Raw genomic sequence first — 57,671 nt, 5'->3', positions numbered from 1 at the left:
ACCGATTTGACGCTCCTTTTTAGAGATGCTTTGATGAAAAAGAGCTTGGCAAAAGAAAAGCTGCAAAAGATGCAGCTTTTCCTTCACCGCTCTTTTCAAAAAAGAGAGGGGATAAGCACGAAAGTCTCCTTATCCCCTGATTCTTACTCAGCCTTGAAGGATTTCAATTCTTTTTCAGTTGAAGGGATCTCGAGTCCGTCCGCGATTTTCTTCTTCCAATCGTCTGTTGCTTTGATGACATCGTCAGAAAGGTTTTCCTTGTGATCCGAGATGCCGACTGCATCTTGCGCCAAACCGTATGTTAATGTTTTGCCGCCAGGGAATTTTCCGTCACTTGCTTTTTTCGTTAAGTCCTTCACGGCTGTATCCACTTTTTTGACCATTGATGTAAGTGTGACATTGTCTTTTGTGCCTTCGACTTGACCTTCGGCGTACTGGTCTTTATCAACACCGATGACCCATACGTTCCGCTTCGGATCTTCTTTTTTAAGATTTTTGGCTTCAGTGAAGACGCCCGTTCCCGTTGCGCCGGCCGCGTGATAAATGACGTCAACGCCCGATTTGTACATGCTTTCAGCCGTCGCCTTGCCGACATCGGCTTTGTCAAATCCGCCCGCATATTTCACTTCGACGACCGCTTTCGGATTTGCGGCTTGTACACCGGCGCGGAAGCCGATTTCAAATTTTTTGATCAATTCAGACTCCATTCCGCCCACGAATCCGACTTTTCCCGTTTTGCTCGATAACGCAGCGGCTGCTCCCACGAGGAATGAACCTTCCTGCTCTTTAAATGTAAGGCTCGCCACGTTGTCTTTTTTGACAACGGCGTCAATAATCGCAAAATTCGTGTCTTTGCGCTGATCGGCGATTTCGCTGATGGAATCCTGCATCAAATACCCGACTCCGTATATCAGGTCAAAGTGTTCCCGCGCTAATTTATTTAAGTTCGTTGTATAATCCGCATCTGATTTTGATTGAAGATAGTCAAAACCGCTTTTGCCTTTTGTAAGCCCTTTGTCTTTTCCGAATGCCTGGATGCCTTCCCAGGCGGACTGGTTGAATGATTTGTCATCGACGCCGCCGATATCTGTGACCATGCCGACGGTAAAGTTTTTGCTTCCGGAGCCGTTTGCTTTGTCACTTGAACCGCATGCGCTTAATATGGTTCCGGCAGCCGCGATGAGCGCCATCGCCATTCCGATTTTGCGTTTTTTCAAAGATATAACCCCCCTGTAAAATATGGCTGATGCTGTTCCTTTCACACTCGATTCACCGTCCCGGATACAGAATCGAAAAAACTTTCTGATAATAATGATGAGACGATCTCTCTTTTTCCCGCCTAAGCGGCTGTCTCTTCCGGGTTCGGGACTTATGGCTTACCTGAAAAGATCAGCTAACCAATCATAATTATCATTTTACCCGCCATAAATAAATAGAAATTTGCTTATTTTTAAAAAATATCAATTTTACGAACCCATTTCCTCATCTGGATAAATTATAGGAGGTTCCGCCGGGTCATTATTCTTATATAGCATTTTGTCACGGGGGATGACAGTAAAAAAGCACCGTTCACGGCGGAACGGCGCTTTTTGACATTATAAATATTGTTTTATGCTGCTGACATTGCCGGTGTTGATATGGTATTGAAAGACCGGTCTGCCGATCGTGCCGTACGCCATCTCTACGTTCAGCACTTGAGTATCCTCCAAAAATTTAAGGTATTTCCGGATGGAAACTTGTGAGATTTCAGTATGCTTGGCGAGATCTTCAGTGGTAAAAGAGCTGTCTCCGAAAGATTCGATGCTTGCCCAGATGAGTTTAAGCGTGCTTTTTGTCAGGCCCTTCGGAAGGTGAACTTTTTCAGCCGCTTCTTTCTTTTGAAAAAGCTCCGCATCCAATTCTTTCTGTGTCATGCTTCTGTGTGATTGATAAACCTTCTGCTTGCGTCTGTAGTCGGAAAGGGCGGTTTGAAAACGGTCAAACTCAAATGGTTTGATTAAATAATCGACGGCGCCGTACCGAAGCGTTTTTTTGATGACATCCAGCTCGCTTGCGGCTGAAATGACGATGACATCGACCGATTCATTTTGTTTGCGGATTTCCGTTAAAAGCTCAAGCCCGTTTTTTCCCGGCATGTAAATGTCAAGAAGGATGAGATCGATATGATGCTCGCTTAACACGTGCAGCGCGCTTTGAAAGGATGAAGCGATCCCTTTCAGCTGAAAGCCTTCAATCTGGCTGAGATAGCGTTTATTTAATTCACCCACCATGGGGTCGTCTTCAACTATGAGTACATTAATCATCATTTTCCTCCTTCGGTTCATACGGAATGCGAAGACTGAAAGTCGTTCCTTCATTCTTTTCACTTGTCACAATCATGTGGCCTTTTAAATTTTCTGTTGCCTGCTGGGTAAAATAGAGGCCGAATCCCCGGTTTGTTCCTTTCGTGGAATACCCCTGTTCAAAAATGCGGGTTTGGTCTTCGGCAGACATTCCGGCCCCGGTGTCCGTAATTTCTATATTAAGCTGGCGATCCTGAAACCGCATCGAACACGTAATGTTTTTTTTCGGCATCTGCGCCACCGCGTCAAGCCCGTTGTTTAACAGATTTCCGATAATCGTAATGAGCTCATGGATGACGGCAGGATCCGCCGCATTCGGAATCAGGCTGCCAAGCTGAATGTCCAGATCAGCGCCCTGTTCGCGTATGTAGCTTTGTTTTCCTAAAAGAAACCCTGCGAGAACCGGGCTTTTGACATCGCTTATAATTTCGCTTGTTTCCGTCTTTTGCTGAATAGCGATATCTTTAATATAAGTGCCGAGGTCATCGTATTCTTTTAACTGTACAAGTCCTAAAATGACATGGAGCTTATTCATGAATTCATGGGACTGTGCTCTTAACGCGTTTGCATACATTTTAACACCGGACAGCTGTTCTGCTAAATGTTTGACCTCCGTTTTGTCCCTGAAAGTGGCGATTGCTCCGACGGTTTGCCCCTTCAGATGAATCGGAACCTCATTAAAGACCAGCTCTAGGCCGTTAATGCGGATATCTCTGTCCTGAAGCGGTTTTTTCGTTTCAATCACCTGCTTCAGCCGGCTTTTCGGAAGAATATCGTTCACATCTTGATCGACCGGATTAGTCGGAATACCCATTTTAATAAAAAGGCGTTTCGCTTCCGCATTGGCAAGCTTAATTTTTCCCCGCGCGTCAACCGCCAGGATGCCCTCCTTCGTGGATTCGAGCATGGCGCTCCGCTCTTCCAGCAGGGTGGCGATTTCATAAGGCTCAAGACCGTACATGATGTTTTTGACGGTGCGGGCGACAATCACAGCTCCTATGACGCCGACAAAAATACTTACGCAGATAATGAAATAAAGCGGTCTCAAACTGTGGCTTACGACATCCTGTATTTTGTTCAGCGAAATCCCGACTGAAACGACGCCCACTTGTTTTTTATCTTTTCCATAGATCGGAACGAAGGCTCTCATGGATTTCCCGAGCGTTCCCGCTGATGTGCTCGTTTTGATATGGCCGTGCATCGCCGGCTGCTCGTCTCCGCCGGTGAATTTCTTCCCGATTTTATTTGCGTCGGGGTGGGTGAGGCGGATGCTGTTCATATCCATAACCACGACAAATTCGGTTCCTGTCGTATGCTGGACGTCCAATGTATAATCCCGGAGCTCTTTCAGCCCTTTTCTTGTTTGCAATGCCTGTGCGACACCCGGTGTTTCTGCGACCAGTTTTGCGGTGCGCAGCGCGGTTGTCCGTTCTTCTTCTTTCACGCGGTCTGCGGTCTGGACGCTGATGGTGAAAAAAGTGATACAAAGTGCGATCAGAACGACAATACAGACGAATATCGTTAATCGGGTTTGCAATTTTAATGTTTTTTTCATAACAGCCTTCCTTACGTTTATCATTCCCGCGTTCTACTTTACTCCGAAAAAGCCGGTTTGTGAAGATCGGGCTCATATTTCGTAAAAGTGAGGAAAAATGGAATTTTTTATCTTGTCAATGTGTTTTAAGTCCTCCATAATAAGTGAGGTAGATTATAGAAAGGGACTTATTATATGAAAAATACTTATTGGACGGGTTATTTTCCGCTCGTTGCGATTCTGCTTTTTAGTTCGTCATTATCCATTTCTACCTCGCTTTATGCCATGAAGATGCTTCAGTCGCTCGGCATGTATCAGGGGATGCTAGATTATTTCTCCGAGAAAGGGATCAGACTGGCGCTTTTTGCAGCGTTCGCCCTTGTGTATTTTATGCTTTTTTCGGCTTTAAAGCTGATTGCAAACACAGTAACAGAGCTGTCTCTTTTGTTTTTCACAAATGACCCTGAAGGGGACAACCTGAAAAAAATCAGATTAGGCTCTTTAATTTATGTAGGCGGAGGAATTCTTTCCTTTGCGCTTGTGCAGAATGGTTTCTGGATTGCGGCGTTATTTGCCGTCGTCACGCTCGTATATTTGATCTTCATGGTGTACAGAATCTATTCAACGCTCTCGATCGTTTCCCTGATCGGTTTTATATTGTTTGAGATTCTGTTTTGGTTTACTTTTGTTATCGGTATTTTGTACATTTTTATCAAGCTTTATAATAGCATAATGGCTAGCTTACCTGTGTAAGCTAGCCATTTTTGTTAAGACAGAAATCTGTTTTTGATCTCAGGGGAGGGGAGCATGCATGCTTCCCTTTTTCCGAACCATTTGTAACGTCGCCGGGCGATGAAAGAATAGGCTCTGTCCCTGAGGGGGCGGGGCACTGCGAAAAAAACCGAAGACAGCCGCCAGGCTCCGCGGAGATGACGGGCAACTTTCAATACCGCTTGGGATTTTCTGTATATCCGCCCGTTTTCGATAAAAATCATGCTGTCAAATTGTTCTGTCGGAAGTCCTTCTGATGCCAAAAGCTCACGGGCGGTATCTGATTGCAATGAAGCAAATGAGATCAGGCCGGCCGGATCGCGTTTAATGATGAATTGAACGGCGCCGTTGCATAAGTTGCAGACGCCGTCAAACAATAGTACGCGGTCCGGAAGCTGAGCTGGTTTCAAGGTGGATCCCCTCCGTTATCTTTAATAGGCTGCTTGCAGCGTGTTTTTCCAGATCGAAAGCTGAGGGCTTGCGTCATGAAGATATTCGACGCTTGACGGTGTATCCTTGCCGACCCATACCCCCATTGTATATGCATCCGTCAGGCCGACAAACCACATGTCGTGATAGTCATTTGACGTACCTGATTTTCCGCCGACGTATGGAGCTTTAAAGTTCGCTTTTTTTCCTGTTCCGCTTTTAACGACGGCTTTCATCATTTCTTTGATCTGCATGTTGGTCCGTACGCTGAAAACCTGCGTCGGCTGGTCTTTCCATTTTAATATCGTTTTTCCTTTTAAATCAGTCACTTTAGTAATCGCGTGACTCGGCGTATAAACGCCGTTGTTGCCGAACGTGGTGTACGCATTGGTCATTTCAAGAGGCGTCATCCCGTTTGTAAAACCGCCCAGCGCCGCAGGCAGACGGTAATCCGCGCTGACCAGCTTCGCGAAATGAAACGGTTCAAGGTAGCTGAACGCCTTATTGACGCCCACGCGGTCCATAATTCTGATGGCCGGTGTGTTGTACGAGTATTTAAACGCCGTTTCCAGCGTTACCGTGCCGTACGTGCGGTTATTGTAGTTTTGCGGGCAGTAATCCGCACTGCAGAATTTGCTTGCGTCAATCTTGCTGTTTGGCGTGGCGCCGGTCTTTTCAATGTAAGGCCCGTAATCAAGCAGCGGCTTAATGGAAGAACCGGGCTGTCTGTAAGCTTGATAGGCACGGTTGAAATCATATTTATGATAATCTTTCCCGCCAGAAAGTGCGATAATCTGATGCGTCTGATGATTAATCACGGCCGCTCCGCCCTGAACGCCTGCATACGGCAGATTTTGATTCACTTGGGCGACGACCTGATTTTGCATATACGGATTCAGCGCCGTATAAATCTTCACACCGTCTTTCAACAGCGTGCTGACTCTTTCGGAAAGCTCGCTCTGAATTTTTTGTTTCGCCTTTCCGGAAGCTTTTTCAAGACGTTTGTCATAGCCTTCAGATGATGAAACAAGCTGTGTGAATTCATCATTTACATAGGAAACATAGTCAGGATATTTGTTTGTTTTTTCGTTTATATCAAGTTTGATATGTTCCTTTTCGGCTTTTTTAAGCTGTTTTCCGGATATGACGCCTGCTTTTTTTAATCCGTTAAGCAATCTGACTTGTCGTTTTTTCGTATAGTCAAAATGCTTGAGAGGATCATATAATGTAGGGTTATTAGGGATGGCGCAGATGAAAGCCATTTCTCCCAGGGTGAGAGATTTCAGCGGCTTGCTGAAATAAAATTGTGCCGCCGAACCGACACCGTATACCCCGTTATTAAAATAAATCGTATTTAAGTAGCCTTCTAAAATCTCATCTTTGCTGTATTTTTTCTCAAGCTGATAGGAATAGGCCAGCTCCGTCAGTTTTCGGCTGAAGGTGCGTTCATGGCTTAAATACACGTTCCTTGCCAGCTGCTGGGTGATGGTGCTGGCGCCCTGGTCAATTTTATGATCTTTGAAATTGGAGGCGGCTGCCCTGACCATCCCCATAAAATCAAACCCTTTATGCTCATAAAAATGACGGTCCTCAGAGGTCAAAAACAGCTGTTTTACCTCATTCGGTATTTTATTGAAGGGCACGATTACGCGGTTCTCATGATCGCTGACAATTTCAGAAACAAGGCTTCCGTCCCTGTCATACATGTAACTGTTTTGAACCAGATTGATTGCTTTTAAATCAATATGGTTATCGAGCACCTGATCAAAAGGCTTGATTTGTTTTACCTCTTTGCCGGAAGCAATAACTGTAAATGCAAACAACGGGATAATGCCAAGCAGCAAAATCCATCCGATTATTTTACGTACCATGGTCACTCTCTTTTCTCCTGATTTCTAGCCATATCGTATCATTCTTTTAAGAATACGAGAAGGTTAAATTTAGAAGAAATCGTGATTGCTGATCGGTCAGCCCGCATTTGACGCTGTATCCTTTTGCAGATGTCCGGCCATCCATAAAAGTCCCGCGCCTGCCAAAAAGAGAAAGGCGGTGACGTAGAAAGCAGCCGAAATGGAAAAACCGCTCGATACCGCGCCTCCGAGCAGAGGGCCGAGCACATTTCCGAGAAACCGAAAGCTGACGTTATAGCCGAGCACCTCACCCTGAATGCTGCCCGGCGCCCTGACGCGGATCGCTGCCGTAATGCAGGGCAGCGTGCCGCCCATGACCATGCCGAACAGAAATCTGAAGACTAAAAGGATGGAGAGAGAGGAGGCGAGCGCCTGCGGAATAAAAAACACCGCTGATGCGATCAAAAGCACGATTAAGATCCGGCTGTGGCCGAAGCGGTCGCCGAAGTCTCCCCATTTCCGGGCAAGCAATAAGCTTCCGAGTCCGGTAGCTGAAAACGCCATTCCGGAGAAAAAAGCTAAATTAACAGGCCCGTGCAGCTCATTGACATATAAAGCAAGCAGCGGCTGAATGCTGAAATTGCCGGTTTGCACGATCATGGTAAGCACCATCATCGCCCAAAGCGCGGGCTGGTGAAAAATATAGGAGAGCACCTGTTTTCTGGAATAGGTTTTCCGCTTGCTTTGTTTCTCGCCGAGCGGCTGCTCGTTGACCTGAAATAAAACGAGCAGCACGGATGCGAAAATGACAAAGGACGTAATAAAAAACGTGTACGTAAACCCGAAGCTGTCAGCGAGCAGCCCGCCCAGCATCGGTCCGAATAAAGTGCCTGACACCTGACCCATCTGCAAGGTGCCGAGTGTTTTCCCGGCAGTTTCTTTCGGCGTCTGCGCCGAAATCATGGCAAGCGATGTCGGAACAAAGCCTGTCACGAGGCCCATTAGCAGCCGCAGGACAAACAGCTGATAAACCGATGTCACAAACCCCATTAATAAAATGCTTGCGGCAATGCCGGTTCCTGTAATCAAAAGAATTTTTTTGTAGCCTTGCTTATCGCCGAATCTTCCCCAAAACGGAGAAATCACAAACGCCATTAAAAACGTGACGCCGAACACATACCCGCTCCATCTCTGCACATACCCGCCGGAGTGGGGGCTGATCGATTCGATATACAGCGAAAGAAACGGAACAATCATGGTCATGCTGGCGGAAACAAAGAAATTTGTAATCCAAATGACGACGAAGTTCTTCTTACGGACAGAAATAACATCACCTTCTTTACTTTTCGTGTGTCTAATAATAAGTATATAGGAATGAATTCGGTATTTGTATTTTTGATGCGGATATAGGAAAATTCATTATTTTTAGAAAATGAAGAAAGTTTCAGAGGGGAAACTGATATACTATCATAAAATATCATTTTTGATCGGAGGAAAGGCAGGTGTAAAAAAAGTGGATCAGCGCAGTCTGCTCATTATTGATTTCGAATTTACGATGCCTGACGGAAAATACAGCCCGCAAAATTTCTTTCCCGAGATTATTGAAGCGGGGATTGTCAAAACGGTGGATGACGAAGTGGCTGAAACGTTTTCAAGTTATATCAAACCGAAAAAATTTCCGAAGCTGACGAAACGGTGCAAAACCTTTCTGAACATCACTCAAGAAGACGTGGACGGCGGAATCACGTTTAATGAATTCATCCGCAAATTAAATGAGCTTGATCCTGATAAAAACTGCACGATCGTCACCTGGGGCAATATGGACATGAAAGTGTTAAAGCAAAATTGCATGTTTAACCACATCCCTTTTCCATTTAAAGGAGAACTCCGGGATCTGTCCCTTGAATACAAAAACTTCTTCGGTGACAGAACATTGACGGGCCTGTGGAAAGCGGCTGAAGAGTACGGCGATAAAGGGACGGGTACGCATCATAAAGCGCTGGATGATGCGATGACGACTCACAAGTTATTCAAGCTTGTCGAGCGCGATAAACAATATCTTGAAAAACCGCAACCTCCGACGATCGGCGATCGCGTCGATCTGACTGAACTGTTTCGCCGGGCCACATAAAAAAACCCAATCATGCCGACTGGGTCAAAGTTCTTTAAAATAGTCACGCTCTAACACGGCCAAGCTGGCGAGCGATCGTTTCGCCCATTCTGAGCCGTCCGCTGTGAGCTGATCTTTCAGCCGGGCAGCCGCAGCCTGTAAGGAAGCCGTATAATCAGGCACTTCACCTTCAAACGGTTTGACCATCTGGTGCGGTATGTTTGTCTGTTCCCCGTATGCAAGCGCTCTTCTTTCATGAAAAAACGGAACATCCGCCTGCTTCGGATGATGAAGATCTCCTTGAGCGGGATGCGTCAGAACGGCTTTAATTTTTACTAAATAGTGCTTAGGCCTGACGTCTGTCACTTCCCCTATGTATGCTCCTGTTTTATAAAACCCTTTTACGATTGTGCCGATTTCAAATGAATCCATAGCGTTCACCTCTCTGCTTATTCTATAAAAGATCAGCGCGATTGGCTAGTGAACAGCTGCCGGAAGCCTGACGGAGGCCGTTGTGCCCGAGTGCTCGCCGCTGGTGAAATAGACGGAGCCTTCATGATGCTGAATAATCGAGAATGTCACAGTAAGTCCGAGCCCGGTGCCGTTAGTCTTCAGTGTATAATACGGCTTGCCGAGTTTCTGAAGTTCGTCGTCGGACATGCCGATTCCGTTATCCGTAATCTGAATGAGAATCATCTGTTCCTGTTTTTGAACGGAGACCTCGATTCGGCCGTTTTCAGAAGGCACAGCTGTTTCAGTTTTTTTATGTCCCCGTACACATATAAATCCGGCTCGCTTCGAACCGTCACCGATTTAAAATTGGCGTATGACTCCATTAAGGAACTCGTTTCCTTCACGAGCAGAGAAATATCAAACCTTTCCTTTTCATAATCATCCTGCTTCGCCATATCCAGATAATTCGTTATGATCGTCTGAGCCCGGTCGAGTTCGGACAGCACAAGCTTCTGATACCCGGAGTGTGATTTGTCCTGAAGCTGTTCGCCGCTGAACAGCAGCTGCACAAAACCTCTGACGACTGTAAGCGGATTGCGGACTTCATGGGCGACGCTCGCTGCAAGCTCACTGACGACAGCCATTTTTTCTGAGTGTATCAGCCTTGCCCGCATGGACGCATTCTCATCAATGATCTCAATCAAATAAATGCACAGCACCAGGGCGCTGACCTGAAAAAATACGGATATTGCCGCCTCGTAATAAATAGAAGATAGATTTTGAAAATTGAAAATATTGGTTACGGAATAGATGAAGACAGCTGCGGTTAATAGGACGGCTTCAGTGCAGCCGATGAGAAGAGCGAAAAGCAGTTTCTTCCGCTTTGAAAAAAAAGGCCATTTCGATTGGAGCCGGATAGGAATGATGATTAAAAAAGGAATTAAGGATAAGAAAAAAAGAGCGGAAGGTTCAAACCATATGAGCTGAGAAAAAACGGATACTGCCCCTGCGGCAAGTCCTGCGGCAGTTCCGGAATAAAGCAGGCAGACGATAATGGGAATCAGCTGCAATCCGTAACGGACGGTATGAAGTTCCTGGATGGGAAATGCCGTACATAATAATGAAGATGACGCTGCAAATACGGCGACCAGCAGGCGGTTCGCTCTCGGCACAAGCAAATCAGGCTTGCTGAGCCAGAAGACTTGATAAAGAAAAATAGGGAATAGTATAAAAGAGAAGTGAAGCAGGTAATCCTTTACAATCTCCATTTATGCGAAATCCTTTCCTATGTAAATATGAATCTATTATAACATCTTTACCGGCAAAAAAAGTATATTTTTTCTCTAAAGAGAACGCCCTTATCTCTTCGGATAAAGGCGTTCTTTCGGCTGCTAAGCGAGCGCTGCTTTGATTCTCTCAAGCCCTTCTTTTACGGCGGCGGCCGAACAGCCGACATTGAGTCTCATAAATCCTTCGCCGCCGGGTCCGTATTTCGTTCCCGGTTCTAAAATGATTTTCCCTTTTTTGAGCATTCTTTCTCTGAGCTCTGCGTCCGAAAACCCGTATTCGCTGAAATCCATCCAGATCAAATAGGAGGCGTCAGGCTTCATCATGCGGACTTTCGGCAATTCTTTTCTTAAAAAGTCTTCAGCCAATTTCATATTTCCCTCAATGTAAGGGATCAGCGCATCGAGCCAAGGGCCCCCCTTTGTATAGGCGGCTTCGATTGCTGCAACCGCAAATGTGTTGAGGTTGGAAATTCCGTTCTGATGCAATGCGGCGGAGAATTTCACCCGCTTATACCGATCGGGAATGATAATGGCGGATGCCTGAATGCCGGCGATATTAAACGTCTTGCTCGGCGCGACACAAGTAACGGAAATCCGCGCAAAATCCTCAGACAGAGAAGCAAATGGCGTATGCGGCTTTCCGTACAGCATCAAGTCGGAATGTATTTCGTCAGAAACGACGGTGACGTTATGGGCGGCGCACAGCGATCCGAGCTTCAAAAGCTCATCCCGGCTCCACGCTCTCCCGGACGGATTGTGCGGATTGCAAAGAATCATCAGCTTAACCTCAGAATCGCTCAGCTTTTTCTCAATATCCTCAAAATCCATGCAGTAGATTCCGTTTTCTTCCCGTAATGGGTTATGTAAAACCCGCCGTTTGTTTTCCTCGATCATCTGATAAAAAGGCGTATACACGGGTGACTGGATCAAAACCGGATCTCCCGGTTCGGTAAAGGCCTGTACGGCCATGCTGATCGCCGTGACAACCCCGGAGCTGAACACGATGCTTGCGGGATCGGGCCGGTAGCCGTGCCGAGTATGAAGCCATGAAGCGACGGCTTCTCTTGTATTTTCGTCAGGAGACGTATAACCGAATATCCCGTGGTCAAGGCGGGCTTTTAAGGCTTCAGTGACCGCTTCGGGAGCTCGGAAATCCATATCGGCCACCCACATCGGAAGTGCGTCCGATACGCCGAATAACGCTTCTGCCGTGTCCCATTTCACCGATTGTGTGCCAAGCCGGTTTTCTCGAAGGTCAAAGTTCATGTATGTCACTCCTGTAGTATCATTATTTTCACAGTGTATCTATGGTAAAATAGATTTGCAAACTTTATTATAAGCGGTGATGAAAATGGAAGAAAGCCAAGCGGTCATGGGAATGATGAAAATCATTGCCAAGTGGGACCCGTTTAAATATGGAGAAGAATTTTATGAGACAGAAGCCGTCGATATCGTTCAGGCCGTCTATCGTGAAGATCGTGCCGACAAGCTGGCAGAAGCCATTCAGGATATCTTTGAAGCTTCATTTGAACAAAAACTTCCGATCGAAGGCTGCCAAAAGGTGGCCGAGCAGCTACTGTTCATAAAAGAAAGCAGCTCCTGCACCCCTTAAAAACCGGCGATATCGCCGGTTTTTGTTATTGGATAAATTCAAAAATCCGCTCCGAAACAAACTCCGGACGCTCTTCGGGGACGAGATGCCCCGTATCTTTAAGCGAATACAAAATGGAATCCGGGAGGTCGCGGTGAAGCCGTTCTCCGACTGAGACCGGCACGACCCGGTCTTCTTCCCCCCATATTAAAAGAGCGGGGTTTTGTACTCTCTTCAAATCTTCAGAGTCCAAATCGCCCTCCCTGTGCCTGATGAACCTTGTCATTGCTTTGAAAATCTGCCGGTCTGTAAATGGTTTTTCATAACCGTCAATCATTTCCTGGTCGATAAGCGTCCGGTCATGTACGACATTTAGCAGGTTTTTCAGCACGCCGTCTTTTGAAAGCCAATACTTAAGATACAAGTCAAAACAAGGGATATGCGTTCCGAATATAATCGACGGATGCGAGCGTTTTAAATACCCCGAGCTGCACAGCAGGACGATTTTAGAAAAAAGCTCTGGTTTAAGAAGAGACGCGGATAAGGAAATCTGGCCGCCCATCGAATGGCCGACGAGCGCGGCCCGGCTGATATTGAGCTTTTCAAGAAGTCCGATCAGAAGCTTGGCGAGGTTTGCATAAGTATATACGAACGTCCGTGATTTTTCCGATTGTCCGAAAGGAGGCAGGTCAACGGCGATAATATCATAATGGTTTCTGAGCAGCGGTATCAGTTTTCTGAAGCTGAATGCCGAAGATAAAAAACCGTGTACGCAGACGAGTGTGTCTCTGCCGGGATTTTCATAATGCTCGTAATACAGCTCAACTCCGTGTATCGCGGCCCGTTTAATCGGTGAAACAGCTTCCATAAAAGGCTTCGCCATCCTTTCTTTGTTGTGATGTAAAGGCTTTTTTGATTGTCAGATTTTAGCTCCGGTTTCTTTCGGGTTTTTCTTAGCATTTGTCGAAAATCGTGATATAATGTCATGAAGATTTTTGATAATGCAAAGGTGTGAAACATATGAAGCTGACCGAAAAAGAAACAGAAATATTAGAAATTTTAGACGAAAACAGCCGCGTTGACGCGGAAACGATTGCAAAAATGGCGAACATTCCCGCCGATGAAGTCAAAAGCATCATTGAAAAGCTTGAAAAGGAAAAAGTCATCATTGATTATGCAGCTATGATTGATTGGCGCAAAGTCGACGGTTTGGAAGGCGTCACGGCGATGATTGACGTAAAAGTCACTCCGAAACGAAATGTTGGCTTTGATGAAGTCGCTGAACGGATATACAGATTCCAGGAAGTTGAATCAGTATACCTGATGTCAGGGGTGTATGACCTATCTGTCGTTATTCGCGGCAACACGATGTCAGACGTTGCGAGCTTCGTGTCTGAAAAACTGTCCACCCTTGATTCCGTCGTTTCCACGACAACGCACTTTATTCTGAAAAAATATAAGCATGACGGCAAAGTCTTTGAAAGCGGAGACGATGACAAAAGAATCGTGGTGTCTCCGTAAATGGAAACGAAGACTTCTTATTTATCTGACTATGTGCAGCAGATTAAACCGTCAGGCATCCGCAAATTCTTTGATCTGGCCGCTACGATGGAAGGCGTCATTTCACTGGGAGTGGGGGAACCTGACTTTGTGACGGCCTGGAACGTGAGGGAAGCGAGTATTCTTTCTTTAGAACAGGGCTATACGGCTTATACGGCAAATGCGGGTCTTTATGAACTGAGAGAAGAAATCAGCCGCTATTTAGATCAGCGGTTCGGCCTGAATTATTCGCCTGACAGTGAACTGATTGTTACGGTAGGGGCAAGCCAGGCGCTTGATCTCGCTGTCCGCGCCATTATGAATCCGGGAGAGGAAATGTTAATTCCCGAACCGTGTTTTGTCGCCTATGAATCACTCGTGACACTGACGGGAGCGAAGCCGGTGCCGATTCAGACTACCGCTGAAAAAGGGTTCAAAGCATCAGCAGCCGATTTTGAAGCGGCTCTGACGGACAAAACAAAAGCGCTGCTTCTTTGTTCGCCGTCAAATCCGACAGGTTCCGTCTATTCAAAAGAAGAGCTTGAATCAATCGCTGCTTTCGCTGAAAAACACGACATCATTGTGCTCGCCGATGAAATTTATGCCGAATTGACGTATGACGAGCCATTCACGAGTATGGGGGCCATCCGCGGCATGAAGGAGCGGACGATTCTTATTTCAGGGTTCTCCAAAGCATTTGCCATGACGGGATGGAGACTCGGGTTTACGGCTGCGCCTCCCGTGATCAGGGACGCCATGCTCAAAATTCATCAGCACGCGATGATGTGCGCGCCTTCTATGGCGCAGTACGCGGCGCTTGAAGGGCTGAAAAACGGTCAGGAAGACGTGGAAAGAATGAAAAAAAGCTACCGGAGACGCCGAAATCTCATTGTGGAAACGCTGAACGAAATCGGACTCGGCTGCCACCACCCCGGCGGAGCATTTTACGCCTTTCCTTCCATTCAGTCGACCGGCATGAGTTCAGAAGAATTCGCAGAACAGCTGCTTCTTGAAGAAAAAGTAGCCGTCGTTCCGGGGAATGTGTTCGGCCCGAGCGGCGAAGGGTACATCAGATGCTCCTATGCAACATCCATTGAGCAGATTCAGGAAGCGCTCGTCAGAATCAAACGGTTTGTTGAAAAAAGGGCATAAAAAAAGATACGAACCCAGTTCGCATCCAAATAAAAGGGGGGGAATACTAGAAAGCCTTCGTAAACATAGTATACCCTCCTTTTTCCGTGCTTAAACATCCTCATAAAAAAAGTTCTCTTTGCGAAAAACAAACTTGTATGATATAATTTTAAATTGCGTATAAACTGTATTTAATTTAACTTAGGAGTTGTTATGAATGGCAGCAAAATTTGAAGTGGGCAGTGTTTACACTGGTAAAGTAACAGGATTACAAGCGTATGGTGCGTTTGTTGCATTAGATGAAGAAACTCAAGGACTTGTGCACATTTCTGAAGTCACTCACGGTTTCGTAAAAGACATCAATGAACATCTTTCAATCGGTGACGAAGTACAAGTAAAAGTACTTGCAGTTGACGAAGAAAAAGGTAAAATCAGCCTTTCTATCCGTGCGACTCAAGCTGCGCCTGAAAGAAAAGAAAGCAAACCAAGAAAACCAAAAGCGGCTCAAGTTTCTGAAGAAGCTTCTGCTCCGCAAGGTTTCAACACACTGAAAGATAAGCTTGAAGAGTGGATTGAACAGTCCAACCGCAAAGACCTTATTAAAAAATAAGCATCAAAAAAAAGCACCGGATATGTATGTTCGGTGCTTTTTTTATGTTTATCTGACTTCCGGATTTGTTGCTTCCTCGCGGGATGTTTCTTCGTTCGGCTTAAACAGCAGGCCGAGATTGATCAGACCGGCGATGCCGACAAGGCCGTAAATAATCCGCGACAGAGCTGATCCTTGGCCGCCGAAGATGGCTGCTACTAAATCAAATTGGAAAAATCCGATCAGTCCCCAGTTAATAGCGCCGATAATCGTTAAAACGAGACAGATACGCTGAATAACACTCATGTAAACAACCTCCTCTATGAATTCGTGAAACAGTTATAGATTGTGACAAAGCAAAGAATCTATGCATACTACATTCTCCGCCGTGAAAATCACACTGTTTCAAGCTATATCTGTGCCATTCCCGAGGTTACGACGTCTGTAAACCGTATGATGTGCCGTCAAAAAAGCGGATTGCTTTACATTGAACGTCATCTTTCTGCATAATATAAATCCAAAGGAGGAGATGTCATGCAAAACTTTACATATTGGAATCCGACGAAATTGATTTTCGGAAAGGGAGAGGTTGAAAAACTTCCTGAAGAAATCAAGCCGTACGGAAAAAACGTGCTGCTCGTATACGGAGGCGGCAGCATTAAGCGCAACGGTCTTTACGATCAAGTAACCGAGCTGCTGAAAAAAGCAGGAGTTACCGTACATGAATTGGCAGGCGTAGAGCCGAATCCGCGTGTCTCAACGGTAAACAAAGGTGTTGCGCTCTGTAAAGAAAACAACATCGATTTCTTATTGGCCGTCGGCGGCGGAAGTGTCATTGACTGCACGAAAGCCATCGCGGCGGGTGCTAAATATGATGGTGACGCATGGGATATCGTCACGAAAAAACACCAGCCGAAAGAAGCGCTGCCGTTCGGAACAGTGCTGACGCTTGCGGCGACCGGATCAGAGATGAACTCCGGATCAGTCATCACAAACTGGGAGACACAAGAGAAATACGGATGGGGAAGCCCGCTCGTTTATCCTAAATTCTCTATTCTTGATCCGGTAAACACATTTACCGTTCCAAAAGACCACACCATTTATGGCATGGTCGATATGATGAGCCACGTATTTGAACAATATTTCCACCACACGTCAAACACGCCGTATCAGGACCGGATGTGTGAATCGCTTCTGCGCACGGTGATTGAAACAGCGCCGAAGCTGATCAATGATCTGGAGAACTACGAGCTTCGTGAGACGATTTTATATACAGGCACAATCGCATTGAACGGAATGCTGTCAATGGGCGCAAGAGGGGATTGGGCCACACACAACATCGAGCATGCGGTGTCTGCGGTTTACGATATACCGCACGCGGGAGGTTTGGCGATTCTGTTCCCGAACTGGATGAGACATGTACTCAAAGAAAATCCGGCCCGCTTTAAACAGCTTGCCGTCCGTGTCTTTGATATTGCCGAGACAGGCAGATCAGATGAAGAGATCGCGCTTGAAGGGATCAGCAGGCTGTCTGCGTTCTGGACGAGCCTCGGCGCTCCGAACAGACTCGCTGATTATGACATTTCTGACGAGAAGCTGGATACGATTGCTGATAAAGCGATGGCAAACGGCGCATTCGGACAGTTCAAATCACTGCAAAAAGAAGATGTGCTTGCGATACTGAAAGCATCATTGTAATCAAATAAAGGGGGCGGCCGAATTGGCAGCTCCTTTTTTTCTGTGTTATAGTAATTCCCTTACGATTTTTTTGGAGGTTATTGTGAATGGAGAACTTTACGTACTACAATCCGACGAAACTGATTTTCGGAAAAGGTCAAATCGACCAATTGAAAAAAGAGCTGAAGCAATACGGGAAAAATGTACTGCTTGTATACGGAGGCGGCAGCATTAAGAGAAACGGCCTGTATGACCAAGTAACAGGCATCTTAAAAGAAGAAGGCGCATCTGTTCATGAGCTTGCGGGCGTTGAACCAAACCCGCGTCTGGCAACGGTGAATAAAGGAATTGAGCTGTGCAGACAGCATGAGATTGATTTTCTTCTCGCAGTCGGCGGCGGAAGTGTCATCGACTGTACAAAAGCGATTGCGGCCGGAGCGAAGTATGACGGCGACGCATGGGACATTTACAGCAAAAAAGTAACAGCGCAGGACGCGCTTCCGTTCGGCACGGTGCTGACGCTTGCGGCGACTGGCTCTGAAATGAACCCGGATTCCGTTATCACAAATTGGGAAACAAATGAAAAATTCGTATGGGGCAGCAATGTCACTCATCCGCGTTTCTCCATTTTAGACCCTGAGAATACATTCAGCGTACCTGAAAACCAAACCGTATACGGCATGGTGGATATGATGAGCCACGTATTTGAACAATATTTCCACAATGTTGAAAACCCGCCGCTTCAGGACAGAATGTGCTTTGCGGTACTTCAGACGGTAATTGAAACAGCGCCGAAGCTTTTGGAAGACCTCGGGAACTATAAGCACCGCGAAACGATTTTATACGCGGGTACGATCGCATTAAACGGCACGCTGCAGATGGGCTATTTCGGCGATTGGGCTTCCCACACGATGGAGCACGCCGTATCAGCCGTATATGACATCCCTCACGCGGGAGGACTCGCGATTTTGTTCCCGAACTGGATGAGATACACGCTTGATACAAATGTAGACCGTTTTAAAAACCTCATGCTCAACATGTTTGACATTGATACTGAAGGCAAAACGGATAAAGAAATTGCGCTCGAAGGTATCGATAAATTGTCAGCGTTCTGGTCAAGCCTCGGCGCGCCGTCCCGCCTTGCGGATTATGACATCGGCGAAGACAAGCTTGAACTGATCGCAGACATCGCCGCAAAAGAAATGGAACACGGCGGATTCGGCAATTTCCAAAAACTGAACAAAGATGACGTGCTTGCGATACTGAAGGCGTCTCTGTAAGATCAGGTTTCCGGCCGGAGTGATTGCGTAAATCCCGCAGTCACCCGGCCTTCTTCATGACTTGATTTAGCGGTGGAGTTCATATAAAGTGAAAGAGAAAACAATTCACCGTTATGGAGGGACAAGCAAATGACGCATGTACGCTTTGATTACTCAAGAGCGTTACCATTTTTCAATGAACATGAACTTACATACGCACGTGATTTCGTAAAAACGGCACACCATAATATCCATGAAAAAACAGGCGCCGGAAGCGACTTTTTAGGCTGGGTGGACCTCCCTGAAAACTACGATAAAGAAGAATTCGCGCGCATTAAAAAAAGCGCTGAAAAAATTAAATCAGATTCAGACGTGCTCCTCGTCGTCGGAATCGGCGGTTCATACTTAGGCGCCCGGGCGGCGATTGAAGCGCTCAATCATTCTTTCTATAATGTCCTGCCGAAAGATAAACGCAAAAACCCTCAAGTTATCTTTATCGGCAACAATATCAGCTCAACTTATATGAAAGACGTTATGGATCTTTTGGAAGACGCTGATTTCTCTATCAATGTAATTTCTAAATCCGGCACGACGACGGAGCCTGCGATCGCTTTCCGGATTTTCCGCAAACTTCTAGAAGAAAAATACGGAAAAGAAGAAGCGAAAGCGCGGATTTACGCGACGACAGATAAAGAGCGCGGCGCTTTAAAAACGCTTTCTAATGAAGAAGGCTTTGAATCATTCGTTATTCCTGATGATGTCGGCGGACGTTTCTCCGTTCTGACTGCGGTGGGCCTTCTGCCGATTGCGGTAAGCGGGGCTGATATCGATGAAATGATGAAGGGCGCTCTGGATGCAAGCAAAGACTTTTCCAGCTCGGAATTAGAAGAGAATGCGGCTTATCAATACGCCGTCGTCCGCAATGTTCTGTATAATAAAGGAAGAACCATTGAAATGCTCATCAACTACGAGCCTGCGCTGCAATACTTTGCAGAATGGTGGAAGCAGCTCTTCGGCGAAAGTGAAGGAAAAGACGAGAAAGGAATCTATCCTTCTTCCGCTAACTTCTCAACAGACCTTCACTCTCTCGGACAATACGTGCAGGAAGGCAGACGCGATCTGTTTGAAACTGTATTAAACGTTGAAAAACCGAAGCATGAGCTGACTATTGAAGAAGCGGAAAATGATCTTGACGGCTTAAATTATTTAGCCGGCAAAACGGTCGATTTCGTCAACAAAAAAGCGTTCCAAGGCACGATGCTTGCCCATACAGACGGAAAAGTGCCTAACTTAATTGTCAACATTCCGGAGCTTAACGCATATACATTTGGATATCTCGTCTATTTCTTTGAAAAAGCGGTGGCGATGAGCGGTTACCTGCTCGGAGTCAACCCGTTTGATCAGCCGGGTGTTGAAGCCTATAAGGTGAATATGTTCGCGCTTCTCGGCAAACCGGGATTTGAAGAGAAAAAAGCAGAGCTTGAAAAACGCCTTGAAAAATAAAAAGAATGGCTGGCCCGCCGCATGACGGGTCAGCCTTTTTTAAACCGTGAAAGGTGTGATGATGAATTGGCACGACTCTTATGGAAGCATGCCGTCATTTCCGTCTGTTCCGCCGTTATTGTCTATCCTGCGCTGAATCCTTCTTCCGCTGTCCTCTTACAAACCATCCTGTTTTTCGCTCTTCCACTCGGGTTTTTTACGGATATGGTCCGGCTGAAACTGAAGATTGGCCGGATGCATTCGCTGATTACGAAGTGCTGTCTCTATGCCGCCGTTTTCTTTATTTCACCTGAAGCCGCTGCGTCCGCAATTGTGACGTATTTTCTGATTGAATGCGCCGTTTTCTCTTTTCAGCGTCTGTCTGCGGCTCCTGATTCTTCCCGGAAGCCGTATGAAGATGCCGCAGAGCGGGGACGCTAAAGACTAAAAGGAGCATATTTACATGATCAGCATACCATCTTCACTTGAAGGGCAATCTTTTTTATTCCGCGAATTGGAACAGGTGCTGAAACCGATCGGTTATACCATCGGAGGCGGCTGGGAGTATGACCGGGGATTCTTTGATTATAAAATTTCCGATCAGGACGGCTATTTATTTCTCCGTATCCCTGTTGAAGCAAATAAAGGACGGCTGGATGAACGGGGGGCTGCCGTTACAATCGGCACGCCCTTTTTGCTGAGGCACGTCTATCAGCAGGAAACGGATGATACAGCAGGCGGCGGTGTTTTTGAATCATTATTCAACCAATTCTCCGAGCCGAAACGCCGGGATGCAGCAATTGACCGTTCATATATCGATATCGGCATTTCACTCGTGAAAGAGCTTGAAGATGTTCTGCTGCATTAAAGAGCCAAAAACAGATCAGTGCTGAGCACGTGGTATGACAAGGGAGGGGTAAGCATCGGCCCCTCTTCTTTTTGTATGCCGATGATCGTGGTATTCCGCTTGAGATAATAGAGCGCACAATCATAATAAGATAAGCCTTTTAATTCCTCGGGGACGGGAATGATGCGAACCTTTTTCTCCAGCGTCAGATCGGACAGCGTTTGCGGTTTGGCAAGCTGCAGCTTGACCCGGTAATGCTCAAACATCACCCGGCTCGACAGCCGTGATGTGCACAGAATCTTATTGGCTCCGGCGCGTTCGGCGTTTTTGACATACCGTTCCGTTAAAATTTCTACGATACAATACACGGACGGATGCAGCCCTTTGATGGCGAGCAGCGTTAATACCGACAGCATATCAGCTTCCGCTTCATTCTTCTGCTGGTCTGCTGTCAGAATGACGGTATCGGCTTCCGTAATATTCGCCTTATTGAGCGTGCCGTCGTCAGCAGCGTGTCCGCGGATGAAATGGACGTTCTCAATAAGCGGCCCTTCTCGTAATGAATCATCGATCAGGACGACGGTTTTTGATGGTGCGAAGTGCTGCAGCTCTTTCAGAAGCATATGTGATTTCTCATTCCATCCGACAAGAATGACGTGCCCCTTGCCTTTAAAGGCGACCCTTCCTTCGACATAGCGGTGCTGTTTGCTGAACACGGCTGAAGAAAGCGTGGCGAAATAGGCGGTCACAAAACTCGCTCCGCTTAATACAAGCACCATGCCGGCAATCTGCCCGAGCGGCGTCTGGGGCACGTAATCGCCGTAGCCGACCGTAGCCACTGTAATAACCGCCCACCAAATCCCTTCAAACACAGACGTGAATTGCTTCGGTTCAAGCATGTAAATCAATTGACCGAACAATAAGATCAAGGCGATAATGATCAATCCGATCCGAATATATAACGGCCATCTCAGCCAGGAAATAAAGATACGGTTTGATTTCATTCGTCCGGCTCTTCCTTCGACAGAGAAATGGACAAAATCTGCTTAATAATGGTATTTAATTTTTCGTTCAGCTGTTCCTGGCCGTATGAGTCACGCGCCTGTCTGATTAACTCGGCCGTCTCATCCTCGAACTGAATGAGAGGTTCGTCGTTTTCCGATTCATTATAGAGCTGGATAAAGACGTCAAGCCCCTCATTCATTCTGTCTATCGCATTGCTCAGCTGTTCTTTTTCGCCATTTGTCACTTTCATGATGGATCACACCTGTATCTTTTTTTTATACAGTATGTCCCAGTTCATTTGATGTCTTTCAAAAATCGGCGAAAACATATTCACCCGGTTTTTTTCATATGATAAAGAAACGGACCGAAAAAGGGTGAGTCAGATGACAGTCATTCAAAAAGTGCTGGCGGCGCTGGCCGGAGCGCAGCTGCTCGCTTCAGCGGCCGTATTGCTTATTTTCGATTTGAATGGATACAATCATATGTCCGGCGGCTTTTCATGGCTTGCTTTTGCAAAGGGGACCGTTGGCACGTTTCCGTTTTATACTGCAATGGCCGGGTGTTTTCTGATCATGCTCGCAGGTTTGATTCCTGTCAGAAAAAAGAAGCGGATTTCTGTACAGGAAAGCGGCCATTCATTAAAATAATATATAAGCAGTTCGTACGATATAAGAGAAAAAGGAAGAGGATAATATGCTGTTTGTCTTTTTAACAATTGCTGCATTGGGATTGTCGTTTTGGGCACAATTTAAAGTGAAAAGCAATTTTCAGAAATACTCAGACGTGGAAGCTTCCAGTCAGCGGACGGGGGCGGAAACGGCAAGACGGATTCTTGATATAAACGGTTTATATGATGTGCCGGTAGAACCGGTAAGAGGCACTTTAACAGACCATTACGACCCGACGGAACGGGTGGTGCGTTTATCTGAGCCGGTATATTACGGCCGCTCCATTTCCGCCATTTCCGTCGCTTCCCATGAAGTCGGACATGCTTTGCAGCATCAGGAATCATACGGCGCGCTTGTGCTGAGACACAAAATTTTTCCGGTCGTCAATTTTGCCTCCGGGGTCGCCCCTCTGCTTTTCTTGGGCGGGATGCTCCTGGGCAGCTTGAATTTAATCGGACTCGGCATTATTTTATTCTCTGCCGCTGTTTTTTTCCAGCTTGTCACGCTGCCTGTCGAGTTTAATGCCAGCGCGAGGGCGAAGCGGATTATCGTGTCGGAAGGATTCATTCGCAACAGTGAAGAACACGGCGTGAATAAAGTGCTGAACGCCGCCGCGCTGACGTATGTGGCTGCGGCGCTCGTTTCATTATTCGAGCTGCTTCGTTTTGTGATGATTTTCTTAAACGGTCGTAATGAGAATTAACACGAAGGAGGTGGCCCCTTACCGTTTGCGGTAGGGGTTTTTTTGCTTATATTAAAACTGATTCTCATTATGCTGTTAATCGGATTAACGGCCATCTTTGTGGCGGCGGAATTTGCGATCGTAAAAATCCGCGGATCAAAAATTGCGGAACTGGTTGAAACCGGAGACAGCCGGGCGCTTGCGGCGCACAGGGTTATTTCAAATCTCGATGAGTACTTATCAGCGTGCCAGCTCGGCATTACGATTACGGCGCTCGGACTCGGCTGGCTCGGTGAACCGACGATTCAGCGGATTCTTCTTCCTGTTTTCAGCCTGATCGGAATGCCGTCATCCATTACGCACGTCGTCACGTTTATTGCGGCGTTTATCGCCGTCACGTATCTGCACGTCGTCATCGGCGAACTTGCACCGAAAACGATATCCATTCAAAAAGCCGAAGCCGTCAGTCTGTGGACGGCGAAACCGCTCATTCTCTTTTATAAAGTGATGTATCCGTTTATCAAGCTGTTAAACGGCTCGGCCGGATTTTTGGTCAAACTGTTCGGCTTTCATTCAGTGAAAGAACATGAAGTCGTTGTCAGTGAAGAGGAATTGCGGGTGATTTTATCCGAAAGCTATAAAAAAGGTCAAATCAATCAATCTGAATTCCGTTACGTCAACAAAATATTTGAATTCGATAACCGGGTCGCCAGAGAAATTATGGTGCCGCGCACCGAAATCGCCGCCATCTCGCTTGACCAGTCAGTTGATGAAGCCATTCATTTGATCATCAACGAGCGGTATACGCGATATCCGGTTATTAAGGAAGACAAAGACCACATTCTCGGCATTATTAACAATAAGGATTTATTTAAGGCGTATTTTCTCGGCCGTTCCATTGAATTAAAAGAAATTATGCGTCCGGTCATCAGAGTGATTGAAAGCATCCCGGTCCAGGAACTTTTGATCCGCATGCAGAAGGAGCGGATTCATATGGCGATTCTCGTTGACGAATACGGCGGTACGGCGGGGCTTGTGACCGTCGAAGACATATTGGAGGAAATCGTCGGGGAAATTCGCGATGAATATGACCAGGATGAAATGCCGCACATCGTCAAAAAAGGCGAACACCATTATGTGATGGACGGCAAAGCGCTGATAGAAGAGGTGAATGACCTCCTTGATATCGCCATCGAAAATGAAGACATTGACACGATCGCGGGATGGCTCTTAACACAAAAAATGGAGCTGAAAAACGGCGACGTGTTTCATGCCGAAGGGTGTGAATTCAAGGTGCTGGAAGCTGAAGACCACCATATCCGCTTTGTTGAAATTAAAAAAACTGATTTCTGAGCCTCCTGCTTTTTGCAATGAGGCTTTTTTTCTGAAAAAAATGCTTCTTCATCCCGCTCCTTCATATGCTGTAATGAAAGGAGTGGCGGTATGAAAACGGATTGGTGGAAAACGGCGGCCGTCTATCAAATTTATCCCCGAAGCTTTATGGATTCGAACGGAGACGGAATCGGCGACATTAACGGGATCAGAGCAAAGCTTCATTACATAAAAGAGCTGGGGGCGGATGTGATCTGGCTTTGTCCCGTTTTTGACTCGCCGGGCGCGGACAATGGCTACGATATTCGGCATTATAAACAAATTGCCGGCGAATTCGGGACGATGAAGGATTTTGACCGGCTCCTCGCGGATATTCATGCGCTCGGCATGAAGCTGATTATAGACCTCGTCGTCAACCATACAAGTGATGAGCATCCTTGGTTTATCGAATCCCGCTCAGCGAAGGATTCCGAAAAACGGGACTGGTACATCTGGAGAGACGGAAAAAACGGCAAAGAGCCGAACAATTGGGAAAGTATTTTCGGCGGATCGGCATGGGAATATGATCAAGGGACAAATCAGTATTACCTTCACCTGTTTGACAAAAAACAGCCCGATTTAAATTGGGAAAACGAATCGATGAGGCAGTCTGTTTATGAAATGATCCGCTGGTGGCTTGATAAAGGCATAGACGGCTTCCGGGTGGATGCCATTTCTCATATTAAGAAAAAAGAAGGTCTCCCTGATATGCCGAATCCGGACGGTCTCCCGTATGTCCCGTCCTTCCCGTATCATATGAATGGGGAAGGCATCATGGATCTCCTGAAAGAGCTGAAGCGGGAAACATTTTCACGCTATCCGATCATGACGGTCGGCGAGGCGAACGGAGTGACGGCTGCGGAGGCGGCTGATTGGGCCGGTGAAGAAAACGGCGTCTTTCATATGATTTTTCAATTTGAACACCTCGGTCTCTGGGATACGGATGAGAATCAAAGTATCTGTATTCCGGCGCTTAAGCGCGTCTTGTCCGGCTGGCAGAACAGTCTGGAAGGTAAGGGCTGGAATGCGTTATTTATGGAGAATCACGACCAGCCCCGTTCCGTTTCGGTATGGGGTGACGAACGGCTTTTGAAAGAAAGCGCCAAGGCACTCGCGGCGATGTATATGCTGATGAAAGGCACGCCGTTTATTTACCAGGGGCAGGAACTCGGCATGACCAATGTTTCGTTCCCATCCATTGAAGATTACGACGACGTCGCAAGCAAACAGCTGTATGAAAAAGAGACGTCCCGCGGTGTTCCGCATGAAAAAGTGATGAAAATCATCTGGAAAAAGGGCCGGGATAATTCACGGACACCGATGCAATGGAGCGGCGCGGCGAACGGCGGGTTTTCTGATGCTTCCCCGTGGCTCGGGGTGAACCCGAATCACACATGGCTGAACGCTGCATCGCAAATGCAGGATGAAACATCCGTATACCATTTCTACAAACGGCTGATCGCCCTCAGAAAAAAACATGACGTATTGATCAGCGGAACATATGAATTGCTGCTTCCGGAGGACCGGCAGATTTATGCCTATGTAAGAAAAGACGGAACGGAAACCGCCCTGATCATCACCAATCTGTCCAAAACCCCCGCCTTATACAGGCATCCCGGTTATCCGCTTGATTCCGATTCGCTCGTGCTCGCAAACATGGAAACAACAGCGCATCGGCATGTGACATCTGTTCTATTAAAGCCTTATGAAGCCCGCGTATATGTATGGTGAAAAACTTCAGTTCCGAGACTGAAGTTTTTTGTGATCTGCGTTTATCATCGCGATCCGACAGGAAAAGACAAATACAGAAACGAATATGGGAAAGGAAGAGAAAAAAAGGAAGGGGCATTCATATGCTGAAAAAATTGCAGATTCAAACAAACAGACGGGATGAAATGATCGACATCACGCATGAAGCCGAAGTATTTCTCCGCGAAACAGGCGTAAAAAGCGGCTTGGCGCTAATATACTGTCCCCATACCACAGCCGGCATTACCATAAATGAAAATGCCGATCCGGATGTGAAAAGGGATATGCTCAGAAGGTTTGATGAAGTGTATCCGTGGGAGCATGAACTGGACCGGCATATGGAGGGAAATACGGCGGCGCATATGAAAGCGAGTACAACGGGCGCCTCCCAGCATGTCATCATTGAAGACGGGCGCCTGATTCTCGGAACGTGGCAGGGCATTTATTTTTGCGAATTTGACGGTCCGAGAAACAGAACATGTTATATCAAAATACAGGCTGAAACGGGGGAAATCACAATGAGTGAGTGGATGGACGCATTATCATTGACAAAGCCCGTCATCCAGGCGCCGATGGCCGGAGGGCTTGTCACACCGCGCCTGGCATCAGCGGTATCAAATGAAGGGGCGCTCGGAAGTCTCGCTTCAGGATACGTCAGTCCGCAGGCGCTTGAAAAACAGCTTATCGAGATGAAAGACCTGACGAACCGCTCCTTTCAAGTGAATCTTTTCGTCCCGGAAGAAAGGCAGATGCCTGAGGAGGAACTGGTTGAAAAATGGAAAGCGCGCATCCCGAGGGCAAATGACGCCAAGCCGTTCTCCGATTTGAAAGAAGAATGGAATGATTTTGAGGAAAAAGCGGAGCTTCTGATCCGTTACGGGGTCAAAGCGTGCTCATTCACCTTCGGCCTGCCGCCGGAAAAAACGGCAGAAAAGCTGAAGAAAAGCGGCTGTTTCCTTTTCGGCACCGCGACAACGCCGGAGGAAGCGAAGGCCTTTGAAGAGCGGGGAATGGACGCCGTTATCCTTCAAGGAATAGAAGCCGGCGGGCATCGCGGATCGTTTCTGCCGGTTAAAGGAGAACCGGCTCTCGGCCTTATGGCACTGATTCCGCAGGCTAAAGACGCGCTGAAAATCCCGGTCATTGCGGCTGGAGGCATTTTTGACCGCCGCGGGGTGCAGGCAGCCCGATGTTTGGGTGCGGACGGTGTTCAAGTGGGCACACCGTTTCTCCTTTGTGAAGAAAGCAGCGCCTCGCCGGCATATCAAAAAGCCATTGCCGAATCAAAAGGAGCCGACACGCGGCTGACCACATTGTTTTCGGGAAAACAGGCGCGGGGAATCGTGAATCAGTTCATGAAAACATATGAAGCTGATGAGGGGAAAACGCTGCCCTATCCGCTGCATAATACGCTGACAAAGCCGATGCGAGGGCATGCGGCTCAATCAGGAGACGCGGAGCATATGTCTTTATGGGCAGGCCAGTCCGCCGCAAAACTTGAAGGGCCGACAGACGTGAAAACCGTTTTGGACGCTTTGTGCTGATCATAATTACGATGCTGTGAGGTGATGGATGATGAAGATTCTTCAAATGTCCTATAAAAAAAGAGGGAATATTGAGTTTGTCTTTGAAGATTTTCCGCATTCCAAAGTCACCATGGCGCCGATTAAAGGGTATTACTTTGTCCGGACCATTAAATGGAGCAGACGGGACAGAGCCGTCACCCGCCATGACTTAGAGAAGTTTGAATGGGCGGCAAACCAAGCGCTCGGCACGACCGCTTTTTACCGAAAAAGAAAAGCATTTCACATCCCATCGTCACCATGACAGACGATGGGATTGTTTTAATGCATGATCTGATAAAGCGCGGGCGCATCAAGCCTTGTCGCCTGAGAAAGCAGATAAGCTGACTGCACGGCATTTTTTCTTCTTAAAGAATTCAATCTCTGGATGATTTGTTCAGCGGTCAGAATCCCGAGACCGTGGGCAAAATATTGATCATTCCCCATCACAATGACATTTTCTCCCCGCCACTGGGCCTTTGCGGGATTAAACTCAGGGTTTTTAAAATATAAACAATCTCCCCGTAAAAAGTGTCTGCCGGTTTCCGTGTAGATCGGCAGGTGCTCATAGTGCCAGTCATACAAAGTAATATCCCGGAAACGGCGGTCAAACCGTTCTTCACCGATCGTCTTTAAGACGGCCAGATAATAAATCACAACAATAGCGGTAGCGCATTCAAATGCATAAAACGCCCCGTTTTCAATAATATCCCGTATCGCTTTGGAAGCGGGGATTCTGTACTTCAGCTCCAGAGCTCCTTCCGGCGTCACTCTCCAATAAGCCGTATTTCCGTATGTTTTGGCGAAAGTTGCAAATTTTGCGCCTGATCCGTGCAGTTCTCTTGCAGCCTCCACGATATGGCGCCGCAGCCGTGCTTCAAACATCAGTTCAGTAATTGACCCGTAATCGAATTGTACGGGAGAATTGATCAGTTCATTTAAATACGGAACAAGGCTTTCTTCCGTCTGCCAGTTCGCGATGTCCTGGGGCCGAAGCACTTGGCCGGATATGATAATCATCTGCACGCCCCCTCTCTTTTTTTATAAGATATGCAGGAGGCTTGGGCAATGAAAATCAAGTCATAAAAAAGGGGGAAATGTTAACAAAATGTGAAGGAGGAGCCGATATATAAGGTATCACATATGAGGGAGCAAGCTTAATATGAAAAAATTCATCAATTGGTGTACAAAGGCATCGATTTCACGGAAATTAATCATTTCATTTATCGTGATCTTAATCATACCGATTCTCGTGTTGGAATTCAGTTCATACCATACGGCGAGCAATTCGCTGGATGATCAGATTTCAGGCAACGCGAAAAATAACATCGACTCTTTTAACTCGACCATTACAAATGATATCGGCGCAAAAGCAAAGGCGATTGAATTTTTCAGTGAAACCTTAAAAGGTTCATCATTCTCTAAAAAAAATAAAACCGAACTTGAAGAAAAGTTCGGGCAATACACGTCTATTCATAAGGACGCAGCTCGTATTTACGGAGGAACGGAAGACGGCAGCTACGTACAGGCGCCGAAGGAAAATGTTCCGGCCGATTACGATCCGAGAACACGCGCATGGTATAAAGACGCTGTGAAGGCTGGCGGCACGCTCGTTGTCACTGATCCTTACATCGCTGCAAACGACGGCAGCATGGTTGTCACCGTAGCAAAGCAGATGCAGGACGGAACGGACGTAGTGGCCATGGATATTACGATTGACCAGCTGCTGAAGCAAATGCAGGAAATCAAAATCGGGAAAAAAGGCTTCGTGTTTATAACATCTAAAAACAAGACTTACGTTGCGCATAAAGACCATAAACCGGGTGATAAAGTATCAACCCCGTGGCTGAATGAGGTATACAGCAAAGACAGCGGCATTATTTCATACAAGCTTGATAATCAAGATAAAAAAATGGCGTTTACGACAAATAAACTAACCGGATGGAAAATAGAGGGGAGTATGGAACTCACCGAAATTAAAGACGCCTCAAAACCGGTGCTGACGATGGGAATGATCGTGCTTGCAGCATCCATTATCATCGGGGGAATTTTAATTCTGCTGATTGTCAGATCCATTACATCACCGCTGAAACGGCTTGTCCGCTCGTCTAAACAAATCAGCGGCGGAGACCTGACCGAAACCATTGAAATCCGCTCGAAAGATGAATTGGGCGAACTCGGTGCAAGTTTTAATGAAATGGGAGAATCTCTGCGCGGACTTATAAGCGCGATCCAAAACTCTGTCGACAACGTTGCCGCTTCATCGGAAGAGCTGACCGCTTCAGCTTCGCAGACAAGCAAAGCGACGGAGCACATTACTATGGCAATTGAGCAGTTTTCAAACGGAAATGAAGAACAAAGCGAAAAAGTAGAATCAAGTTCAGCCAAGCTGAATCATATAAATGAAGGGCTCGCAGCCGTTTCCCGCACATCATCATCCATTACGGAAGCATCTAAACAATCGAAAGAAGCTGCCGGCACCGGGGAAGAATATGTGCAGCAAACCGTCGGGCAGATGAATCTCATCAATCAATCCGTTCAGCAGGCGGAAGCTGTTGTGAAAGGGCTTGAAGCCAAATCAAAAGACATCACTCATATACTAAGAGTCATTAACGGCATTGCCGATCAGACAAACCTGCTTGCATTAAATGCAGCCATTGAAGCGGCAAGAGCCGGTGAATACGGACGAGGCTTCTCAGTGGTCGCGGAAGAAGTGCGTAAGCTGGCCGTCCAATCTGCAGGTTCTGCCAAAGAGATAGAAAAACTCATTCAGGAAATTACAGCTGAGATTAATACATCGCTTCACATGTTTACATCCGTTAATGAAGAAGTTCAATCAGGACTTGCCGTGACGGACCGCACGAAAGAAAGCTTCCAGAATATCTTCGGCATGACAAACGACATCGCCGAGAAGCTTCAATCAATGAACGGCACGGTTGAACAGCTGTCAGACAGCTCTCAGCACGTCTCAGCCGCAGTGACCGATATTGCGGACGTATCAAGAGAAAGCGCGGCAAGTATTCAGGATATTGCCGCATCCGCAGAAGAACAGCTTGCATCTATGGAAGAAATCAGCACATCCGCCGATACGTTGGCGCAAATGGCCGAAGAACTGCGGGAATTAACGAAACAATTTAAAATCAACTAGTACAAAAGGACGCTTTCCGGATGGAAGGCGTCTTTTTTTATGGAGGCAGGCAGAGAATTAAATAAAAAGACTCACCTTAAAAGAGAGTATATAGAACTATTTTTCATTTATGACTAAATTTTCAATGTAATAAAAAGGGAGTCCGCCGATATAAACAGTAAATAATTGAAAGAGGTTTACAAAATTGAGAAAAACAGCAAAAAACATCGCAAAAAAATCAATAGCCAGAAAACTCATCTTGTCATTTTTACTGATCTTACTCATTCCGGTAGCAGTATTGGCTGCCAGTGCCTACCGTTCGGCGGCTTCATCCGTTGAAAATCAAATGATGGAAAGCGCTGAGGGGAATGTGCAAATCTTAAACAATATGATTGATGACCGGATCGGAACGTTTACAAAAAGCTCAGCATATTTCAGCGAATGGGCGACAAGCGCAAAATTTAAAGAAAAAAACCAAACGGAAATGAAAGAAAGATTCAAGCAGTTTATTGAAAGCAATGATAAAGCGGCAGCCATATTTTCAAGCAGCAAGGAAGGCGCGTTTACACGTTATCCGCATGCCGATATGCCGGCCGATTTCAATCCGCTTGAAAGAAGCTGGTATCAAGAAGCCATGGAGAATAAAGGCCAGACCATCATCACGGACCCTTATCAGTCCATCTCAAACAAAAAGATGGTCGTCACCATGGCCCGTGCCGCGCAAGACGGATCAGGCGTCGTCGCCATTGATATTAAAATCGACGATCTCATCACGATGACAAAAGAAGTCAATATCGGAAAAGAAGGATACGCCTTTATCCTCAGCAAAAATAAAAAAGCTGTTGCCTACAGTAATGAAAAAGCCGGCGCGGCGGTATCGGGAAAATGGGTTGATACATTATACAGCGGGGAAAAAGGCGATTTTGAATATACGCTGAACGGAAAAGCGAAAAAAATGGCTTACGTCACCAATAAAGCGACAGGCTGGAAGATCAGCGGAACCATGTCCGTTGATGAAATTAAGGATGCGGCCAGACCTGTTTTGACCATAGCCGTCATCATATTGGCGATAGCGGTTGCCGCAGGAATGATTTTCATTTATTTTGTCATCCGCTCTATTACAAAACCGCTGAAACGCCTCGTAGCTTCAGCGGAAAGAATCAGCAGCGGAGATCTGACGGAAACCATTGATGTCAGTTCCAAAGATGAGCTTGGTGTGCTCAGTAAAAGTTTTAATCATATGACAGATTCACTCCGGTCCCTTATTCAGGGAATTCAGGACTCTGTTGAACATGTCGCTTCTTCCTCAGAAGAGCTGACGGCTTCGGCTGAGCAGACGAGCAAAGCGACGGAACATATCACCCTTGCGATTGAACAGTTTTCTAATGGAACGGAAGACCAAAGTGACAGCATTGATAAAGCGACATCCCAAGTGAATGACATGAAAGACGGACTCAGCGATCTGGCGGAAGCAGCAGCCGTTGTGACGGAAACTTCAATTGAATCGGCGGAGATATCAGTCGCCGGAGAGCGGCTTGTCAAGAAAACAGCCGGGCAGATGGGCACCATTGATCACTCCGTCAGTAAAGCGGAACAAGTCGTAAAAGGGCTTGAGCTCAAGTCGCAAGACATCACCAGCATTTTGCGCGTCATTAATGGCATTGCCGATCAAACGAATCTTCTCGCCTTAAATGCGGCCATAGAAGCGGCAAGAGCGGGAGAATACGGACACGGTTTCTCAGTCGTCGCAGAGGAAGTGAGAAAGCTTGCCGTCCAATCAGCCGATTCAGCGAAAGAAATCGAATCCTTAATCCATGAAATTGTTAAAGAAATTCATACATCGCTCGGAATGCTGGAATCCGTCAATCACGAGGTGAAAAGCGGCCTGCAGCTAACGGACGAAACGGAAAAAAGCTTCCGGGACATCTCCGCCAAAACCAATCAGATTGCCGGTGAACTGCAAAATATGAATGCAACTGTGGAACAGCTTTCTGCCGGGTCTCAGGAAGTCTCAAACGCTTCAGAGGATATCGCGGCCGTCTCCAGACAAAGCGCGGCAAGCATACAGGACATTGCGGCTTCAGCTGAAGAGCAGCTTGCGTCTATGGAGGAGATCAGTTCATCCGCCGTCACGCTCGAAAAAATGGCTGAAGAATTGCGCGGGCTGACAAAACGTTTTAAGATAAACTCTTAATTAAGTCTAAAAGACTACTTTTAGATAGGTAAAAAGTATGCTTCGTTATATTTCTTCTTTTAGGATATGTATATTTACCTATAATTGCCGATATGAAGGGTAAACATGCAAGAGGAGATATAGCAGATGAAAAAAAATTGTGCAAATTATCAAGCAGAGATCGCTTACAAGAAAACTGCTCATTTCTTTTTTAGCCATTCTTATTCTTCCTATTTCAACGCTGGCTTTTATCGCTTATCAATCGGCGGTAAGCACGCTTGACAGGCAGATGATGGGAAGCGCATTAGATAATGTGCAGCAGATTAATGATATGATCAATACAAGCATCAGCCAGAAGGAAGACGGCGCGGCATATTTCAGCGATTGGCTCACCAAGGATCGGTACAAGCCGAAAAACCAATCGCAAATTACGGATAAATTCAGTGAGTATATAAAAATCAATAAAGACGTGGAATCCATCTATACGAGTGACACGGAAGGCCATTTCACCCGGTATCCCGACCTGCAGATGCCTAAAGGATATAATCCGATTGAAAGAGATTGGTATAAAAAAGCCGTGGAAAACAAAGGGAAAGTTGTTGTAACAGATCCTTACCGCACGGCTTCCACCAATACGATGGTCGTGACGATCGTGCAGCAGACGAAAGACGGCTCGGGAGTCATCGCCATCAATATGAAAATCGAAGAGCTTCTGAAAACGACAAAAAAAGTGAACATCGGAAAATCAGGCTATGCTTTTATCCTGACGAAAGACAAAAAAGTGGTCGCCCACCCGAACCGCACATCAGGAACAGTATTAAACGGGGATTGGGCTGAACAGCTGTACAGCAGTAAAAAAGGTGATTTTCAATACACCTACGACGGTCAGGAAAAGAAAATGGCTTATGATACGAACGGGCTGACAGGCTGGAAAATCAGCGGAACGATGTATCTGGACGAAATTCATGAAGCGGCGCTGCCGATCCTTCATCTGTCCCTGCTCGTTCTCGTATTAGCGATTGTCATCGGAACCATCGTCATGGTGCTGATTATCCGTTCCATCACAAAACCGCTCAAACAGCTTGTAACATCGTCGAAACAGATCAGTGAAGGGGATTTAACTGAAACGATCGAGATTCAATCAAAGGACGAATTAGGCGAGCTTGGAAAAAGTTTCAACAATATGGCCGCCTCGCTCAGGTCTCTGATCCATACCATTCAGGATTCCGTGAATAACGTCGCGTCTTCATCAGAGGAGCTGACGGCTTCAGCAGAGCAGACTAGCAAGGCAACCGAACATATCACACTGGCAATCGAACAATTTTCTAACGGAAATGAAAGCCAAAGTGAAAAAATTGAAAGCGCGGCGGAACATATTTATCAAATGAACAGCGGGCTTAAAGATATGGCGAAAGCATCTGCCGTCATTACCGAATCCTCCGTCACATCAGCGGAAGTCGCCAATTCAGGCGGGAAGCTCGTCCACCAGACGGTCGGCCAAATGAACGTCATTGACCGGTCAGTGAAAGAAGCTGAACAAGTAGTGCGCGGCCTTGAAACAAAATCAAAAGACATTACAAACATTCTCCGTGTCATTAACGGAATTGCTGATCAGACAAACCTTCTTGCGCTGAACGCGGCAATTGAAGCGGCCCGTGCGGGAGAATACGGCCGAGGCTTCTCAGTCGTAGCCGAAGAGGTCAGAAAACTTGCGGTGCAGTCTGCAGATTCAGCGAAAGAAATCGAAAGCTTGATTGTAGAGATCGTTAATGAAATCAATACATCTCTCGGCATGTTCCAATCCGTCAACAAAGAGGTGGAGAGCGGACTTGATATTACGAATCAGACCGAAACGAGCTTCAAACGGATTTCTGAAATGACGAACCAGATCGCCGGAGAAATTCAAAACATGAACGCGACGGTAGAACAGCTGACAGCCGGATCGCAGCAGATTTCAGGAGCCTCCGAGCAAATCGCGTCCATCGCAAAAGAAAGCTCCGCCAGCATTCAGGATATCGCCGCATCGGCCGAAGAACAGCTGGCTTCAATGGAAGAAATCAGTTCGTCTTCGGAAACGTTATCCCAAATGGCGGAAGAATTACGTGATATGACGAAACAATTTAAAATAGAATAATAGTAGAAAGACACCCAAATGTGCTGTTTGGGTGTTTTTTTTAGTTTTTTTAATAAATCTTTTGTCCTAGCTGACGATAATAGATTTAGCTTTCAAAGAAGGAGACTGAAAAAAATGAAACAACTGATACATTGGATCAAACAGCCATCCATCAGCAAGCCGCTTATCGCGGCATTTTTAGCCGTATTGGTGCTTCCGGTCGGCATACTCGCCTACTTCAGCTACCAAACGGCGGGGAGTTCATTAGAAAGCGAACTGACCCACAGCGCTCAAGGAAATGTCAACGAACTCAACAGCGTGCTTGAAAACATGCTCGACGGCAAGCTGAAAGCAATTGACTATTACAGTGAATCAATCACAAAGGAAAAAATGAAAACGAAAAATAAATCCGAACTGCTTGAAAACATGAAGCAGTATGTCACCGTAAATGACGATGTTGCATCAGTGTATGCCGCGTCTCGCGACAAAGCGTTCGTGAAATATCCGTCCGTTGACATGCCGTCCGATTACAATCCGCTCACACGAGAATGGTATACAAAAGCGGTTGAAAAAAACGGACAGCCGGTATTTACCGAGCCCTATAAAGACGCTTCAACCGGACAAACGGTCGTTACGATTGCTCAGCAGACAAAAGACGGATCAGGCGTAGTGGCGCTTGATATAAATCTGGGAGACCTGCTGAACGCTTCCGAACGCGTCCAGATCGGTCATAAAGGATTTGCTTTTATTACAACGGGAGATAAAAAATACATCGCCCATCCGACTATAAAAGCGGGAACAGAAGGCTCAGGGGAGTGGACAAAAGAAGTATTTTCAAAAACAAGCGGAACGTTTGAATACATCTTTGAAGGACAGCAAAAGAAAATGGCCTTCACGACAAACAAACTGACGGGCTGGAAAATCGCCGGCACATTTTTTGTCAGTGAGATACATGATGCAGCCCTGCCTGTTATGAGAATGGCGCTGATCATTCTTGCGGTGTCTCTTATCGTCGGCGGGATTTTAATCTTTTTTATCATTCGCGCGATTTCAAAACCGCTCAAAAAACTTGTCTCGACATCAGCTAAAATCAGTGACGGCGATTTAACGGAAGTCATTAACATCAGTTCGAAAAATGAATTCGGACAGCTCAGCCAAAACTTCAATGAGATGTCAGCATCACTCCGGTCTGTCATCGGTGTCATCCAATCATCCGTCGAACATGTCGCTTCTTCATCCGAAGAGCTGACGGCATCTGCCGGACAGACAAGCAAGGCGACAGAGCATATCACACTGGCGATTGAACAATTCTCAAACGGAAACGAATCACAAAGCGAAAAATTGGAAGAAAGTGCAGACCATCTTTCCCAAATGAATGCAGGCATTGCCGAGACGGCGAATGTATCGGCGGAAATCACTGAATCCGCCATCCAAACCTCTGATACGGCCGGAAGCGGAGAAGAATTAGTAGCGAAAACGGTCGGCCAGATGAAAACAATTGATCGTTCCGTACAGCAGGCGGAAGCAGTCGTAAAAGGGCTGGAAACAAAATCGCACGACATTAAGAGCATTTTGAACGTCATTAACGGCATTGCCGATCAGACAAACCTGCTTGCCTTAAACGCGGCCATCGAAGCGGCCAGAGCCGGCGAATACGGCCGGGGCTTCTCCGTCGTTGCGGAAGAAGTGAGAAAGCTTGCCGTGCAATCAGCCGACTCCGCCAAGGAAATCGAAACGCTGATTCAGGAAATCGTCAAAGAAATCGCCACATCGCTTTCTGTATTCCAAGCGGTGAATCAAGATGTGAAGGAAGGACTCGATATTACGGATCAAACGGCCGAAAGCTTCAAAAAAATCTCGGAAATGACGACTCAGATTTCAGGCGCTTTGCAGCACATGAACGGAACGCTTGAGCAGCTCGCGGCCGGGTCACAAAACGTGACAAACGCGGTTGAGGATATTACCGCAGTCGCCAAAGAAGGATCTGCCGGCATTCAAGACATCGCCGCGTCAGCCGAAGAGCAGCTTGCCTCCATGGAAGAAATCAGTTCATCAGCCGAAACACTTGCCCATATGGCGGAAGAATTGCAGCAGGTTACGCGGAAATTTACGATTCAGTCTGAAGACGAAGAGCAGCTGTAACGAGCTGTTTCTTTTCCTTCGCTGAAAAAAGCGATACACTTACATAAAAGAAGGGAGTGGCAGTGATGAGATTAGAAGGCAAGAAAGTCATAGCGCTTGTCAGTGACGACTTTGAAGACTTAGAGCTTTGGTACCCGGTCTACCGGCTGCGGGAGGAGGGCGCGATCGTTCATTTAATAGGAGAAGAAGCCGGCCGTTCATACAAAGGAAAATACGGCGTGCCCGCGACAGCGGATTACGATTTTAAGAGCCTGATTATCCAGGAGTATGATGCTGTGCTCGTGCCTGGCGGCTGGGCTCCTGACAAACTGAGAAGATATCCGGAAGTTTTGGACATCATCCGTACGATGAATGAGCAGAAAAAGCCGATCGGCCAGATCTGCCACGCGGGCTGGGTGCTCATATCGGCCGGAATTCTCGCAGGGAAAAAAGTAACGAGTACGCCCGGCATCAAAGATGACATGACAAACGCGGGGGCACAGTGGCTGGATGAAGCTGTCGTAACTGACGGCCACATTGTATCAAGCCGCCGTCCGCCTGACCTTCCGCATTATGCAAAAGCGTTCGCTGATCTCTTAGCATCCAAATAAAAAACCTCCGCCCGAAGCCGGGCGGAGGTTTTTAGTTTTGATCGGCAGGGAAGACAATTCCGATTTGTTTTCTTGCTTCTTCCATAATGCTTGCCGTAATGAAAGAACGCTCAAAGGTATTTTCGGAAGACTCCTGCTGTCCGTTTCGAAGAAGATTGATGAATTCTGCCGTTTCGTAATACATCGGCGGTTTCGAATCAGGGACGGAAATGTCCTCCGTGCGTCCGTCACGATAGCGGATTTCCGCCCGTTCCGGCCCGTGAATGCTGTCCAGTACGATTGTGCCGTCTTCACCCTGTATTTCCGCCGGGGCAAACGAATTTGAGATTTTTGAATGCATCAGCACCGCTTCAAATCCGTCATATGACAGAATAACCGTGCCTTCGCCGTCAACGCCGGATGATAATTTGTGACCGGTCGCAATGACGTCTTTCGGTTTGCCGAACAGGACGACGGCCGGATAAATACAGTACACGCCGATGTCCATTAACGATCCGTTCGATAGTTCAGGTTTAAACGCGTTAAGCACCGTTCCGTTTTTATATGCATCATATCGTGATGAATATTGGCAGTAGCTTGCCGTGAATCTTCTGATGGGCCCGATTTTATGTAAGTGGTTTTGAAGCATGCTGAAGTTCGGCAGGAACGTCGTTTTCATGGCTTCCATCAAAAGAACGCCGTTCGCTTTAGCTGCGTGAATCATGTCTTCCGTTTCCCTTGCGTTAGACGCAAACGGTTTTTCGCACAGCACATGCTTGCCGTGTTCCATAAAAAGGATCGCCTGTTCTTTATGAAATGCATTCGGGCTGGCGAGATACACCGCGTCATAAGCTTCGCTTTCTGCCATTTCTTTTAGGCTGGTGAAATAATGAGCAGCGCCGTGTTTGCCGGCAAACTCCGCCGCACGTTCCTCAGTTCTGGAATAAACCGCCGTTAATTGAAAATCATCAATAGCAGAAGCCGCCTCCAGAAATCGTTCTGTAATCCAATTCGTTCCGACTGTTGCAAATCGAATCATTGCTATCGCTCCTTCTATGTATTGGCTTACATTATAGCTGTTTTTCACAGAAACATAAATGAAAAAAGACTGCCCGGCAAAGATATAGGAAAAATTCCCATAGAGGCCGGTTATTATTTTTCATTACAGGAACGATAGTGTACAATTTAGGTAAAATACATATGATGGAGGAACAATAGTGGAAACATTGCAAACATGGGGCGGCAGATTTAAACAGTTTTTCTTGGACAATAAATTTGTCTTGTTTTTGCTTGTATTGCTGCTCATCGGTCTCAATATCCTTGTCTTTACGAAGACATCATTTATTTTCACACCCATTATCGTCCTGCTCAAAACAATTGCGCTCCCCGTCATTTTGACAGGAATTGTTTATTATCTGCTCAATCCGATCGTAGATATATTGGAAAAATTAAGAGTGAAAAGAGTGTATTCCATCCTGCTCCTTTACCTCATTATAATAGGTCTGATTTCGATTACGATCGTTTCAATTATTCCGTTTTTAAAGGAACAGATTATGAGCCTGATCGACAACCTGCCGAAATATGTGGATATTGTTGAAGATCAGACGAAAAGCCTGATCGGAAGCGATTTTGTAAATCAGGCGCAAAAGACGATGAATATCAACATTTCCGATCTTGCAAATAAAGTATCGGCGCAGGCGGCGACAATTGCAAACAGCACATTTACCGGGGTCGGGAATTTTATCGGCGCGCTGACGGAAGTGATCATTTCAATTGTGACTGTTCCGTTTATTCTGTTCTATTTGCTGAAAGACGGCAAAAAACTGCCGTTTTATATATTAAAGTTTGTGCCTACCCGTCTGAAAGAACAAACGTATACGATGCTGAGCGAAATGAACCACAGATTAAGCTCTTATATCAGAGGGCAGATCATCGTCAGCTTCTGCATCGGATTTTTATTATTTATCGGCTATCTGATTATCGGACTTGATTATGCATCCCTGCTTGCGGTCATTGCCGCTTGTACGAGCGTTGTTCCGTATTTAGGGCCGACCATTGCCATCACGCCGGCGATTATTATCGCTTTGGTCACGTCGCCCCTTATGCTGCTGAAGCTTGCGATTGTCTGGACCGTTGTCCAGCTCGTGGAAGGAAAATTAATCTCTCCGCAGATCATGGGGAAAAATCTTCACATTCACCCGATTACCATCATCTTTGTTCTTTTAACCGCCGGAAAGCTGTTCGGGGTTGTCGGCATTATTTTAGCCATCCCGGGGTATGCGGTCATCAAAGTGGTCACAACCCATCTGTTTGATTGGTTCAAAATGCGCTCGCATTTATATGAAGAAGAAAAAAATGATGCTGTATCGAAGTCATAAAATCGGAACGGACATGATATTTATTATAAGACAGGCTTTCCTTTAAAGGAGAGCTTCTCTTTTGTAAATGACGAATGAAGGGAAGAATAGGATGACACTATGGGAGATGTTCACAGCAGCCGTTTTGGGAATCGTGGAAGGGCTGACGGAATACGCGCCGGTTTCTTCCACGGGACATATGATCATAGCGGATGACATCTGGCTGAAATCCGGAAGCCTGATGAATCCGGAAGCCGCCAATTCCTTCAAAGTGGTGATCCAGCTCGGTTCGATCTTAGCGGTGGCTATTGTATTTAAGGATCGGATATTAAATTTACTCGGCCTCAAAAAAAACGTGACGCGCGATCAGCAGAAGGGATACAGGCTGACCATCGCGCAAATTGCTGTCGGTCTTGTTCCGGCGGCGGTTCTCGGCTTTTTATTTGAGGATTTCATTGACCGCTACTTATTTTCCGTCAGAACGGTCGCTTACGGATTAATTGCCGGAGCCGTGCTTATGCTGATTGCAGACTGGATCAATAAAAGGAAAGAAACGATCGATACAGTAGACAGAATTACCTACAAACAGGCTTTCTGTGTCGGGTTATTCCAATGTCTCGCCTTGTGGCCCGGCTTTTCCCGCTCAGGCTCAACAATTGCCGGAGGTGTCATTCTCGGCTTGAATCACCGGGCAGCCGCAGACTTCACATTTATTATGGCTATTCCGATTATGGCGGGCGCAAGCCTTCTGAAGCTGGTGAAATACTGGAGCAGTCTTTCTCCTGACATGATTCCGTTTTTTCTTGTCGGTTTTATCTGCGCCTTTGTCGTTGCTCTCTTAGTCGTCAAATTCTTTCTTCGGCTTATTAATCGGATTAAGCTTGTCCCGTTCGCCATTTACCGTGTTATCCTCGGCATTATTTTAATCATGTTGGTCCGATAACCGAAGAGGCCCCTCGAGGGTCTTTTTTTATGTTTGAAAAACATCTCATAAAAATGTAGGCAAACTGAATTTCCGGCTTGAAATTTAAAGAAAACTCGTCTATAATAAAACATGACGTTACCGCACGGGGCCATAGCTCAGCTGGGAGAGCGCTACGCTGGCAGCGTAGAGGTCAGGGGTTCGAGCCCCCTTGGCTCCATACCTTTAAACCCTTATTTTATAAGGGTTTTTTTATTTGTCTGGAACACAGCAGAGCCAATAACCCAAAAAAGTAGTTGGGGACAATTTGGGGACGAAAATTTATATCGACAAAAAAGATTATGACCATAAACTCAAAGCAAGAGTCGAAACCCCCCATGCTATTATGCCAAACATTACAGAGAACCTAAGACAAGCCTCAAATTTTGTAAGCCCTCGCTCTCTTTTTGCTTTACCTAATTTCCAATAAACAGCATAGCCGGAAAACACCAAAATGATTACTCCAAGTCGTGTCATATTCTCTAAAAATTCTATACCATCCATTGATTTTCACCTCGTTTATTTATGAGAAAAAAATAAAGTAGACTTGTAGAGAGTCTACTTATAAACGCCTAACCAAAGTACACATTTTCTTAGAGCTCAAAACATTTGAGTGATAAAGTAAGACTCATTTTAAAATGTCACATCCTTATCCCCTCCCTATTTATATTCCCCATACATTAGTTTTATTATCGCAAACAGAATGGTTATTTCAAACAGTTATGTAATAATAGGTAACCTATAACTTGTCTAATGGTATAAGAAACGAGTTTTTCTTTATCCAACAAAACTATGATCATATTCACGGTAAACCGAAACAAATTGCGGTTTTTTTTCGTTTAAACATAATTTGGAAATGTTAGAATATTATATAAAAGGAGGAGTGGCCTTGTGAGTCCTGTTTTACCATCATCGGAGGTTGGCGTTAAGATTAATGAATGGTACAAAATGATACGTCAGTTCAGTGTTCCGGATGCGGAGATTTTGAAAGCGGAAGTGGAACAAGAGATAAACGAGATGGAAGAAGACGAGTATTTACTAATATATTATTCTCTCATGAAATTCCGCCATCAACTCATGCTTGATTATTTAGAGCCGGTAACTGTCAGAGTCCGACCGACAATCGACGAGTTGCTGGAAAAAATCGAAGCATCAAATAAAGGCATTTCCGGCCTGCTGTGCTATTATTCTTTATTTTTTCGCGGCATGTATGAATTTGATCAGAAGCAGTATGTAAAGGCGATCGGCTTTTATAGAGAGGCTGAAAAACAACTCATTCATGTGCATGATGAAATTGAGAGAGCGGAGTTTCATTTTAAACTGGCTGAAGCATATTACGGTATGAAACAAAGCCACGTCTCCATGCATCACGTAAAGCAAGCGCTCGATATTTACGATCAGTATGAGTTGTATAAAGTCCGGAAAATTCAATGTCTGTTCGTCATATCTGGGAATTATGTTGACTTTAAACGTTATGAAAAAAGTTTGCCGCATTTAGAAAAAGCTTTAGAGTTGTCGAAACAAGTAAACAATAATGAAAGGCTGCTCAGTTCTGGTTATTACAACATAGGAAAGAATTACGGAGACTTAGAAGAATACAGTAAAGCTGAAATCTACTTAAAAAAAGCAGCGGAGATTTCTGAAAAGTATAAATTGGGCAACCTTCCGCATTCCTTGTTTACATACGCAAAGCTTCTATTTAAACAAGGGAAAACAAGCGAGGCGATTCAAATCAGCAAAAAAGGACTTTCATCAGCTATATATCAAGGGGATAAGCTGTTTGAATCTCTGCAAAAATATTTGGAGGCTTTATACATTAACGCAATAGACCAAATGGGAATCAAAAAAACAATTGATTACCTTGAGAAAAATAAAAACTATTCGTATGTAGAAGATATTGCTCTTGATACGGCTGCTGTTTATGCAGAGTCAAAGCAATATGACAAATCATATATTTATCATCAAAAAATGATTCAAACGCAAAAACAAATTCAGAGGGGAGAATGCCTGTATGAATTTTAGAAAAGGCGTATTTATCATTGTGTCGGCTGTTGTTTTAATGTCAGGGGTCGGTCTAACGGCATCGGCTGTTTCATTTGATGGATCATATCAAGTTTCATCTGATCGTAATCAAACCTAAGAAGGAGAGTGCCTGTATGAATTTTAAAAAGAGCGTCTTCGTCGTCCTGGGTCTGTCATTGACTTTAGTATGTGGGTTGGGTATGAACTCAGTAGAAAAACAAGCACAAGATACGATCCAAGTAGCTTCTGATCGCCTTCAAACATGAATATATTAGGCCTTTTCTTCGGAAAAGGCTTTTTTTCATTTGAAAACAGATCAAGCAAGATAACGTCTTCGATTTTTCCGCTTTTCAAATAATCGCCTTAGGGCATGGGAGAGTTCGTTAGATTGACCATCCGGCACGCGCGCGCTGCTTTGCGCAAGCAGGGGGTGTGCTTCGAAAAAACTGTCATGATTATATCCTTTCATAATGAATTCAGACTAAATGTTACCACGGAGGAAAGTGTAATCCGGTATAATAGTGTGAGGTTGGAAGGAAAAAAGAATTATTTAGTCTGTGTCTTTATTCTTTTTTTGCGGGTTTTAAGGAAGGGGGGAGAATGAAAAGCAACAGAAGCTGATTTAAGGTCTTCAACCCTCTGCAGCAGCCTCTATATACTTCTCCATTACGAAATAAAGGAATCAGAGAAAAATGAAAAAGAAAATCCATCTTATATTATCTCTTTCAGCAGTGCTGGCGCTTTTTTTTCTAACGGCGCTTCCGGTTCTTTCTCCTGTCGTCTTCACGTCTGCTTCAGAAAAAGGAGCAATCAGGCATGAAATTTATAAAAAAGGATATCCGTATCAAAGTTACTTTGCGATTCTTCATAAAGAAGAAGACGACAATGAGGCGGGGAATCTTTATTATGTAAATTGGTTCGATTGGAAAGATGAAACCGGGCAGACGCCGCAATTATGTTATTCGAAAAAATTACCCGAAGGTATGTACAAAGTAAGCTGCGGAACCGGACCGTAATGATCAAAAGCCCTTCTCTAATGAGAAGGGCTTTTTTGTCAAAGAGGGATGCGCCCCCCTTAATATCTCCAATATAACGGCTGAGGATAATATCGATACGGATCGTTCGGATAATGCGTATTTGGCTGATAAGGCTTATTCATATCGTAAATATCCGTGTTTTCAGATTGCCCGCAGTATTGATCCGGACCTATCACAGTTGATTTGCGGATCGGTGAAACGGCTTTTTCCCATTCATGCTCATTCAGACAGTACGTATGCGCCATAATCTCAGGCGGCGTCAGACGGAGAATATCCGAGCCGTAAATCACTTCAGGCGTATGGGCGTCAAATCTGGCTAAAAGATGGGTTTTGTCTGAAGTGGCGATCTCATAATGCCACCACCCCTGCGGAACATTCGCCACTTGTCCGGGGGTAATCGGGTAATTTTGTATTTTCTGGGTGAACGATTCAGCATCGACACCGTTGCGGAACCCGAAATACAGTACACCAATTCAGCGGCGTTTTGATGGGTATGCGGTTCAATCACATTTGTCTTGCTCAGAAAGATATCTAATAATGAAATATTTTCAAGCGTGTTTAACTGTTTAATCCCCAATACATTGATAAAGTTCCGATGATCTTTAGTAAAAAAACGGCTCTCATTCACATCGTAAGTGAACTGTGTATTAGGAGACGTGTAATCCATATAAGAAACCATGCGATCCCCTGCTTTCATCTTAAAACGTATATTTCCAAGTATATGTATCCCTGTTTCAGCGGGTGAAGAAAAGGAACCAGAACCCATAAATTCCAAATTGAACACAATATTGTGACGGCTTTTTTAAAGATTCATTTTAGATATATCTTTTTTCGAAATATCTCTTACTATAAAGATATATTAAAAATACATCTTTAGAAGGGTTGAGGATTAACATGCTGGATGAGAGAACGATAGACATCATCAAAAGCACAGTACCCGTATTAAAAACACATGGAGAAAACATCACCGGACGCTTTTATAACCTGATGTTTCAAGATCATCCCGAACTGTTAAATATGTTTAACCAAACTAACCAAAAGAAACAGACTCAGCGCGCGGCATTGGCAAATGCAGTCATTGCGGCTGCGGCGAATATTGATCAATTAGAGCAAATCATTCCGGCGGTCAGACAGATCGGCCATAAACATACAAGCATCGGGGTAAAGCCGGAACATTATCCGATTGTCGGAAAATATCTGCTTCTGGCGATTAAGGATGTGCTGCAGGATGCCGCAACTCCTGATATTATGCAGGCGTGGGAAAAAGCGTACGGCGTAATTGCGGAGGCTTTCATCGGCATTGAAAAGGATATGTACCATGAGGCCGGATGGCAGGGATATAAAGAATTTACGGTTATAAAGAAAACGAAAGAAAGCAAAGACATTACATCATTTTATATTAAACCGAGTGACGGTTCTTCGCTTCCTGAATATGAAGCGGGACAATATATCAGCATTAAAGTGCGCATTGCGGATTCTTCTTATACGCACATTCGCCAATACAGCCTGTCTGATGCTTCCCAAAAAGGCGAATATCGGATTTCTGTGAAAAAGGACGGAGCGGTTTCTTCTCATCTCCACAATGAAGTTCAAGAAGGAGATAAACTTGAAGTGAGCGCACCCGCCGGAGATTTCAAGCTGTCTTCCGCCAAAAAACCGGCTGTCCTTCTCAGTGCCGGTTCCGGAATCACGCCGATGATGAGCATGCTGAAAACAGCCGCCGAAAAACAGCCGGAGCGTTCCATTACTTTTATTCATGCGGCGAAAAACGGAGAGTACGCCGCGTTCCGTGAAGAGGCTGAGCAAGCTGCGGCGAACAATCCGAATAGTAACGTCATGTATGTATACAGTGAGCCGTCAGAACAAGACCGCTCAGTAGACAAGCCTTTTTACAGCGGCCGGATTGATCAAAGCTTCTTAGAACAGCTTCACCTGAATCAAGATACTGAATTTTACTTATGCGGCTCAGCCTCGTTTATGACGCAGATGAAAGACATGATTCTTGCGCTCGGGTTTGACTCTGATTCCGTTCAATATGAATTGTTCGGCCCTCAGCTGAGCATGGCTTAATAAAAAGACTCCTCTTTGGGGGTCTTTTTTATTTGCACAATGTGTTCTTTCTCCGTCTTTTTCCCTATTTTATTGAAATTTTCATCAATGAACAGTAAAATTATAAATCTAGTGATTCCGGAATTAAAGGAAGGTTGATATGAAAAAGAAAGCTAAGACCAAAAGGGTGCTGGGGTGCCTTTTTGCTGTATCTCTTATATTCGGATTATTTTTGATATCTATGGTGTTTTCGAAATTCATAGTGACGGAAGAAAAACCGCCAGAAGAAGTGGACGGGCAGCAGGTCTTTATTGACAGCCTTTCCGGGCATGCTCAGATTTTATATGAGAAATATCATGTCCTTCCGAGCATCACCCTCGCACAGGCCATTCTCGAATCGGATTGGGGGAACAGTGAGCTTGCGGGGAAAGCGCGCAATCTGTTCGGTGTAAAAGGTGATTATAAAGGAAAACACGTCACGATGAAAACGGATGAATTTGAAAAGGGAAAACGGAAAACGATTCGGGCAAAATTCCGTAAATACAACACGTTCTTTGAATCCATGGATGACCACGCCAAACTATTTGTTAACGGAACGTCTTGGAATAAAAAGAAGTATAAACCCGTCATAGAAGCGGACGATTATAAAACTGCGGCGGCTGCCCTTCAAAAATCCGGCTACGCCACAGATCCCGACTATGCGGAAAAACTTAAAGATGTCATAGAAACATATAAGTTGAATGAATTTGACAAAATCAATGCCTCTCTTAAAGCAGTTGATATGAAAGGCGCCATCAAAGACCACGCCATTGAAGACGTATGGTCCAAGCCGTCGAAAGAGCAGCATTCTATTAAACTGGCATCGGCGCAAAAGTTTACCGGCCAGCATATTAAAGTCGTATCCGAAAAGCAAAACGGAGAATCCGTCTGGTATCAATTTCAGGTGAAAGACGAGCTGATCGGCTGGGTTGACCAAACGGCCGTCCAGTTAAATGAAGGAATGTAAAAAAGCCGGCGGCCGCCGGCTTTTTTACATTCCTTCAGTTTCAAATCTTTTAATATCACGTTTATGTCCCATCAGCACAAGGCAGTCACATTCGCGGATGACAGTCTCCGGAGAAGGGGTCAGCTGAATGTCTCCATTATGTTTCACGGCAAGAATGGTGCAGCCGAACCTGGCCCGGACGCCGAGCTCCAGAATGGATTTTAAATGCAGCTTTTTCGTGGCTGAAAGCTCCACGATGCTGTATTCATCTGACAAATCAATATAATTTAAGACGTTTTCATCCGAAAGGCTTAGCGCAATCTTCACACCCATATCCTTTTCCGGATGGATAATACGATCAGCGCCGATTTTTTCAAGTACTTTGTGATGATAATAATTTTGCGCTTTCACCCAAATATTAGGGATGTTCAGTTCCTTCAATAACAGCGTCGTCAGCGTGCTTGCCTGAATGTTGGCGCCGATTGCCACGATGACATATTCAAAATTTCTGATTCCGAGCGAATGAAGCTCGCTTTCTTCTGTCGCATTCGCCCGCACGGCATGCGTGGCATAAGAGGAGTATGCGTTGACCCGCTCTTCGCTGATATCGATGGCCAGCACCTCATGCCCCATTTTAAAAAGCTCTTTGCAGATGCTTCCGCCGAAACGGCCGAGCCCGATGACGGCAAATTGTTTATTTTTGATTCTTCCCAATCCTCATAACTCCTTAAGAAACTGTTTTCGTCACTCCAAATACAACAAACAAGAATGTACTCCTGTTTCAAAGGTTTGTCAATGTGAGAGCCGGAAGAAAGAAAACAGCACAAAAAAAAGACCGGCTGACAAGCGATGGGCTTGTGCCGGTCCGTTTCCGCAATTATTTGCAGTTGCAAGGCTGTGTCGGCGGTGTGCTGCGTTTTTGAACAACAATTGTGTCCTCAGCATAGAATTTAGAGCCTATGCTTAATGATTTATTTTCTGCGCGGAACTTATATGTACCTGCAGCAGGCAGCGTTTTATTATTAAGAGAAAGCTTAAATTCCGCCGCGCCGATTAAATCAATGTTTAACGGAAGTCTGACTGTTTTGCCGTTATTCAGAATCTGTCTTTCACGCAAAGCGTGTCCGTTTACTGTATCTTTTGTTGTAGCCGTAAATCCGCTTGGAAGGGTAAATTCCATAACGCCTAAGCTCAGAATCGTGTTCGGGCGGTACGTCAATTCGATATCAGAAAATGACCATTCCTGCTGGCTGGCACCTGTATATTTTGCAAATAATGTAGCAGTCGCCTTTGTGGACATTTCCGGCTCGTGAACGGTTGAACTTGACTCAGCGGCGAATGACGCTGTCGGCAGAGAAAGAAGTAAAACCAAGCCGAATAAACTTGCCATGACAGTTGAGAAAAACTTGTGTTTCATTTTCATAAATCCCCCTAAAAAAAATTTGTTGATTGTTCTTAAAAAAGAACGATCATACCTATAAAAATTTACCATCAATTTTAATGGAAGTAAATGGGGTTATCTTCCTATGTTTTCCCGAAAATAATCAAATCACGTCGAAAAATGACGAAGAAAAAACGCCTGGTTACGATTCAGGCGTTTTTTCTTCCGTCTCTATCGGAATAAATTTAAAAATCTCTCCGCTCTGCACCGATTCGGCAAGCCGCTTCAGCCAATGATAATAGGCCTTTGAGCTTTCAAGCTGATCGTATAACCGGCGTGCTTCTTCCTGTAATTCCGTGCTGCCTTCCTCTGCCAGCAAAACAGCCTGCAAATCCGCCTGGGCCTGTACGATGGCGGACAGATTTACCTGAACTTCCCGATCCCATTTTGGCGGGAAGAAATTCGTGAAAAACGTAAAGAAATCCTTTTCCGCTACAAACGTATGCTTCCGTGTGCCGCGGTGAAAGGTTTTTTTGACCACATTTAAATCCTGCAGTTTTTTGACGCCGGTGCTCATACTCGGTTTGCTCATCTGCAGTTCCTCACGCATTTCGTCAAGCGTCATTTCATCTCTCATATACATCGTTCCGTATAAAATCCCGACACTCCGGGTGATTCCGTAAAGATCCATCGTCTCGGCAATGGAATCAATGACAAGATCCCTTGCTTGTTCTATAGCTGCGAATTCTGGATTTTCATCCATACTGTCCCTCTTTTCCTCTTGAAGATTAAATTTGTTAAGTCATTTCTTTATGTTTTTAATCTTAACGAATCATGACAAAATGTCAAAACCTAAACGGACAAGCCCGGTTTTGACAGGTCAAAAAACATGTGTTAAATTAACATTGTTAAAAACATTAAATTTTTATTTAACAAACTTACTTTTCGGTAAGGAGGACTCTCATGAGCAAAACGCTTTATATCGGCGGTGAATGGATCAGTGCAGAAAAAAAGCAGACCCGCCGTATCATCAATCCATTTAATCAAGAAGAAATTGCAACGGTATGTGAAGGAGACCGGGACGATGCGGTGAAAGCCATCGCCGCAGCCAGAAAAGCATTTGATGAAGGGGAGTGGCCGGTGCTTTCCGGGCTGGAACGCGGCCAGTTTGTTCTGAAAATTGCGGAATTAATCAGACGTGATCTGAACGAATTAGCTGAGCTGGAATCGCTTGATACAGGAAAAACAATCGAAGAAAGCAAAGCTGATATGGATGATATCGCAAATGTATTTCAGTATTATGCCGGTTTGGCGGATAAAGACGGGGGCGAGGTCATCTCATCTCCGATTCCTGATTCCGTAAGTAAAATCGTCAGAGAGCCCATCGGCGTGTGCGGACAAATTACGCCGTGGAACTATCCGCTCCTTCAGGCGAGCTGGAAAATCGCTCCTGCTCTTGCGGCCGGTAATACGATCGTTTTAAAGCCGAGCGAGATTACTCCGCTGACAACCATTAAAGTCTTTCAATTAATAGAAGAAGCCGGTATTCCAAAGGGAGCCGCCAATCTTGTGCTTGGACCGGGCGCCTCTGTCGGTGACGAGCTGGCGAGAAACCTAGACGTCGATTTGGTGTCCTTTACGGGCGGAATTGAAACAGGCAAAAAAATTATGCAGGCGGCAAGCGGCAACGTGAAAAAGATTGCTCTGGAGCTTGGCGGCAAGAATCCGAATATCGTGTTCCAAGACGCTGATCTTGAAACAGCTGCAGATCAAGCGCTGAACGCCGTGTTTTTCCATGCCGGCCAAGTTTGTTCGGCAGGCTCCCGGCTTTTAGTGGATGAAGCGATTCATGATGAATTTTTAGCCGAGCTGATCAAGCGTACGAAACGCATCAAATTAGGAAACGGTTTTCATGAAGATACGGAAAGCGGTCCGCTGATTTCCGCCGAGCATCGGGCCAAAGTTGAAAAATACGTAGAAATCGGAATCGAAGAAGGGGCAAAGCTGGAAACAGGCGGCAAACGTCCTGATGATCCCGCCCTTCAGAACGGTTTCTTCTATGAACCTACTATTTTTTCAAACTGCAAGTCTGATATGCGGATTGTCCAAGAGGAGATCTTCGGTCCCGTTTTAACAGTCGAGTCATTTTCTTCTGAAGAAGAGGTGATCAGACTGGCCAACGATACCATTTACGGGCTGGCCGGGGCGGTATGGTCAAAGGATATTGAAAAATGCGAACGAGTAGCTCAAAAACTGCGGATGGGAACGGTATGGATCAATGATTTCCACCCGTATTTCGCGCAAGCGCCGTGGGGCGGGTACAAACAATCGGGCTTCGGCCGCGAACTCGGCAAAATCGGCCTGGAAGAATACACGGAAGTCAAACATATTTACCGCAACACAAAACCTGCAGCGGTTAACTGGTTTAAAGCATAATAAGGAGGAGATACAATATGACATTAAATATGAAAGTAGAAAGCATGCATAAATTCCATACATTTGAAATCCCGACAGTTATTAAACACGGAATCGGCGCGATTCAGCACGCGGGAAAAGAAGTCAGAGCGCTTGGCGTCACAAAAGCGCTGCTCGTAACAGACCCCGGAATTTATAACGCGGGGGTGGCAAACCCGGTCATTGAATCCTTGCAGGAAGCGGGCATTGAAGTCGTCCTGTTTAACAAAGTGGAGCCGAATCCGCCTGTACGACTTGTGAACGAAGGATCTGAACTGTATAAAAAAGAAAACTGCAACGGTCTTGTGGCTGTCGGCGGCGGAAGCTCGATGGATACGGCGAAAGCGATCGGAGTAGAAGCGACACACGAAGGAAGCGTGCTTGATTATGAAGCCGCGGAAGGCAAAAAACCGCTGGAAAACCGTATTCCTCCGCTGACAACGATTCCGACGACTGCCGGAACAGGTTCAGAGGTTACGCAATGGGCGGTCATTACAGACGAGGAAAGAGAATTTAAATTCAATACGGGCGGACCGCTAATCGCCGCGCATTTAACGGTCATTGACCCTGAGCTTCACACATCTATGCCTCCGCATGTGACGGCCATGACAGGTATTGATGCCCTCGCGCATGCCATCGAGTGCTATACGATGAAATTCGCGCAGCCGATCACTGATGCCGTGGCTTTAATGGCCATTGAATATGCGGCGCATTATATTAAGCGCGCGTTTGCGGACGGAGAAGATTTGGAGGCGAGATACGGCATGGCGCAGGCGGCGATGCTTGCCGGACTTTCATACGGCAGTGAATCAGCAGGCGCGGCGCATGCAATGAGCCAGACGCTCGGCGGCATCATCCCTGTCGCTCACGGACAATGTGTCGCTGCTATGATGGGACCGGTAATGGAATACAACTGGAAAGGATATCCGGATAAATTCGCCCGCATCGCCCAAGCATTCGGAATCGATACAAGCAAAATGACAACCGAAGAAGCGGCCAAAGCGTCTGTTAATTGGATGTATGACCTCGTAAAAGATTTAGAGGTTCCGAGCTTAGAAGAACAAGGCGTATCTCCGGACATGATTGAGCGTTTATCAAAAGAAGCGATGAAAGATCCGCAAACATTCGGAAACCCAAGAGATTTGAATGAGAAAGCATACAACTGGATTTACAAACGCTGCTTTGACTTAACACCGAAAACAGTATAATAAATGAATCCCGCTCCTTTACAGAGCGGGGTTTTTTAAGGATAATGTCAAGAAAAAGGCGGTGATGGCTGTGTGGAAGCGCATAACAGCAAAGACGGAAGGCGTATATATAGCGGATACGGAACAATTTGTTACCAAAAAGATGGACAAGCTTCGGGCGGAATACGGCGGGTTTCCCGGTGACCTGCATTTCGGACTGACGAAAAAAGCCGGCGCGCGTGAGCCCATGTATCAAAGAGGAACGGAAATTTTTAACCGGAGACAAATTTCAATCGTGTCCATGGAGGAATGTGATGACATTGCGGAGGCCATGGGGATTTCTCATATCTTTCCCGAATGGCTTGGCGCGAATATCGCAATCAGCGGTTTTTCTGCACTAACGTCGCTTAAAGAAGGAAACAGAATCATATTTCCAAGCGGTGCGTCTCTGTTGTGCGAGGGAGAAAATGACCCGTGCATTCAGCCCGGAGAAGTCATTCAATCCTTTTATCCGGATCAGCCAAAACTCGCTGCGGCGTTTGTAAGGCACGCGATAGGCAGAAGAGGGATTGTCTGTATTGTTGAACGGCCGGGGGACATATGCACGGGTGATCCGGTCGACATTCATTCTTATGAACCGAAACGCGTCAAGAAAAAAATCGAGAAGGTCTGACTCAGACCTTCTCGATTTTTTGTTTGATTTCTTCTATTTGATTGATGTGACGCATTTCATGATGACCGATAAAATCAATCCACTGGCGGATCGTCAGTTCTTGAAAAACGGGATGCGGAAGCACACGTTTAAAGTCTTCCTCGTTTAATGATGAAATAACGGCGGTCAGCTGCTGTCTTGCCGTATCTAATTCTTGTTTTGCTTCAATGACTGATATTCGGTTTTGCTCAGGTTCGAGGTGTGACGGAGCCGGCCGTTTATTTGTTCTGTCCTCGATAAACTCCATCGGTTTTTCTTCAATTTCTTTTAACGGTGCGTCTTTTGCATGCTTCGATAAAAGAGTCTGTGCTGTTTCGTCAATTTTCTTTAAATGGTCAAGGACTTCCCGGATGCTCCACTCATCAGCTGCGGGCTTTTGGTTGAATTCCTCATCAGAGAGTCCTTTCAGTTCTTCCCAGGTCTGCTGTCTGGCTTCATTAAAAATACTCATCCTATCTCCTCCTCTGGAGTAAACATATCATATCGGCCTTGGATAATCATGTAATCAGCCTCTATTGTTAGAAAATTGAAACCATTCTCCTTTCCGCCCGTATATAAAGTAACACTCCGACATCCGGGCCGAAAGGAGGATAGTATATGGACATATTTCATCTGCCGCTTGAAACGATCTATCTTTACACACTGATTATTGCGGGGAGCCTCACGCTTTTGATTCTGTTTTTTCAAGATGTTTTTCACGGCCTCTCGGAAGCCATTCCAGTTACATTTTTAAATCCAACATTGATATTGTCGTTTTTGACAATCTTTTCAGCCTCAGGTTACATCGGCGAAATCGCCGCTCCGCTTTCAAGTCCTGTCATTGCATTACTTTCATTTGCTCTTTCAGTTCTTTTGGTCAGCCTGCTTCACTTCTTCGTCCTTGTGCCGCTTTCATCAGCGGAAGAATCGCTCGTTTATCGGGAGACGGATTTAAAGGGCAGAGTCGGCAGGGTCATTACTTCCGTTCCGAAAGGCGGCTATGGAGAAGTGATAATAGAAGGAATCGGGGGCGCCATTTCTAAATCTGCGGTCAGCTTTGATCAAGAACAGATCAAGTACGGAACGGCCGTATTAGTCATTGACGTGAAAGACGGAGTGCTTTTTGTGACGCCGCATGAACCAATCTGATTTCTAAGGAGGAACTAATATGACTATGCCGATTATCATCGTCATCGGAATCGTATTCTTTTTACTTATCGCACTTATTGCTGTATTTATCACGAAGTACCGGACGGCGGGGCCGGACGAAGCCCTCATCGTGACCGGGAGTTATTTGGGAAGTAAGAATGTCCACATTGATGAAGGCGGAAATCGCCTGAAAATCGTCCGGGGCGGAGGAACGTTCGTGCTGCCGGTATTCCAGCAGGCAGAACCTCTCAGCTTACTGTCAAGCAAACTAGATGTCTCTACACCCGAGGTTTATACAGAACAAGGTGTGCCGGTAATGGCAGACGGCACCGCCATTATAAAAATCGGCGGCTCCATCGGTGAAATCGCAACAGCCGCTGAACAATTTTTAGGAAAATCTAAAGAAGACCGTGAACAGGAGGCGCGGGAGGTGCTTGAAGGCCATCTGCGTTCAATCCTCGGCTCTATGACTGTTGAAGAGATTTATAAAAACAGGGAAAAGTTTTCTCAGGAAGTCCAGCGGGTCGCGTCTCAGGATCTTGCTAAAATGGGGCTGATCATCGTTTCCTTTACGATTAAAGATGTCCGCGATAAAAACGGCTATCTTGAATCATTAGGTAAGCCGAGAATTGCCCAAGTCAAGCGGGATGCGGACATTGCCACGGCAGAAGCGGATAAAGAGACGAGAATCAAACGCGCGGCGGCTGATAAAGACGCAAAAAAATCAGAGCTGGAGCGGGCGACGGAAATAGCTGAAGCGGAGAAAATCAATCAGCTGAAAATGGCGGAATACAGAAGAGAGCAAGACACAGCAAAAGCCAATGCCGACCAGGCATATGACCTCGAAACTGCAAAAGCCCGCCAGCAGGTGACAGAGCAGGAAATGCAAATTAAAATTATTGAGCGGCAAAAGCAAATTGAGTTGGAAGAAAAAGAAATTCTGCGCCGTGAGCGCCAATATGACTCTGAAGTGAAGAAAAAGGCCGATGCTGACCGTTATTCGGTAGAACAAGCGGCCGCAGCCGCAAAAGCGAAGCAGCTCGCAGAAGCGGATGCCGAGCAATACAGTATCGAAGCGATGGCTAAAGCGGAAGCCGAACGCGTGAGAATTGACGGTCTTGCTAAAGCGGAGGCTGAAAAGGCGAGAGGGGAAACCGAAGCGGAAGTTATCCGCCTGAAAGGTCTCGCGGAAGCGGAAGCTAAAGAAAAAATCGCCGAAGCTTTCGAAAAATACGGAAAAGCCGCAATCCTTGATATGATTGTGAAGATGCTGCCTGAATATGCGAAGCAAGTCTCAGCTCCTCTTTCCAACATTGATAAAATTACCGTCGTTGATACAGGAGGAAGCGGTGAAAACGGCGGAGCAAATAAAGTCACAGGTTACGCAACCAATTTGATGGCCGGTCTTCAGGAAAGCCTGAAAGCATCTTCCGGAATCGATGTAAAAGAGCTTATTGAGAATTTTTCAGGCAAAGGAAACATTAAACAAAGCATAAATGAACTTACTAAAGAACTCAGAGATTCAAAAGAAGAACACAGTCCTGAATAAAAAAACAGCAGGCGTACACCCGCCTGCTGTTTCAGTTCGCCCGCTTGGATTCAAGAAGCCGCGGAGCCGTCATGAATAATAAAATAAGGACAATGGCCGAAAGGATAAAAGAAGGAATCATATAAGTCGCGTTGTAGACGAGCGAATAAATCCAGACCGGCGTGCCTTTCGGAGCATAGCTTCCGAAAAAGACCGCTCCGGAAACCGTATGTGCCGCATATCGCAGCACACTGCCGATAAAAACGCCGCCTATAACATACGCAGTTAAGGCGCCTCTTTTTTTAGCTAATGCCGATTCGCGGACACCGGAAGCAAACAAGCCGCTGAAACCGAGAACCGCAAACGCCGCGATATAATCGAGAAATAGCTGCACCGGGTGCTGTAAAAATAAATTGCCAATGGCGATTTGGACAATCCCTGTTAAAAGGCCTGTCGTAAGTCCGGCTTTCACTCCCCAGCGGAATGAAATCAAAAAAATCGGAATCATCATAATAGAGACTGAACCGCCTTGAGGCATCCGAAGAAACATACCTGACACAATGTCCAGAATGACGGCGGCTCCAGTCATAATCGCTATTTCAATTAAGCGCACAAGCTGTGCTGAATGATTCATAGTTTTCCCCCTGGTCAGACAACCGTTCAAGGATAAACAAAAAAGCAGCGCGGGGAAGGATGGGAAAAGGTCCGCGCGCTGCTTACAAAACTGCAATTCATTTGGCTTTGCCACATCCCTACGCCAGCGTTAACTAACAGGTTCAAAGGGTCAGAACAAAACGTTCACTCTCAGCTTTAATGCTCCCCTTGTGGTCATCAAGTATTTAGTTCAATCTTACTATACTAGAAAATATGCCAAACCACAAGGCGGCTTATCTTTCTATAGAAGAGAAACAGAAATAAGTATGAAAGAAAATAAATGGTGACTTTTTTTAAAAAAACTATTGTCATATTTTCAAAAGGGTGTTATATTATTAAACGTCGCTGATGAACAGCAGACAAAAACAAAAAGCTTCGAAAACAACTTGAAAAAAGTTGTTGACATAAAAGAAGCTGAGTGGTAAGCTAATAAAGCTGCTTCAACAAGCGGTAATGATCTTTGAAAACTAAACAAGACAAAACGTACCTGTTAATTCAAAGTTTTAAATAAATCGCACAGCGATGTGCGTAGTCAGTCAAACTATCTATCGGAGAGTTTGATCCTGGCTCAGGACGAACGCTGGCGGCGTGCCTAATACATGCAAGTCGAGCGGACAGATGGGAGCTTGCTCCCTGATGTTAGCGGCGGACGGGTGAGTAACACGTGGGTAACCTGCCTGTAAGACTGGGATAACTCCGGGAAACCGGGGCTAATACCGGATCTTGTTTGAACCGCATGGTTCAAACATAAAAGGTGGCTTCGGCTACCACTTACAGATGGACCCGCGGCGCATTAGCTAGTTGGTGAGGTAACGGCTCACCAAGGCGACGATGCGTAGCCGACCTGAGAGGGTGATCGGCCACACTGGGACTGAGACACGGCCCAGACTCCTACGGGAGGCAGCAGTAGGGAATCTTCCGCAATGGACGAAAGTCTGACGGAGCAACGCCGCGTGAGTGATGAAGGTTTTCGGATCGTAAAGCTCTGTTGTTAGGGAAGAACAAGTGCCGTTCAAATAGGGCGGCACCTTGACGGTACCTAACCAGAAAGCCACGGCTAACTACGTGCCAGCAGCCGCGGTAATACGTAGGTGGCAAGCGTTGTCCGGAATTATTGGGCGTAAAGGGCTCGCAGGCGGTTTCTTAAGTCTGATGTGAAAGC

54 protein-coding genes, 1 tRNA gene, 1 rRNA gene, 3 pseudogenes and 1 riboswitch (2 of these 60 only partly in view) are annotated in these 57,671 nt (G+C 45.8%); of the genes and pseudogenes, 36 read left to right on the top strand and 23 right to left on the bottom strand.

Translation table 11 applies throughout. The features are described 5' to 3' along the window. The 4 genes from ACW5MY_RS14500 to malK form a co-directional block, all read right to left on the bottom strand. Window positions 1-2, bottom strand: a 2-nt sliver of a protein-coding gene (locus tag ACW5MY_RS14500) for an ABC transporter ATP-binding protein (protein ID WP_013353382.1). Its footprint begins 1,531 nt before the window's first position; a 2-nt sliver of its 1,533-nt coding sequence is all that appears in the window; only part of the start codon is in view: it crosses the left edge, with 2 bases visible at window positions 1-2; its stop codon lies off the left edge, out of view. A gap of 141 nt (window positions 3-143) precedes the next feature. Continuing rightward, window positions 144-1,217, bottom strand: coding sequence for a BMP family lipoprotein (locus ACW5MY_RS14495; RefSeq protein ID WP_013353381.1), 1,074 nt, complete (start codon window positions 1,215-1,217; stop codon window positions 144-146). A 378-nt stretch (window positions 1,218-1,595) separates the two neighbouring features. Beyond that, window positions 1,596-2,303: a response regulator gene (locus tag ACW5MY_RS14490; protein WP_013353380.1), complete on the bottom strand. Its 708-nt coding sequence runs from the start codon at window positions 2,301-2,303 to the stop codon at window positions 1,596-1,598. After that, window positions 2,296-3,897 carry a malate sensor histidine kinase MalK gene (gene malK / locus ACW5MY_RS14485; protein ID WP_289393857.1) on the bottom strand — a complete coding sequence of 534 codons (1,602 nt, stop codon included), beginning with the start codon at window positions 3,895-3,897 and terminating at the stop codon, window positions 2,296-2,298. The genes ACW5MY_RS14490 and malK overlap by 8 nt, the downstream gene beginning before the upstream one ends. A 174-nt stretch (window positions 3,898-4,071) precedes the next feature. On the opposite strand from malK, the gene ACW5MY_RS14480 reads away from it, so the two are divergent. After that, window positions 4,072-4,629 carry a YufK family protein gene (locus tag ACW5MY_RS14480; RefSeq protein ID WP_013353378.1) on the top strand — a complete coding sequence of 186 codons (558 nt, stop codon included), beginning with the start codon at window positions 4,072-4,074 and terminating at the stop codon, window positions 4,627-4,629. Window positions 4,630-4,643: 14 nt separating this feature from the next. Here the strand turns inward: ACW5MY_RS14480 and ACW5MY_RS14475 are convergent, their stop codons facing one another. The 3 genes from ACW5MY_RS14475 to ACW5MY_RS14465 form a co-directional block, all read right to left on the bottom strand. Next, window positions 4,644-5,057, bottom strand: coding sequence for a thiol-disulfide oxidoreductase DCC family protein (locus ACW5MY_RS14475; protein ID WP_013353377.1), 414 nt, complete (start codon window positions 5,055-5,057; stop codon window positions 4,644-4,646). 21 nt (window positions 5,058-5,078) lie between these two features. Continuing rightward, window positions 5,079-6,953: a transglycosylase domain-containing protein gene (locus tag ACW5MY_RS14470; RefSeq protein ID WP_013353376.1), complete on the bottom strand. Its 1,875-nt coding sequence runs from the start codon at window positions 6,951-6,953 to the stop codon at window positions 5,079-5,081. Between the two features lie 90 nt (window positions 6,954-7,043). Further along, window positions 7,044-8,288 carry an MFS transporter gene (locus ACW5MY_RS14465; RefSeq protein WP_076983678.1) on the bottom strand — a complete coding sequence of 415 codons (1,245 nt, stop codon included), beginning with the start codon at window positions 8,286-8,288 and terminating at the stop codon, window positions 7,044-7,046. A gap of 151 nt (window positions 8,289-8,439) precedes the next feature. Here ACW5MY_RS14465 and kapD point away from each other — a divergent pair, with 151 nt between their 5' ends. Beyond that, the gene (gene kapD / locus ACW5MY_RS14460; protein ID WP_061573660.1) at window positions 8,440-9,057 is read left to right on the top strand and encodes a 3'-5' exonuclease KapD; all 618 of its coding nucleotides are present in this window, start codon (window positions 8,440-8,442) and stop codon (window positions 9,055-9,057) included. A gap of 24 nt (window positions 9,058-9,081) precedes the next feature. On the opposite strand, the gene kapB is transcribed toward kapD, so the two are convergent. The 3 genes and pseudogenes from kapB to ACW5MY_RS14445 form a co-directional block, all read right to left on the bottom strand. Beyond that, a complete protein-coding gene (gene kapB / locus ACW5MY_RS14455; RefSeq protein ID WP_013353373.1) occupies window positions 9,082-9,468 on the bottom strand; it encodes a kinase-associated lipoprotein KapB in 387 nt (128 codons plus the stop codon). Window positions 9,469-9,513: 45 nt separating this feature from the next. Continuing rightward, window positions 9,514-10,757, bottom strand: a pseudogene (locus ACW5MY_RS14450) (ATP-binding protein). A gap of 123 nt (window positions 10,758-10,880) precedes the next feature. After that, complete coding sequence (locus ACW5MY_RS14445) at window positions 10,881-12,044, bottom strand: MalY/PatB family protein (RefSeq protein ID WP_013353371.1); 1,164 nt, start codon at window positions 12,042-12,044, stop codon at window positions 10,881-10,883. An 85-nt stretch (window positions 12,045-12,129) separates the two neighbouring features. Between ACW5MY_RS14445 and ACW5MY_RS14440 the strand changes: the two genes are divergently transcribed. Next, window positions 12,130-12,390 carry a DUF1871 family protein gene (locus tag ACW5MY_RS14440; RefSeq protein ID WP_013353370.1) on the top strand — a complete coding sequence of 87 codons (261 nt, stop codon included), beginning with the start codon at window positions 12,130-12,132 and terminating at the stop codon, window positions 12,388-12,390. Between the two features lie 25 nt (window positions 12,391-12,415). On the opposite strand, the gene ACW5MY_RS14435 is transcribed toward ACW5MY_RS14440, so the two are convergent. Then, entirely contained in the window at window positions 12,416-13,237 is an 822-nt protein-coding gene (locus ACW5MY_RS14435) for an alpha/beta fold hydrolase (RefSeq protein ID WP_014470892.1), read from the bottom strand. Between the two features lie 152 nt (window positions 13,238-13,389). On the opposite strand from ACW5MY_RS14435, the gene ACW5MY_RS14430 reads away from it, so the two are divergent. From ACW5MY_RS14430 to yugI, 3 genes are all read left to right on the top strand, one after another. After that, on the top strand, window positions 13,390-13,890 hold the full coding sequence (locus tag ACW5MY_RS14430; protein WP_013353368.1) for an Lrp/AsnC family transcriptional regulator: 501 nt from the start codon (window positions 13,390-13,392) through the stop codon (window positions 13,888-13,890). After that, on the top strand, window positions 13,891-15,060 hold the full coding sequence (locus tag ACW5MY_RS14425; protein ID WP_013353367.1) for an aminotransferase: 1,170 nt from the start codon (window positions 13,891-13,893) through the stop codon (window positions 15,058-15,060). Between the two features lie 196 nt (window positions 15,061-15,256). Further along, entirely contained in the window at window positions 15,257-15,649 is a 393-nt protein-coding gene (yugI, locus tag ACW5MY_RS14420; protein ID WP_013353366.1) for a S1 domain-containing post-transcriptional regulator GSP13, read from the top strand. A gap of 48 nt (window positions 15,650-15,697) precedes the next feature. Here the strand turns inward: yugI and ACW5MY_RS14415 are convergent, their stop codons facing one another. After that, complete coding sequence (locus ACW5MY_RS14415) at window positions 15,698-15,934, bottom strand: DUF378 domain-containing protein (protein ID WP_013353365.1); 237 nt, start codon at window positions 15,932-15,934, stop codon at window positions 15,698-15,700. Between the two features lie 228 nt (window positions 15,935-16,162). Between ACW5MY_RS14415 and ACW5MY_RS14410 the strand changes: the two genes are divergently transcribed. The 5 genes from ACW5MY_RS14410 (at window position 16,163) to ACW5MY_RS14390 (ending at window position 20,914) form a co-directional block, all read left to right on the top strand. After that, entirely contained in the window at window positions 16,163-17,326 is a 1,164-nt protein-coding gene (locus tag ACW5MY_RS14410; protein ID WP_013353364.1) for an iron-containing alcohol dehydrogenase, read from the top strand. 86 nt (window positions 17,327-17,412) lie between these two features. Next, complete coding sequence (locus ACW5MY_RS14405; protein ID WP_289393856.1) at window positions 17,413-18,585, top strand: iron-containing alcohol dehydrogenase; 1,173 nt, start codon at window positions 17,413-17,415, stop codon at window positions 18,583-18,585. A 129-nt stretch (window positions 18,586-18,714) separates the two neighbouring features. Next, window positions 18,715-20,067: a glucose-6-phosphate isomerase gene (locus ACW5MY_RS14400; RefSeq protein WP_014472188.1), complete on the top strand. Its 1,353-nt coding sequence runs from the start codon at window positions 18,715-18,717 to the stop codon at window positions 20,065-20,067. A 21-nt stretch (window positions 20,068-20,088) separates the two neighbouring features. Continuing rightward, on the top strand, window positions 20,089-20,487 hold the full coding sequence (locus ACW5MY_RS14395) for a hypothetical protein (RefSeq protein WP_013353361.1): 399 nt from the start codon (window positions 20,089-20,091) through the stop codon (window positions 20,485-20,487). A 22-nt stretch (window positions 20,488-20,509) separates the two neighbouring features. Continuing rightward, on the top strand, window positions 20,510-20,914 hold the full coding sequence (locus tag ACW5MY_RS14390; protein WP_013353360.1) for a YugN-like family protein: 405 nt from the start codon (window positions 20,510-20,512) through the stop codon (window positions 20,912-20,914). On the opposite strand, the gene ACW5MY_RS14385 is transcribed toward ACW5MY_RS14390, so the two are convergent. Both ACW5MY_RS14385 and ACW5MY_RS14380 read right to left on the bottom strand, forming a co-directional pair. Next, complete coding sequence (locus ACW5MY_RS14385; RefSeq protein ID WP_013353359.1) at window positions 20,911-21,897, bottom strand: potassium channel family protein; 987 nt, start codon at window positions 21,895-21,897, stop codon at window positions 20,911-20,913. The two genes, ACW5MY_RS14390 and ACW5MY_RS14385, sit on opposite strands and share 4 nt — an antisense overlap. Continuing rightward, window positions 21,894-22,148 carry a protein mistic gene (locus tag ACW5MY_RS14380; protein WP_013353358.1) on the bottom strand — a complete coding sequence of 85 codons (255 nt, stop codon included), beginning with the start codon at window positions 22,146-22,148 and terminating at the stop codon, window positions 21,894-21,896. The genes ACW5MY_RS14385 and ACW5MY_RS14380 overlap by 4 nt, the downstream gene beginning before the upstream one ends. Before the next feature lie 133 nt (window positions 22,149-22,281). Between ACW5MY_RS14380 and ACW5MY_RS14375 the strand changes: the two genes are divergently transcribed. The 7 genes and pseudogenes from ACW5MY_RS14375 (at window position 22,282) to ACW5MY_RS14345 (ending at window position 28,195) form a co-directional block, all read left to right on the top strand. Further along, on the top strand, window positions 22,282-22,545 hold the full coding sequence (locus ACW5MY_RS14375) for a hypothetical protein (protein WP_013353357.1): 264 nt from the start codon (window positions 22,282-22,284) through the stop codon (window positions 22,543-22,545). Window positions 22,546-22,591: 46 nt separating this feature from the next. Further along, complete coding sequence (locus ACW5MY_RS14370) at window positions 22,592-23,269, top strand: zinc metallopeptidase (protein ID WP_013353356.1); 678 nt, start codon at window positions 22,592-22,594, stop codon at window positions 23,267-23,269. A 42-nt stretch (window positions 23,270-23,311) separates the two neighbouring features. Then, complete coding sequence (locus ACW5MY_RS14365; RefSeq protein ID WP_013353355.1) at window positions 23,312-24,601, top strand: hemolysin family protein; 1,290 nt, start codon at window positions 23,312-23,314, stop codon at window positions 24,599-24,601. A gap of 90 nt (window positions 24,602-24,691) precedes the next feature. Continuing rightward, window positions 24,692-26,350 carry a glycoside hydrolase family 13 protein gene (locus ACW5MY_RS14360; RefSeq protein WP_013353354.1) on the top strand — a complete coding sequence of 553 codons (1,659 nt, stop codon included), beginning with the start codon at window positions 24,692-24,694 and terminating at the stop codon, window positions 26,348-26,350. A 122-nt stretch (window positions 26,351-26,472) separates the two neighbouring features. Then, window positions 26,473-26,862 (top strand): annotated as a pseudogene (locus tag ACW5MY_RS14355) (secondary thiamine-phosphate synthase enzyme YjbQ); the annotation flags it as partial. 24 nt (window positions 26,863-26,886) lie between these two features. After that, window positions 26,887-27,912, top strand: a complete 1,026-nt coding sequence (locus ACW5MY_RS14350) for an NAD(P)H-dependent flavin oxidoreductase (RefSeq protein ID WP_038463280.1) — start codon at window positions 26,887-26,889, stop codon at window positions 27,910-27,912. Window positions 27,913-27,943: 31 nt separating this feature from the next. Continuing rightward, complete coding sequence (locus ACW5MY_RS14345) at window positions 27,944-28,195, top strand: hypothetical protein (RefSeq protein WP_013353352.1); 252 nt, start codon at window positions 27,944-27,946, stop codon at window positions 28,193-28,195. 17 nt (window positions 28,196-28,212) lie between these two features. On the opposite strand, the gene ACW5MY_RS14340 is transcribed toward ACW5MY_RS14345, so the two are convergent. Next, window positions 28,213-28,950, bottom strand: coding sequence for a protein-glutamine gamma-glutamyltransferase (locus ACW5MY_RS14340; RefSeq protein ID WP_013353351.1), 738 nt, complete (start codon window positions 28,948-28,950; stop codon window positions 28,213-28,215). Window positions 28,951-29,092: 142 nt separating this feature from the next. Between ACW5MY_RS14340 and tlpB (ACW5MY_RS14335) the strand changes: the two genes are divergently transcribed. The 5 genes from tlpB (ACW5MY_RS14335) to ACW5MY_RS14315 all read left to right on the top strand — a co-directional run bounded on the left by tlpB (ACW5MY_RS14335) (window position 29,093) and on the right by ACW5MY_RS14315 (window position 38,075). Then, the gene (tlpB, locus tag ACW5MY_RS14335; protein ID WP_289393854.1) at window positions 29,093-31,078 is read left to right on the top strand and encodes a methyl-accepting chemotaxis protein TlpB; all 1,986 of its coding nucleotides are present in this window, start codon (window positions 29,093-29,095) and stop codon (window positions 31,076-31,078) included. A gap of 184 nt (window positions 31,079-31,262) precedes the next feature. Next, window positions 31,263-33,251: a methyl-accepting chemotaxis protein TlpB gene (gene tlpB / locus ACW5MY_RS14330; protein ID WP_013353349.1), complete on the top strand. Its 1,989-nt coding sequence runs from the start codon at window positions 31,263-31,265 to the stop codon at window positions 33,249-33,251. 139 nt (window positions 33,252-33,390) lie between these two features. Continuing rightward, a complete protein-coding gene (gene tlpB / locus ACW5MY_RS14325) occupies window positions 33,391-35,364 on the top strand; it encodes a methyl-accepting chemotaxis protein TlpB (RefSeq protein ID WP_013353348.1) in 1,974 nt (657 codons plus the stop codon). A gap of 18 nt (window positions 35,365-35,382) precedes the next feature. After that, window positions 35,383-37,485, top strand: a complete 2,103-nt coding sequence (tlpB, locus tag ACW5MY_RS14320) for a methyl-accepting chemotaxis protein TlpB (RefSeq protein WP_462061621.1) — start codon at window positions 35,383-35,385, stop codon at window positions 37,483-37,485. Between the two features lie 65 nt (window positions 37,486-37,550). After that, the gene (locus tag ACW5MY_RS14315; RefSeq protein WP_013353346.1) at window positions 37,551-38,075 is read left to right on the top strand and encodes a type 1 glutamine amidotransferase domain-containing protein; all 525 of its coding nucleotides are present in this window, start codon (window positions 37,551-37,553) and stop codon (window positions 38,073-38,075) included. A 31-nt stretch (window positions 38,076-38,106) separates the two neighbouring features. Here ACW5MY_RS14315 and ACW5MY_RS14310 read toward each other — a convergent pair whose 3' ends face one another. Next, entirely contained in the window at window positions 38,107-39,093 is a 987-nt protein-coding gene (locus ACW5MY_RS14310; protein ID WP_013353345.1) for a Gfo/Idh/MocA family protein, read from the bottom strand. Between the two features lie 178 nt (window positions 39,094-39,271). Here ACW5MY_RS14310 and ACW5MY_RS14305 point away from each other — a divergent pair, with 178 nt between their 5' ends. The 3 genes from ACW5MY_RS14305 to ACW5MY_RS14295 all read left to right on the top strand — a co-directional run bounded on the left by ACW5MY_RS14305 (window position 39,272) and on the right by ACW5MY_RS14295 (window position 41,553). Next, window positions 39,272-40,432 (top strand): AI-2E family transporter, encoded by a 1,161-nt coding sequence (locus tag ACW5MY_RS14305; RefSeq protein ID WP_013353344.1) that lies wholly within the window; start codon window positions 39,272-39,274, stop codon window positions 40,430-40,432. 91 nt (window positions 40,433-40,523) lie between these two features. Continuing rightward, on the top strand, window positions 40,524-41,354 hold the full coding sequence (locus ACW5MY_RS14300; protein ID WP_038463014.1) for an undecaprenyl-diphosphate phosphatase: 831 nt from the start codon (window positions 40,524-40,526) through the stop codon (window positions 41,352-41,354). A 126-nt stretch (window positions 41,355-41,480) separates the two neighbouring features. Next, window positions 41,481-41,553: transfer RNA gene (locus ACW5MY_RS14295), tRNA-Ala, on the top strand. Window positions 41,554-41,672: 119 nt separating this feature from the next. Here the strand turns inward: ACW5MY_RS14295 and ACW5MY_RS14290 are convergent. After that, a complete protein-coding gene (locus ACW5MY_RS14290) occupies window positions 41,673-41,876 on the bottom strand; it encodes a hypothetical protein (RefSeq protein ID WP_014470862.1) in 204 nt (67 codons plus the stop codon). 387 nt (window positions 41,877-42,263) lie between these two features. On the opposite strand from ACW5MY_RS14290, the gene ACW5MY_RS14285 reads away from it, so the two are divergent. Both ACW5MY_RS14285 and ACW5MY_RS14280 read left to right on the top strand, forming a co-directional pair. After that, entirely contained in the window at window positions 42,264-43,394 is a 1,131-nt protein-coding gene (locus ACW5MY_RS14285; protein ID WP_289393849.1) for a Rap family tetratricopeptide repeat protein, read from the top strand. Between the two features lie 692 nt (window positions 43,395-44,086). Beyond that, window positions 44,087-44,410 (top strand): hypothetical protein, encoded by a 324-nt coding sequence (locus ACW5MY_RS14280; RefSeq protein ID WP_013353306.1) that lies wholly within the window; start codon window positions 44,087-44,089, stop codon window positions 44,408-44,410. Between the two features lie 59 nt (window positions 44,411-44,469). Here the strand turns inward: ACW5MY_RS14280 and ACW5MY_RS14275 are convergent. Next, a pseudogene (locus ACW5MY_RS14275) lies at window positions 44,470-45,110 on the bottom strand (cupin domain-containing protein). 215 nt (window positions 45,111-45,325) lie between these two features. Here ACW5MY_RS14275 and hmpA point away from each other — a divergent pair. Together hmpA and ACW5MY_RS14265 are read left to right on the top strand one after the other, a co-directional pair. Beyond that, window positions 45,326-46,501 (top strand): NO-inducible flavohemoprotein, encoded by a 1,176-nt coding sequence (hmpA, locus tag ACW5MY_RS14270; protein WP_013353304.1) that lies wholly within the window; start codon window positions 45,326-45,328, stop codon window positions 46,499-46,501. Window positions 46,502-46,640: 139 nt separating this feature from the next. Beyond that, the gene (locus tag ACW5MY_RS14265; RefSeq protein WP_462061620.1) at window positions 46,641-47,486 is read left to right on the top strand and encodes a glucosaminidase domain-containing protein; all 846 of its coding nucleotides are present in this window, start codon (window positions 46,641-46,643) and stop codon (window positions 47,484-47,486) included. Window positions 47,487-47,510: 24 nt separating this feature from the next. On the opposite strand, the gene ACW5MY_RS14260 is transcribed toward ACW5MY_RS14265, so the two are convergent. The 3 genes from ACW5MY_RS14260 to cudC form a co-directional block, all read right to left on the bottom strand. Further along, entirely contained in the window at window positions 47,511-48,179 is a 669-nt protein-coding gene (locus tag ACW5MY_RS14260) for a potassium channel family protein (RefSeq protein WP_013353302.1), read from the bottom strand. A 163-nt stretch (window positions 48,180-48,342) separates the two neighbouring features. After that, window positions 48,343-48,882: a biofilm surface layer hydrophobin BslA gene (bslA, locus tag ACW5MY_RS14255; RefSeq protein ID WP_014470857.1), complete on the bottom strand. Its 540-nt coding sequence runs from the start codon at window positions 48,880-48,882 to the stop codon at window positions 48,343-48,345. A gap of 166 nt (window positions 48,883-49,048) precedes the next feature. Then, window positions 49,049-49,609 carry a choline uptake/conversion transcriptional regulator CudC gene (gene cudC, locus ACW5MY_RS14250; RefSeq protein ID WP_013353300.1) on the bottom strand — a complete coding sequence of 187 codons (561 nt, stop codon included), beginning with the start codon at window positions 49,607-49,609 and terminating at the stop codon, window positions 49,049-49,051. A gap of 200 nt (window positions 49,610-49,809) precedes the next feature. On the opposite strand from cudC, the gene betB reads away from it, so the two are divergent. The 3 genes from betB to ACW5MY_RS14235 all read left to right on the top strand — a co-directional run bounded on the left by betB (window position 49,810) and on the right by ACW5MY_RS14235 (window position 53,160). Continuing rightward, a complete protein-coding gene (gene betB, locus ACW5MY_RS14245; protein WP_013353299.1) occupies window positions 49,810-51,282 on the top strand; it encodes a betaine-aldehyde dehydrogenase in 1,473 nt (490 codons plus the stop codon). Between the two features lie 17 nt (window positions 51,283-51,299). Next, entirely contained in the window at window positions 51,300-52,508 is a 1,209-nt protein-coding gene (gbsB, locus tag ACW5MY_RS14240; RefSeq protein WP_013353298.1) for a choline dehydrogenase, read from the top strand. Between the two features lie 70 nt (window positions 52,509-52,578). After that, window positions 52,579-53,160, top strand: a complete 582-nt coding sequence (locus ACW5MY_RS14235) for an MOSC domain-containing protein (protein WP_013353297.1) — start codon at window positions 52,579-52,581, stop codon at window positions 53,158-53,160. 1 nt (window position 53,161) lies between these two features. Here ACW5MY_RS14235 and ACW5MY_RS14230 read toward each other — a convergent pair whose 3' ends face one another. After that, window positions 53,162-53,650: a DinB family protein gene (locus ACW5MY_RS14230; RefSeq protein WP_013353296.1), complete on the bottom strand. Its 489-nt coding sequence runs from the start codon at window positions 53,648-53,650 to the stop codon at window positions 53,162-53,164. Between the two features lie 146 nt (window positions 53,651-53,796). Between ACW5MY_RS14230 and ACW5MY_RS14225 the strand changes: the two genes are divergently transcribed. Then, on the top strand, window positions 53,797-54,327 hold the full coding sequence (locus ACW5MY_RS14225; RefSeq protein ID WP_013353295.1) for an NfeD family protein: 531 nt from the start codon (window positions 53,797-53,799) through the stop codon (window positions 54,325-54,327). A 19-nt stretch (window positions 54,328-54,346) separates the two neighbouring features. Then, window positions 54,347-55,876 carry a flotillin family protein gene (locus tag ACW5MY_RS14220; RefSeq protein WP_013353294.1) on the top strand — a complete coding sequence of 510 codons (1,530 nt, stop codon included), beginning with the start codon at window positions 54,347-54,349 and terminating at the stop codon, window positions 55,874-55,876. Between the two features lie 31 nt (window positions 55,877-55,907). Here the strand turns inward: ACW5MY_RS14220 and thiT are convergent, their stop codons facing one another. Then, on the bottom strand, window positions 55,908-56,489 hold the full coding sequence (gene thiT, locus ACW5MY_RS14215; RefSeq protein WP_014470856.1) for an energy-coupled thiamine transporter ThiT: 582 nt from the start codon (window positions 56,487-56,489) through the stop codon (window positions 55,908-55,910). Window positions 56,490-56,587: 98 nt separating this feature from the next. Then, window positions 56,588-56,688: riboswitch (TPP riboswitch) on the bottom strand. 366 nt (window positions 56,689-57,054) lie between these two features. On the opposite strand from thiT, the gene ACW5MY_RS14210 reads away from it, so the two are divergent. Then, window positions 57,055-57,671 (top strand): 16S ribosomal RNA (locus ACW5MY_RS14210); it runs 932 nt beyond the window's last position.

It is taken from the genome of Bacillus sp. Bwzl_19 (assembly GCF_054900515.1).
Note: the sequence above shows the minus strand (reverse complement) of the source record. Positions and strands in the feature narration are given on the sequence as shown.

Bases quoted from the DNA above. Each gene is read 5' to 3' on its own strand.
- ACW5MY_RS14490 (WP_013353380.1), bottom strand. From the start codon at position 2,303: ATGATTAATGTACTCATAGTTGAAGACGACCCCATGGTGGGTGAATTA.
- malK (WP_289393857.1), bottom strand. From the start codon at position 3,897: ATGAAAAAAACATTAAAATTGCAAACCCGATTAACGATATTCGTCTGT.
- ACW5MY_RS14480 (WP_013353378.1), top strand. From the start codon at position 4,072: ATGAAAAATACTTATTGGACGGGTTATTTTCCGCTCGTTGCGATTCTG.
- kapB (WP_013353373.1), bottom strand. From the start codon at position 9,468: ATGGATTCATTTGAAATCGGCACAATCGTAAAAGGGTTTTATAAAACA.
- ACW5MY_RS14445 (WP_013353371.1), bottom strand. From the start codon at position 12,044: ATGAACTTTGACCTTCGAGAAAACCGGCTTGGCACACAATCGGTGAAA.
- ACW5MY_RS14440 (WP_013353370.1), top strand. From the start codon at position 12,130: ATGGAAGAAAGCCAAGCGGTCATGGGAATGATGAAAATCATTGCCAAG.
- ACW5MY_RS14435 (WP_014470892.1), bottom strand. From the start codon at position 13,237: ATGGAAGCTGTTTCACCGATTAAACGGGCCGCGATACACGGAGTTGAG.
- ACW5MY_RS14430 (WP_013353368.1), top strand. From the start codon at position 13,390: ATGAAGCTGACCGAAAAAGAAACAGAAATATTAGAAATTTTAGACGAA.
- ACW5MY_RS14425 (WP_013353367.1), top strand. From the start codon at position 13,891: ATGGAAACGAAGACTTCTTATTTATCTGACTATGTGCAGCAGATTAAA.
- yugI (WP_013353366.1), top strand. From the start codon at position 15,257: ATGGCAGCAAAATTTGAAGTGGGCAGTGTTTACACTGGTAAAGTAACA.
- ACW5MY_RS14415 (WP_013353365.1), bottom strand. From the start codon at position 15,934: ATGAGTGTTATTCAGCGTATCTGTCTCGTTTTAACGATTATCGGCGCT.
- ACW5MY_RS14410 (WP_013353364.1), top strand. From the start codon at position 16,163: ATGCAAAACTTTACATATTGGAATCCGACGAAATTGATTTTCGGAAAG.
- ACW5MY_RS14405 (WP_289393856.1), top strand. From the start codon at position 17,413: ATGGAGAACTTTACGTACTACAATCCGACGAAACTGATTTTCGGAAAA.
- ACW5MY_RS14400 (WP_014472188.1), top strand. From the start codon at position 18,715: ATGACGCATGTACGCTTTGATTACTCAAGAGCGTTACCATTTTTCAAT.
- ACW5MY_RS14395 (WP_013353361.1), top strand. From the start codon at position 20,089: ATGACGGGTCAGCCTTTTTTAAACCGTGAAAGGTGTGATGATGAATTG.
- ACW5MY_RS14390 (WP_013353360.1), top strand. From the start codon at position 20,510: ATGATCAGCATACCATCTTCACTTGAAGGGCAATCTTTTTTATTCCGC.
- ACW5MY_RS14385 (WP_013353359.1), bottom strand. From the start codon at position 21,897: ATGAAATCAAACCGTATCTTTATTTCCTGGCTGAGATGGCCGTTATAT.
- ACW5MY_RS14380 (WP_013353358.1), bottom strand. From the start codon at position 22,148: ATGAAAGTGACAAATGGCGAAAAAGAACAGCTGAGCAATGCGATAGAC.
- ACW5MY_RS14375 (WP_013353357.1), top strand. From the start codon at position 22,282: ATGACAGTCATTCAAAAAGTGCTGGCGGCGCTGGCCGGAGCGCAGCTG.
- ACW5MY_RS14370 (WP_013353356.1), top strand. From the start codon at position 22,592: ATGCTGTTTGTCTTTTTAACAATTGCTGCATTGGGATTGTCGTTTTGG.
- ACW5MY_RS14360 (WP_013353354.1), top strand. From the start codon at position 24,692: ATGAAAACGGATTGGTGGAAAACGGCGGCCGTCTATCAAATTTATCCC.
- ACW5MY_RS14350 (WP_038463280.1), top strand. From the start codon at position 26,887: ATGAGTGAGTGGATGGACGCATTATCATTGACAAAGCCCGTCATCCAG.
- ACW5MY_RS14345 (WP_013353352.1), top strand. From the start codon at position 27,944: ATGAAGATTCTTCAAATGTCCTATAAAAAAAGAGGGAATATTGAGTTT.
- ACW5MY_RS14340 (WP_013353351.1), bottom strand. From the start codon at position 28,950: ATGATTATCATATCCGGCCAAGTGCTTCGGCCCCAGGACATCGCGAAC.
- tlpB (WP_289393854.1), top strand. From the start codon at position 29,093: ATGAAAAAATTCATCAATTGGTGTACAAAGGCATCGATTTCACGGAAA.
- tlpB (WP_462061621.1), top strand. From the start codon at position 35,383: ATGTGCTGTTTGGGTGTTTTTTTTAGTTTTTTTAATAAATCTTTTGTC.
- ACW5MY_RS14315 (WP_013353346.1), top strand. From the start codon at position 37,551: ATGAGATTAGAAGGCAAGAAAGTCATAGCGCTTGTCAGTGACGACTTT.
- ACW5MY_RS14310 (WP_013353345.1), bottom strand. From the start codon at position 39,093: ATGATTCGATTTGCAACAGTCGGAACGAATTGGATTACAGAACGATTT.
- ACW5MY_RS14300 (WP_038463014.1), top strand. From the start codon at position 40,524: ATGACACTATGGGAGATGTTCACAGCAGCCGTTTTGGGAATCGTGGAA.
- ACW5MY_RS14290 (WP_014470862.1), bottom strand. From the start codon at position 41,876: ATGGATGGTATAGAATTTTTAGAGAATATGACACGACTTGGAGTAATC.
- ACW5MY_RS14280 (WP_013353306.1), top strand. From the start codon at position 44,087: ATGAAAAAGAAAATCCATCTTATATTATCTCTTTCAGCAGTGCTGGCG.
- hmpA (WP_013353304.1), top strand. From the start codon at position 45,326: ATGCTGGATGAGAGAACGATAGACATCATCAAAAGCACAGTACCCGTA.
- ACW5MY_RS14265 (WP_462061620.1), top strand. From the start codon at position 46,641: ATGAAAAAGAAAGCTAAGACCAAAAGGGTGCTGGGGTGCCTTTTTGCT.
- bslA (WP_014470857.1), bottom strand. From the start codon at position 48,882: ATGAAACACAAGTTTTTCTCAACTGTCATGGCAAGTTTATTCGGCTTG.
- cudC (WP_013353300.1), bottom strand. From the start codon at position 49,609: ATGGATGAAAATCCAGAATTCGCAGCTATAGAACAAGCAAGGGATCTT.
- betB (WP_013353299.1), top strand. From the start codon at position 49,810: ATGAGCAAAACGCTTTATATCGGCGGTGAATGGATCAGTGCAGAAAAA.
- gbsB (WP_013353298.1), top strand. From the start codon at position 51,300: ATGACATTAAATATGAAAGTAGAAAGCATGCATAAATTCCATACATTT.
- ACW5MY_RS14230 (WP_013353296.1), bottom strand. From the start codon at position 53,650: ATGAGTATTTTTAATGAAGCCAGACAGCAGACCTGGGAAGAACTGAAA.
- ACW5MY_RS14225 (WP_013353295.1), top strand. From the start codon at position 53,797: ATGGACATATTTCATCTGCCGCTTGAAACGATCTATCTTTACACACTG.
- ACW5MY_RS14220 (WP_013353294.1), top strand. From the start codon at position 54,347: ATGACTATGCCGATTATCATCGTCATCGGAATCGTATTCTTTTTACTT.
- thiT (WP_014470856.1), bottom strand. From the start codon at position 56,489: ATGAATCATTCAGCACAGCTTGTGCGCTTAATTGAAATAGCGATTATG.